Source organism: Burkholderia sp. LMG 13014 (genome assembly GCF_905232215.1).
Lineage (GTDB): Bacteria > Pseudomonadota > Gammaproteobacteria > Burkholderiales > Burkholderiaceae > Burkholderia.
The window spans coordinates 1-57,671 of sequence record NZ_CAJNKE010000001.1 but is presented as its reverse complement, the minus strand read 5'-3'; the positions used below and the strand labels follow the sequence as shown (position 1 = coordinate 57,671).

At 62.9% G+C, this 57,671-nt stretch carries 50 protein-coding genes and 3 pseudogenes (1 of these 53 running past the window's edge); 8 read left to right on the top strand and 45 right to left on the bottom strand.

Annotated features, from left to right (window positions below; translation table 11 throughout):
- The 15 genes from JYJ84_RS00265 to JYJ84_RS00195 all read right to left on the bottom strand — a co-directional run.
- Window positions 1-579: the 5' portion of a VOC family protein gene (locus JYJ84_RS00265; protein ID WP_175221967.1), read on the bottom strand. Its footprint begins 366 nt before the window's first position; 579 of the gene's 945 nt are visible here — the first part of the coding sequence; the start codon lies at window positions 577-579; its stop codon lies beyond the left edge, outside the window.
- 12 nt (window positions 580-591) lie between these two features.
- Window positions 592-1,134, bottom strand: a complete 543-nt coding sequence (locus JYJ84_RS00260; RefSeq protein WP_174957572.1) for an aromatic-ring-hydroxylating dioxygenase subunit beta — start codon at window positions 1,132-1,134, stop codon at window positions 592-594.
- A 10-nt stretch (window positions 1,135-1,144) separates the two neighbouring features.
- Complete coding sequence (locus tag JYJ84_RS00255) at window positions 1,145-2,449, bottom strand: Rieske 2Fe-2S domain-containing protein (RefSeq protein WP_122950344.1); 1,305 nt, start codon at window positions 2,447-2,449, stop codon at window positions 1,145-1,147.
- A gap of 32 nt (window positions 2,450-2,481) precedes the next feature.
- Window positions 2,482-3,690 carry an NAD(P)/FAD-dependent oxidoreductase gene (locus JYJ84_RS00250; protein WP_175221968.1) on the bottom strand — a complete coding sequence of 403 codons (1,209 nt, stop codon included), beginning with the start codon at window positions 3,688-3,690 and terminating at the stop codon, window positions 2,482-2,484.
- A 233-nt stretch (window positions 3,691-3,923) separates the two neighbouring features.
- Window positions 3,924-4,205, bottom strand: a complete 282-nt coding sequence (locus tag JYJ84_RS00245) for a cytochrome C oxidase subunit IV family protein (protein WP_175222004.1) — start codon at window positions 4,203-4,205, stop codon at window positions 3,924-3,926.
- The gene (locus tag JYJ84_RS00240; protein ID WP_175221969.1) at window positions 4,205-4,825 is read right to left on the bottom strand and encodes a cytochrome c oxidase subunit 3; all 621 of its coding nucleotides are present in this window, start codon (window positions 4,823-4,825) and stop codon (window positions 4,205-4,207) included. Before JYJ84_RS00240 ends, JYJ84_RS00245 begins: the two co-directional genes overlap by 1 nt.
- Window positions 4,826-4,847: 22 nt before the next feature.
- Window positions 4,848-5,624 (bottom strand): hypothetical protein, encoded by a 777-nt coding sequence (locus JYJ84_RS00235; protein ID WP_175017070.1) that lies wholly within the window; start codon window positions 5,622-5,624, stop codon window positions 4,848-4,850.
- A 99-nt stretch (window positions 5,625-5,723) separates the two neighbouring features.
- Entirely contained in the window at window positions 5,724-7,040 is a 1,317-nt protein-coding gene (locus tag JYJ84_RS00230) for an NAD(P)/FAD-dependent oxidoreductase (RefSeq protein WP_175221970.1), read from the bottom strand.
- Window positions 7,041-7,082: 42 nt separating this feature from the next.
- Complete coding sequence (locus JYJ84_RS00225) at window positions 7,083-8,438, bottom strand: NAD(P)/FAD-dependent oxidoreductase (RefSeq protein WP_175221971.1); 1,356 nt, start codon at window positions 8,436-8,438, stop codon at window positions 7,083-7,085.
- A gap of 32 nt (window positions 8,439-8,470) precedes the next feature.
- Window positions 8,471-9,853, bottom strand: coding sequence for an OmpP1/FadL family transporter (locus tag JYJ84_RS00220; RefSeq protein WP_175221972.1), 1,383 nt, complete (start codon window positions 9,851-9,853; stop codon window positions 8,471-8,473).
- Window positions 9,854-9,993: 140 nt separating this feature from the next.
- Window positions 9,994-11,043: a 2Fe-2S iron-sulfur cluster-binding protein gene (locus tag JYJ84_RS00215; protein WP_175221973.1), complete on the bottom strand. Its 1,050-nt coding sequence runs from the start codon at window positions 11,041-11,043 to the stop codon at window positions 9,994-9,996.
- Window positions 11,043-11,579 (bottom strand): styrene-oxide isomerase StyC, encoded by a 537-nt coding sequence (gene styC, locus JYJ84_RS00210; RefSeq protein ID WP_164462912.1) that lies wholly within the window; start codon window positions 11,577-11,579, stop codon window positions 11,043-11,045. Before styC ends, JYJ84_RS00215 begins: the two co-directional genes overlap by 1 nt.
- 24 nt (window positions 11,580-11,603) lie before the next feature.
- Window positions 11,604-12,734 carry an alkane 1-monooxygenase gene (locus JYJ84_RS00205; RefSeq protein ID WP_175222005.1) on the bottom strand — a complete coding sequence of 377 codons (1,131 nt, stop codon included), beginning with the start codon at window positions 12,732-12,734 and terminating at the stop codon, window positions 11,604-11,606.
- A gap of 50 nt (window positions 12,735-12,784) precedes the next feature.
- Window positions 12,785-14,269, bottom strand: a complete 1,485-nt coding sequence (locus JYJ84_RS00200; protein WP_175221974.1) for an aldehyde dehydrogenase family protein — start codon at window positions 14,267-14,269, stop codon at window positions 12,785-12,787.
- A 47-nt stretch (window positions 14,270-14,316) separates the two neighbouring features.
- Complete coding sequence (locus JYJ84_RS00195; protein WP_175221975.1) at window positions 14,317-15,285, bottom strand: SDR family NAD(P)-dependent oxidoreductase; 969 nt, start codon at window positions 15,283-15,285, stop codon at window positions 14,317-14,319.
- A gap of 167 nt (window positions 15,286-15,452) precedes the next feature.
- On the opposite strand from JYJ84_RS00195, the gene JYJ84_RS00190 reads away from it, so the two are divergent.
- Complete coding sequence (locus JYJ84_RS00190; RefSeq protein ID WP_175221976.1) at window positions 15,453-18,281, top strand: LuxR C-terminal-related transcriptional regulator; 2,829 nt, start codon at window positions 15,453-15,455, stop codon at window positions 18,279-18,281.
- A gap of 107 nt (window positions 18,282-18,388) precedes the next feature.
- A complete protein-coding gene (locus tag JYJ84_RS00185) occupies window positions 18,389-19,063 on the top strand; it encodes a dienelactone hydrolase family protein (RefSeq protein WP_175221977.1) in 675 nt (224 codons plus the stop codon).
- Between the two features lie 106 nt (window positions 19,064-19,169).
- On the opposite strand, the gene JYJ84_RS00180 is transcribed toward JYJ84_RS00185, so the two are convergent.
- Window positions 19,170-20,882: an AMP-binding protein gene (locus tag JYJ84_RS00180; protein ID WP_122950330.1), complete on the bottom strand. Its 1,713-nt coding sequence runs from the start codon at window positions 20,880-20,882 to the stop codon at window positions 19,170-19,172.
- Between the two features lie 550 nt (window positions 20,883-21,432).
- Here JYJ84_RS00180 and JYJ84_RS00175 point away from each other — a divergent pair.
- A complete protein-coding gene (locus tag JYJ84_RS00175; RefSeq protein ID WP_122950329.1) occupies window positions 21,433-22,107 on the top strand; it encodes a hypothetical protein in 675 nt (224 codons plus the stop codon).
- A 132-nt stretch (window positions 22,108-22,239) separates the two neighbouring features.
- On the opposite strand, the gene JYJ84_RS00170 is transcribed toward JYJ84_RS00175, so the two are convergent.
- The 12 genes and pseudogenes from JYJ84_RS00170 to JYJ84_RS00115 all read right to left on the bottom strand — a co-directional run bounded on the left by JYJ84_RS00170 (window position 22,240) and on the right by JYJ84_RS00115 (window position 36,479).
- Window positions 22,240-22,884 (bottom strand): GAD-like domain-containing protein, encoded by a 645-nt coding sequence (locus JYJ84_RS00170; protein ID WP_122950328.1) that lies wholly within the window; start codon window positions 22,882-22,884, stop codon window positions 22,240-22,242.
- Between the two features lie 157 nt (window positions 22,885-23,041).
- On the bottom strand, window positions 23,042-23,815 hold the full coding sequence (locus JYJ84_RS00165; RefSeq protein WP_122950660.1) for an ABC transporter substrate-binding protein: 774 nt from the start codon (window positions 23,813-23,815) through the stop codon (window positions 23,042-23,044).
- A 494-nt stretch (window positions 23,816-24,309) separates the two neighbouring features.
- Window positions 24,310-24,552 (bottom strand): aldehyde dehydrogenase family protein, encoded by a 243-nt coding sequence (locus JYJ84_RS00160; RefSeq protein WP_175222006.1) that lies wholly within the window; start codon window positions 24,550-24,552, stop codon window positions 24,310-24,312.
- 335 nt (window positions 24,553-24,887) lie between these two features.
- Window positions 24,888-25,187: pseudogene (locus JYJ84_RS00155) on the bottom strand (MFS transporter); the annotation flags it as partial.
- A 140-nt stretch (window positions 25,188-25,327) separates the two neighbouring features.
- On the bottom strand, window positions 25,328-25,942 hold the full coding sequence (locus JYJ84_RS00150; protein ID WP_175221978.1) for a hypothetical protein: 615 nt from the start codon (window positions 25,940-25,942) through the stop codon (window positions 25,328-25,330).
- Between the two features lie 63 nt (window positions 25,943-26,005).
- A complete protein-coding gene (locus JYJ84_RS00145) occupies window positions 26,006-27,055 on the bottom strand; it encodes a patatin-like phospholipase family protein (protein WP_175221979.1) in 1,050 nt (349 codons plus the stop codon).
- Between the two features lie 76 nt (window positions 27,056-27,131).
- Window positions 27,132-30,578: an adenylate/guanylate cyclase domain-containing protein gene (locus JYJ84_RS00140; RefSeq protein WP_175221980.1), complete on the bottom strand. Its 3,447-nt coding sequence runs from the start codon at window positions 30,576-30,578 to the stop codon at window positions 27,132-27,134.
- A gap of 379 nt (window positions 30,579-30,957) precedes the next feature.
- A complete protein-coding gene (locus JYJ84_RS00135) occupies window positions 30,958-32,145 on the bottom strand; it encodes an adenylate/guanylate cyclase domain-containing protein (RefSeq protein ID WP_175221981.1) in 1,188 nt (395 codons plus the stop codon).
- A gap of 29 nt (window positions 32,146-32,174) precedes the next feature.
- Entirely contained in the window at window positions 32,175-33,767 is a 1,593-nt protein-coding gene (locus tag JYJ84_RS00130) for a PAS domain-containing hybrid sensor histidine kinase/response regulator (RefSeq protein ID WP_175221982.1), read from the bottom strand.
- Between the two features lie 223 nt (window positions 33,768-33,990).
- Window positions 33,991-34,314 (bottom strand): hypothetical protein, encoded by a 324-nt coding sequence (locus JYJ84_RS00125; RefSeq protein ID WP_175221983.1) that lies wholly within the window; start codon window positions 34,312-34,314, stop codon window positions 33,991-33,993.
- 79 nt (window positions 34,315-34,393) lie between these two features.
- The gene (locus JYJ84_RS00120) at window positions 34,394-34,933 is read right to left on the bottom strand and encodes a TetR/AcrR family transcriptional regulator (RefSeq protein ID WP_175221984.1); all 540 of its coding nucleotides are present in this window, start codon (window positions 34,931-34,933) and stop codon (window positions 34,394-34,396) included.
- Between the two features lie 75 nt (window positions 34,934-35,008).
- Window positions 35,009-36,479, bottom strand: a pseudogene (locus JYJ84_RS00115) (efflux transporter outer membrane subunit).
- A 77-nt stretch (window positions 36,480-36,556) separates the two neighbouring features.
- Between JYJ84_RS00115 and JYJ84_RS00110 the strand changes: the two are divergent.
- The 4 genes from JYJ84_RS00110 to JYJ84_RS00095 all read left to right on the top strand — a co-directional run bounded on the left by JYJ84_RS00110 (window position 36,557) and on the right by JYJ84_RS00095 (window position 42,351).
- Window positions 36,557-37,174, top strand: a complete 618-nt coding sequence (locus JYJ84_RS00110; protein WP_122950318.1) for a TetR/AcrR family transcriptional regulator — start codon at window positions 36,557-36,559, stop codon at window positions 37,172-37,174.
- 82 nt (window positions 37,175-37,256) lie between these two features.
- Window positions 37,257-38,375 carry an efflux RND transporter periplasmic adaptor subunit gene (locus JYJ84_RS00105; RefSeq protein ID WP_122950317.1) on the top strand — a complete coding sequence of 373 codons (1,119 nt, stop codon included), beginning with the start codon at window positions 37,257-37,259 and terminating at the stop codon, window positions 38,373-38,375.
- The gene (locus JYJ84_RS00100; RefSeq protein WP_175221985.1) at window positions 38,372-41,512 is read left to right on the top strand and encodes an efflux RND transporter permease subunit; all 3,141 of its coding nucleotides are present in this window, start codon (window positions 38,372-38,374) and stop codon (window positions 41,510-41,512) included. Before JYJ84_RS00105 ends, JYJ84_RS00100 begins: the two co-directional genes overlap by 4 nt.
- A 32-nt stretch (window positions 41,513-41,544) precedes the next feature.
- The gene (locus JYJ84_RS00095) at window positions 41,545-42,351 is read left to right on the top strand and encodes an oxidoreductase (RefSeq protein ID WP_175221986.1); all 807 of its coding nucleotides are present in this window, start codon (window positions 41,545-41,547) and stop codon (window positions 42,349-42,351) included.
- Window positions 42,352-42,621: 270 nt separating this feature from the next.
- On the opposite strand, the pseudogene JYJ84_RS37555 reads toward JYJ84_RS00095, so the two are convergent.
- From JYJ84_RS37555 to JYJ84_RS00030, 13 genes and pseudogenes are all read right to left on the bottom strand, one after another.
- A pseudogene (locus JYJ84_RS37555) lies at window positions 42,622-42,732 on the bottom strand (hypothetical protein); the annotation flags it as partial.
- A gap of 157 nt (window positions 42,733-42,889) precedes the next feature.
- Window positions 42,890-44,917 carry an RNA polymerase sigma factor RpoD gene (gene rpoD, locus JYJ84_RS00085; RefSeq protein ID WP_236027634.1) on the bottom strand — a complete coding sequence of 676 codons (2,028 nt, stop codon included), beginning with the start codon at window positions 44,915-44,917 and terminating at the stop codon, window positions 42,890-42,892.
- A gap of 968 nt (window positions 44,918-45,885) precedes the next feature.
- Window positions 45,886-46,323 carry an Lrp/AsnC family transcriptional regulator gene (locus tag JYJ84_RS00080; protein ID WP_122950313.1) on the bottom strand — a complete coding sequence of 146 codons (438 nt, stop codon included), beginning with the start codon at window positions 46,321-46,323 and terminating at the stop codon, window positions 45,886-45,888.
- Window positions 46,320-47,267: a homocysteine S-methyltransferase family protein gene (locus tag JYJ84_RS00075; protein WP_175221987.1), complete on the bottom strand. Its 948-nt coding sequence runs from the start codon at window positions 47,265-47,267 to the stop codon at window positions 46,320-46,322. Before JYJ84_RS00075 ends, JYJ84_RS00080 begins: the two co-directional genes overlap by 4 nt.
- A 104-nt stretch (window positions 47,268-47,371) precedes the next feature.
- Window positions 47,372-48,541, bottom strand: coding sequence for a PLP-dependent aspartate aminotransferase family protein (locus JYJ84_RS00070; RefSeq protein ID WP_175221988.1), 1,170 nt, complete (start codon window positions 48,539-48,541; stop codon window positions 47,372-47,374).
- Window positions 48,542-48,585: 44 nt separating this feature from the next.
- On the bottom strand, window positions 48,586-49,281 hold the full coding sequence (locus JYJ84_RS00065) for an ABC transporter permease (RefSeq protein ID WP_175221989.1): 696 nt from the start codon (window positions 49,279-49,281) through the stop codon (window positions 48,586-48,588).
- A gap of 13 nt (window positions 49,282-49,294) precedes the next feature.
- Window positions 49,295-49,972 (bottom strand): ABC transporter permease, encoded by a 678-nt coding sequence (locus JYJ84_RS00060; protein ID WP_174957599.1) that lies wholly within the window; start codon window positions 49,970-49,972, stop codon window positions 49,295-49,297.
- A 72-nt stretch (window positions 49,973-50,044) separates the two neighbouring features.
- Window positions 50,045-50,824, bottom strand: coding sequence for a transporter substrate-binding domain-containing protein (locus JYJ84_RS00055; RefSeq protein ID WP_174957600.1), 780 nt, complete (start codon window positions 50,822-50,824; stop codon window positions 50,045-50,047).
- Window positions 50,825-50,855: 31 nt separating this feature from the next.
- Complete coding sequence (locus tag JYJ84_RS00050; protein WP_122950308.1) at window positions 50,856-51,653, bottom strand: ABC transporter ATP-binding protein; 798 nt, start codon at window positions 51,651-51,653, stop codon at window positions 50,856-50,858.
- 82 nt (window positions 51,654-51,735) lie between these two features.
- Window positions 51,736-53,166 (bottom strand): aldehyde dehydrogenase family protein, encoded by a 1,431-nt coding sequence (locus JYJ84_RS00045; protein WP_175221990.1) that lies wholly within the window; start codon window positions 53,164-53,166, stop codon window positions 51,736-51,738.
- On the bottom strand, window positions 53,163-54,242 hold the full coding sequence (locus JYJ84_RS00040; RefSeq protein ID WP_175221991.1) for a homoserine dehydrogenase: 1,080 nt from the start codon (window positions 54,240-54,242) through the stop codon (window positions 53,163-53,165). Before JYJ84_RS00040 ends, JYJ84_RS00045 begins: the two co-directional genes overlap by 4 nt.
- Before the next feature lie 151 nt (window positions 54,243-54,393).
- Complete coding sequence (locus tag JYJ84_RS00035) at window positions 54,394-54,891, bottom strand: Lrp/AsnC family transcriptional regulator (protein ID WP_122950306.1); 498 nt, start codon at window positions 54,889-54,891, stop codon at window positions 54,394-54,396.
- A gap of 31 nt (window positions 54,892-54,922) precedes the next feature.
- Window positions 54,923-55,489 (bottom strand): hypothetical protein, encoded by a 567-nt coding sequence (locus JYJ84_RS00030; protein WP_240201806.1) that lies wholly within the window; start codon window positions 55,487-55,489, stop codon window positions 54,923-54,925.
- 91 nt (window positions 55,490-55,580) lie between these two features.
- Here JYJ84_RS00030 and JYJ84_RS00025 point away from each other — a divergent pair, with 91 nt between their 5' ends.
- A complete protein-coding gene (locus JYJ84_RS00025) occupies window positions 55,581-55,913 on the top strand; it encodes a hypothetical protein (RefSeq protein ID WP_175221993.1) in 333 nt (110 codons plus the stop codon).
- 92 nt (window positions 55,914-56,005) lie between these two features.
- Here the strand turns inward: JYJ84_RS00025 and JYJ84_RS00020 are convergent, their stop codons facing one another.
- From JYJ84_RS00020 to msrB, 4 genes are all read right to left on the bottom strand, one after another.
- Window positions 56,006-56,431 (bottom strand): RhsIA family immunity protein, encoded by a 426-nt coding sequence (locus JYJ84_RS00020; RefSeq protein WP_265343097.1) that lies wholly within the window; start codon window positions 56,429-56,431, stop codon window positions 56,006-56,008.
- The gene (locus JYJ84_RS00015) at window positions 56,424-56,696 is read right to left on the bottom strand and encodes an RHS repeat-associated core domain-containing protein (protein WP_236027633.1); all 273 of its coding nucleotides are present in this window, start codon (window positions 56,694-56,696) and stop codon (window positions 56,424-56,426) included. Before JYJ84_RS00015 ends, JYJ84_RS00020 begins: the two co-directional genes overlap by 8 nt.
- A 323-nt stretch (window positions 56,697-57,019) precedes the next feature.
- Window positions 57,020-57,247, bottom strand: coding sequence for a hypothetical protein (locus JYJ84_RS38210; protein ID WP_205189104.1), 228 nt, complete (start codon window positions 57,245-57,247; stop codon window positions 57,020-57,022).
- Window positions 57,248-57,282: 35 nt separating this feature from the next.
- Window positions 57,283-57,671: peptide-methionine (R)-S-oxide reductase MsrB (gene msrB / locus JYJ84_RS00005; RefSeq protein WP_205189103.1), on the bottom strand; the 389-nt coding region annotated here is incomplete at its 5' end.

The window sequence follows — 57,671 nt, the reverse complement described above, 5'->3', positions numbered from 1 at the left end:
GACCGCGAACGTGTGATGAAACGGATTCGGATGGCAGCGCATGAACGCGATGCGATCCTCGATCAGATCCGACACCCGGAATCCGAAATCGCTCACGAGCGAATCCCGGCTTGCCGCGAAGTTTTCGGAGCCGATCACCACGTGGCCGATGCGGGCGATTTTCGCGACCGTCGGCACGAACGGCTTGCCCATATGCGTGTTGCCGACGAACAGCTCGAACAGCAATCCGCTATGGCGTTCCCGCACCCGGAATCCCGGTCCCTGCTTCATCTGCCGGGATTCTTCCTGCGGCACCCAGGCCGGTGCCATGTCGAGCCGCTCGAAATGATCGAACGCTGCCCGAACGTCGCTTTCCTGCTCCAGTTCGAAACCCACCCGCTTGAGCCCATGTTCCGGCGACTCGCACAGGAGCATGCTGTGATGATCCCGGCCGCATCGCAGATACGCGACACCCTCGCTCCGTTGCATCAGCTCGAGGCCGACGATCTCCGTATAAAACGCGATGGAGCGGTCGAGGTTGGTGACGTTGAGCGCGGCGTAGCCAAGTTTCTTGTAGCGGAAAGGAAGCGTGATATCCATGATTGGCCTCGCTCAGAGAATGATGCTCACCCGCCCGTGCGGGCGCAGCGCTTCGAGATCCAGGAAACAGCGCTTTTCCGCGATCCGCAACTGTCCGTCGACACGCCGCAGGCGATAGTGCGTGCTCCCGACATACGCATCGTTGCTGCCGAACTTGATCCGGTAGGTCACGAAAGCCGCCGCGACCTTGATCTCGTCCGGACCGGCGTCGAGGATGCGGACGTTGCCGACCAGATGCCGGGTGCGCGATCGCGGATATTCGGAGTGTGCGGTTTTCTTCATCAGCCGGATCACTCGCTCGCGCAGCCGCACCGGGTCATCGGCGATGTAGAACAGGCTGTCGTCCGCACTTGCAGTGCGCGGCAGATCGGTCGACGGCACATAGTAGGTGCCGTCGTCGGTGAACAGCGACAACCAGTCGTGGAGCTGCCACGTATCGAGCAGCTCTGCCTCGTGAAACAGCAGGTCCTCGACTTCGACTCTCGTCACGTATTCCGCGAAGTCGCGGGACGACGGGATACGCACCGGTTCCTTTTCGATCGTGATGGCATTCATGTGCGTATCCTCAAGCTGCGGTTTGCGCCGAGCGTTGATCGGCATTCGGCTTCGACGAGGACGAAGCGCTGATGTACTGGTTCCAGCGCGTCCAGAACGCGCGCATCTGCAACTCGTCGTCGTAGTTGGGCGACGCCTTGCCCATTCCCTTGGAGATATCGCTCCACGGAACGAGACGATAGTTGTTGAATCCGTTCTGGCACGACTCCAGCGCTTCGACGTCGTCCGGCGTGGCAAACCCGCCCGGCCCGAGGAACTCGAGGAAGTTGCTGAGCCGGAATTTCTTCGCCCAGTCGGATTCTTCGTTGGGCGCGAGTGACCAGCCGTTGACCAGCATGTAGTTCGGCGCCTGCGGATAGAACGTCCGCACCGTGATCGCCATGATGTCGTTGATGACGAGATTCGGGAAGATCAGCAGGTTGCGGTTCTTGTGCGCCATACGCTCGGCCATTTCCTCGCCGTGCAGTTCGACGAGGCGCGCGTAAATTCCGTCGATCTCCTTCTTGCCATCCTCACCCCACAGCGGCACCCACGACGCAATCGGACGTCCCCACGGCGCGGTGTACTCGAGCACCGCGTGACCGTTGCCGAGGTCATAACTCGTCCCTTCGAGCTTCGTGCTCGACAGGCTACCGTTGGTGTTCTTCAGATAGTCGAGGTAGGTCGCATGCGTACTGACGGCGTGATAACCGTCCACGCTGTTTTCCACCAGCAGCTTCCAGTTCGCACGAATCGCATACTCCTGCGTGCCGCTGGAAATCGCCATGCCGCTCTCCGAATACTTCGACACCAGGTCGAGGTATTCCTTCGCCCCCGCCAGATAGTCGGGCAGCGGTTCCACGTCCGCGTTGAAACTGACAAAACAGAAGCCGGCGTAGATATCGAACTTCGGCACGGGAACGAGGTTGCCTGCGCCGCTCGCGATGAAGTCAGCGCAATATCGCTCCTTGCCCGGCTGGCTCTTCAGGTTGCCGTCGCAACCAAACACCCAGCCGTGGTAGAAGCACTGGAAGTTCTTCGAGTTGCCGGAACGATCTCGACAGACCGTCGCACCACGGTGCGGGCACGTATTGAAGAACGCGTTGATGCTGTTGTCCGTGCCCATGGTCACCAGCAGATTGCGACGCGCGATCGTACGGGTGACGAAGTCGCCGGGCTTTTTGAACTCCGATACGTGCCCGACATAGAGCCAGCACGTGTCGAAGATCTTCTCGTATTCGTCGAACAGAATCTGCTCGCTGACAAACGTCTCCCGGGCCACCCGGAACTGGAGATTCTGCTCATCGATCGCCATCCACTTCGTCTCACTCGTCATGTTCTTGTCCTCTCGATTTGGATCGTGCGCGCTCAAAGCACGCAATTGCGTAACGGGATGCCCGAATCGGCGAGGTGCCGCGGGTCCACTCGATTTCCCTGTTTCACCCAGCGGCGTGCGACCGCCATGTCCTTGGGCGAATTGACGGACGAGCAGCCGGTGACGTGACCGCCTTCGTCCAGCCAGAAAATACTGAAGGCGGCTCCGCTTCCGTCGCCCCGGATGACTCGCGTCCCGCACGTCGCATTCCCGACAACCTGAAGGTTTGTCCGCCCCTGGTCGGACCAGAACCACACCGGCGATTCGTAACGCACGGACTCGCCCAGAAGATTCCTGACCACGTTCAGCGCATGATCTCGAGCGTTGGCCCACGTCTCGATCCGCCCAAACGCGCTGCCTGCCGGCTGCGAAGCGATATCCCCCGCCGCGAAGATGCCGTCGATGGCGGTCTGACCGTATGCATCCACCCGCACGCCCGCGGCATCCGTAATGCCAAGGTCGTCGAAACCGCCAACGTTCGGCGTGACGCCGATCCCGACCACCAGGACGCGCGCAGCGACCGAGCTGCCGTCAGACAATGTCAGGCGGCCATCCTCGAATGGTCCCGTCACCTGTACCCCATAGCGGACATCCACACCTTCGCGTGCATGTACCCTGTCGAGGTAACGGGACACCACGTCGTCCACACTTCTCGACATCAGCCGATCCGCGCTCTCTATCACCGTCACCTGGCATCCCAGCGCGCGTGCCGCCGCGGCAACTTCCAGCCCGATGACGCCGCCGCCCACAATCGCGATGGGCTCGCCGCCTTCCAGGTCCACCCGCAGCTTGCGGGCATCTTCGACCGTACGCAGATAGCGCACCCGCGCGGGGTCGGCGACCGTCGCCGGCAACTGCCGAGGATTCACGCCCGTTGCGATGACCAACCGGTCGAACGTGATCGCGCCCCCGTCGTCCAGCAAGACCTGACGCAGGCTCGCGTCGGTCCGGACGACCTTGCGACCGAGGCTGAGCTGAATTCCATGCCGCTCGAATTCGGCACGCGCCTTGATCAACCGCAGTTCGGCCGACGCTGGCCGCAGCATTTCCTTCGACAGTTGCGGCCGCTCGTAAGGAAGGTGCGACTCCTCTCCAATCAACGCGATCTCGCCGTCGAAACCACCCTCGCGCAGACCAAATGCAACCGTCGCTCCGGCCTGACCTGCTCCAGCGATCACAATCCTCTTGATCCTTTCGTTCATCACGATCCCGTCTGAATGCGTCCGTGTTCCTCAACCCACAACATACAAACAGACTATCCCGTCTGTTTTTTCGCAATTGTTGTGCGGCAGCGTGTTTGTGTCAACTCGGAATGGCCATATTTCGCTGCTGCGATGCAGCAGCACGAGTGCCCCGCTCAAGCGCGCCCCCTCCCGGTCGACCTGCCCAGGCGGGTCGACGCACAAGGGTCAAGCCCGCCCGGTAAAGGCGAACGTCAAGCGCCGCTGCCGGCCCAGATCGCGACAATCGCGCCACACACGCCCCACATCCAGGCCTCGAATGCGATACGCCACGGCAGCGGTGCCGCCTTGATCTCCATAAAGTGCAACAGCACTGCGCGCCCCTTGATCGCCGCGATGAACATGATGGCCACAACCGCCGTCAATCCGTTGGCAAAACCATGGTGCTCTGCAAGAAAACCACTGCAAAGCGTCGCCACCATCAAAAACAACCACACGAAGAACGCCCGGGCCGAAGTCGTATGCGCCTGCTCCATCATTGCGCTCCCACCAGATAAAGCATCGGGAAAATAACGATCCAGAGCAGGTCGACCATATGCCAGTACAGTGCGCCTGCCTCGATCCACTCAAACAACGGCCCGTCATGCACCGGCTCGCGGGCAGCCCTGAACCAGAGCGTCGCAAGAATGATCATTCCGGCGACGAAGTGGATGAAATGCGCACCTGTCAGCACGAAATAGAACATGAAGAAATCGTTGGTCAGCATACTGATGCCATGGGAAAACTTGTCGAAGTATTCAGTCAGCTTCGTCACCCCAAAACCGGCACCAACCAACATGGCCAACAGCAACCAACGCCTGACCTGACCCACCTGCGCGCGCCGTGCGGCGTTGACCGCAAATGCCACGAACATGCCGCTCGTCATCAAGATCAACGTATTGAGCAGACCGAGCCCGATATTCAAGCTGCGGGACGAGACGTCAAACACGCCGAGCTGACCGCGCCTCTCGGTCATGAACGCCACGAAGAACGCGCCGAATATCGCAATATCGGCGAGGATGAAGAACAGGATGCCGGGCACCGACACGGGCCGGGCACCTTGTCGCGGGGCTTCGACCGCTGCGTCTGCCGAAGCCGGGGAGCCAAGACTAGTCATATCGACCCACCGTGCAATGAGGTCATGCGTTCGACAGACGCGCACCGACCGATTGGCGCGCGACGTTTCCTGCCAGCTTCAATCGATCCGCGCGCTCCTGCTCGAGCCGCGGCACTGCCTTGAAAACATAAAACGTGATCAGCAGGATGTACCCGAACCACACGAGGAACTCGACCCAGAAATTCAACCATCCCTGTCGAGCAAACAGTCCCGTCTTGAACACCGGCATCATCAATTCGAAGAGAAAGCTCAGGCCGGCCCAGATCGAATACCAGCAGGCCCATCGAGGAAACAGCGGCTTTGCACGCCGGTCCGTCAGGCCGGCCATTCCGATCGCGACCATCGGAATGGTGGTGATCGCATAGAACATGTCGATCAACAGCCAGCCCATGTCATAGAGCATCTGCAGCGTGACCGGCGACAGTACGTCAGGACGATACGCCCCCGTCAACCAGAAGACAGACGATGTCACCAGGGGCACGACCGTCAGGCCGCCGCCCCACATCTGCAAGGTCGAAAGGACATCGTTTTCCTCCGGATTGAGCGATTTCATCACGTTGGTGATCGACAAGGTCCACGGCAAATACAGCACGCCGAAGAGCATCGCACCGGCCATGCCGGCACGCACTTCGTTGTAGTGATGCCGGAAGAAATCAGCCATCTGTTCCGGTGTTCGATCGGCCGGGATGGGCGGAATGTTGTACCCGAGCATGCCCCAGCACAGCAGGAAGGCAGCCAGAAAAATCGGCCCGCACAGTGCACAAAGCCGCCAGTACCGGAAATATGCGCGATTGCTCATCGTTGAATCCATCATCTCTCTCCTTCGTGCTGGTTGTGTGTCTTTAACAAGAAAGTAGTGCCAATCACCTGTCTTGAATTCGTCGACTCGCCAATGCGCTTATGCTCGCCCCATCAGGCGGTTCGCAGCCAGCTCACCGCTCAATACGGCCGCTTCAACGCCCGCATGGGCGAAATAATCTCCCGCCAGATAGATGCCCTTCGGCATTTCGCCGTGCAGCGAGTTCAGCATTGCGTAGTGTCCGGGGCCTGCGATCGAAAGACCGCGCTTGTAGCGGAACAGGTGAACGAATGTCGGTTCCGGAGCCGCACCGAAAACTTCCGTTACCGCGGTCACCGCCTCGCGCTTGATGTCGTCATCCGTCATGTGTTCCAGCGGCGGCGTGTAGAAGTAGACACCCACTGCCTCGCCGCCAGGCGGAACCGCATTCGGATGTCGTTTGCTCTGCAGGACGCAGGCGCCCCAGTTTCGAAGGTCGTTGGCAGGCAACGCAACGCTCACCGGGAAGTTCGGCCACGGATTATTCGCGTAGCAGACTTGAACGTGTGCGTATTCGGAATACAGGCATTTTCTGAGTTTCCCGGTCGCCTGCTCCGACACCACGCCCTCGAGCAGATCGGCCGATACGCCGGGCTCCGACGCGAGAATGACCGCATCGACGGTGTAAAGCTCGTTGTTCGACGCGATCGTGTAGTTCCGATCGTTCTTGTAGATCCCCCTCACCGGGCTTGACAGACGGAGATCGACGCCCGAAGCCCCTTCAATGAGCCAGTCGCAAATCTGCCCCACGCCTTTGGGCGGAACCTGCAGCGAGAGTTTGTAAAACTGCTGGATGATGGCCTGATACAGCGGCGTCGACAGCCAATTCATCGGCACCGCATACAGGAATCCCATATACGGAACCGTAATGTAGTGATGCCCCTTCTTCCCGAGAACACGCAAGGACCAGTTCTCCAGGTGCTCGCCGTTGTCATGCTTGGCCAGCTCCGCACCGTCAAAGCAGGATTTCGGCCCCGGGGACAGCAGTTGTTTCAGGACACCCAGACCGATCCGGAGCTTGTCGAGCGTACTGAAGACAGGCAGCTTCAGGAAACTCAGCACCTGATCGAAATCCACGGTGTAGCGCTGCCTGTCCCAATCGACGACATGCGTCTTGGCGTCCCATGCGACCAATTCGCCGTGACGGCCCAGCTCCTTGAGGATCGCATTCGTTCGCGGATAGATTCCCCCCATGAGGAACAAGGCGCCGGAGCCGAGATTGAATCCGTCGCGATGAACCTGGCTCGTTCGCCCGCCGACATGATCCTGGCTTTCGAACAACACGGTCTCATGCCCATGCTTTCGCAATGTATATGCGGCGGTACATCCGGCCGGGCCGGCACCAATGACTGCAACCTTCACAATTGTTCCTCCCATTCGCTACGACGCCCCGAATTCATCGAAACGGAGTCGCCGGGCTTACATTCGAACCGCTTCATGTTCTCCGCTCGCGCTCACATTCAAACGTGATGCCGGCAAGGACAACGGAAAGCGCACCTGGATATCCTCGACCACCCTTCTCGCGACTTCCGCGCAAGCAGCCGTCCCCCCCGATCCCCATGGCTTGACGCCATCCCCCACGTTCCAGAGATTGCCCACCGGCGTCTGACTGGGCAGGTCGTAGCCGGTAACGGCGCGCTGCGCGGGCCATTCATGCGCGGTGACGTCAACGGCGACGATCCTGGCGTTGTCGAAGCCGGGAAAATGCTCGCGAAGATCATCAAGCAGCAGTGCCGTTTCCTTCTCCACGTCGAACTGTCCGCAAGGTGGTCGAGGTACCGATGCACCGCAATACAGGTGCCATCCAGGCGGTGCGCGCTTGAGCTCCGGTGCGCTGAAATTCGCCGCATACACCATGCGCCTTGTCTTTGCGAACAACGCCAGCCCCGGAAAATGCGCAAGCGGTTGCCGGCTGGCGAAGTGGACCGTAATGATTGCGGCGGGATGAGTCGCATCGCGAACCGATTGCACGTAGCCGCGGGGAAACTGCGCCTCTTCTGCCAGCAGCGCTGTCTGCAGCGGGCCGATATTGCTGACGACGACGTTGCAGGAAACCGTCGTCGATCGTCCGCCCCTCTCGATCACGACGGCATCGACCAGGCCCGTGGCAGAGAATTCGAGTGCCTTCACGGAAGCATCGAGCCAGACCTCGCCCCCCTTCGACGCAATCAGATCGACCAACGGCTTCCACACCTCGATCGTTCCGCCTGGCGGCAGTCCGAACTTCCTGAATGCGGTGTCCTTTGTGAAGTAGTGCAGAAAGACGTCCGCCTTGAATATCGTGCTGTTCGCCGCAAACATCGCGCCTACCGCGTTATCGATCAGGCCATGAACAGCCGGGCTGCGGGTAAACCGGTTCAACCATTCGGAAAGCGACTGCCCCTTCTTGGGAGCAAGCCACGGGATGAGGCCCGTCATCGCCGCAATTGCCTTTGGCCCCGTATTCCGCAGCCACCCGCCGATGCCTTCCGACAGGTTGATGTCTTTCCCGTTCGCTCGCAGAACAGTCGATGCACGCCGGGGAATATGGAGATCGAGCGCAAGCCCCAGATCCTCGTAGGTCTTCGCAACGGCACCATCCACTTCGATGATCAGTGCGCCCGTATTGCACTGGAAGCCGTCGACTTCCCTGGTCGACGCCCGTCCCCCCACGCGATCGAGTGATTCGACAAGCAGCGTTCTATAACCCAGATGGGCGAGACGAGCAGCCGCACATATCCCGCCCGCTCCAGCACCAATCACGACGACATCGAAACTCGGAGATTCAGCTTGCATATATCACTCATCAAATAACGCGCGACGCGACACTAGAACCGCTGCGTATAGGAACACGCGACGTGAAACATCGAATCGGTCACCGAGATCGGCACGCTGCTCCCGGTGTTCCCGCTGCTGGCCACGCGCTTGGGAAGCGAATAGCCCAGCGCGAAGTCGATCGTCCCGCCTCGATTGAACGTATAGGCACCGCCCGCCGTGATGCTCGTGGTCGGCGTCGAAGGAATGATGGCAAGCAATCCGGAACCCGGCGCCGCCTCCTGCGCATAGTGGAAGCCGCCACGAAATGTCCAGTTCTGGTTGTATCGGTATTGCGCGCCAATGGAGAACACGTTGGTGTCCCTGTAGTTCAGCGGGAGCGACAAGGAAATGCCCTTGCCTGATCCATCCTGGGCGAACGCGACTTGCAAACTGCTCATGACATCGCGCCAGAACACGCGCTGATAGTCCGCCGCGACCGTGAGCCGATCCGACAGGTCCTGGCTGATACCGACCGTGAACGAAGCAGGCAACTGAAAATCGACGATGCGTACCGTACCGCCGATCGGAATATTGCCGGCGGAAGCACTGACGGCGGTAACCTGCGCACTCCCGGTCAAGTCGCTGACGTGCGTCTTGAATTGGTATGCGAGCCCCAGCCTTGTCCTTGGCGTAGCCTGATAGGTCAACCCGAGCTTGCCGCTCACTCCCCAGCCATCGGCCGCGCCGCCGGCGATCTTGCCGTTGCTGAATTGCAGTTGAGCGCCTGAAAGACCCGGAACGCTCATCAACGACGACAACAATCCTCCCGAGAGTCTTCCCTGGGCCCCAAGCACGCCGAGTTGTGAAGCATCGAACAACAAGCCCATGTTCGCCGCGATCAGGACAGCCTCCACTGCCCCGCCGACGGTCAGCTTGTCGGTCACTTGATACGCCATTGAAAAGGGGATTTTCAATGCCATGAGACGGGAAAAATTATCCAGCCCCGTGTCTACGCCATTTGTCGTCGTTCGAGAAAGAAAGCTGCCCGTGCCATATTCGGTCCCGACACCAGACGACGCAAACACCCCAATGCCCAGTGCATAACGTCGATATCGCCACAGGTAGGCCAGCTCGGGCGCATAGTAGGGCCCGTTGTTCCTGCCTCGCGTATGGGAGTCTGCGATCTCCCCGGTCGCTTCATTTTTTGCCTTGACGTTAGCCGAGATCACCCCGGCACCGAGCTCGCCGTAGCTTCCCTCGCTCATGAGCCCAAGGGTGGCCGGATTCACCATCATGCCGGGCAGACCGACATTGCTGGCCGCGGCCACGCCCCCCATCGCGAGCGAACCGGCGCCGATGGCACTAATATTGAATGCGTCCTGAGCCCATACGGTCCCGCTCGAACATTGGGCGATCAGACATCCTGCCGCCAAGGCAGCACGTGCTCCCGTCATGCTTTGTCTCCGATCTTTTATATCTCTTGTCTCACCGCGCGGCGTGATCGCTGCGCTCAACCGCATTTCATTTCAATCACTTGCCATTTGATACGGATTCCATAACGTATTGAATTTTCTTATGCGGTGCAGACAGGCATTCAACGCGTCCCGCTATCGGTGAACTTGTCGTAGAACACCTTGTCGACCGGAATGCCATATCGGCCGAGCGCGGGAATCGCCGCGTCGATCATGAGCGGCGGGCCACAAAGGTAACCCTCGGCCCCGCTGCAGAACCCTGCTTCGATGTGGTCGGTGACCAGCCCTCGTGCGCCGCGCCAGTCGCTGTCGATCGGTTCGTGCGACAGTACCGGAATGAACCGGAAGCCGCCTTGCCAGTGCGCGGCGATGTGCGCGATAGCGTCCAGCTGGTACAGATCCGCCTGCGTCCGCGCGCCGAACAAAAGCGTGCAGTCACGCCTGATGCGGTTTCCCCTCGCATGTTCAAGCACGCTCATCAACGGTGCCAGGCCACTGCCGCCGGCAACGCACACCATCGGAGCCTCACCGCCCCGCAAATGGAAATTGCCCAACGGCCCTTCCATTTCCAGCGATGTCCCGTCCAGTTGTCCGCTGAACAGCGCCTCGGTGAACTCGCCGCCCGGAACCTTGCGGATATAGAACTCCAGTGTCGTCCTGCCTTTGCGTTGCGGCGCATTCGCGAAAGAGTAGGATCGCGCTCTGCCTCCGCCCGCCTTGCGCAGATTCGCGTACTGGCCCGCCGCATAGTTGATCGCACGATCCGTCTGCACCGTGACCTTCAGGATGTCGTGTGTGAGCGGCTCGCTTGCGACGATGGTCGCGGCATATTTTTCCGCCGGTTGCAGATCGACCGCAGCCGGTTCGATCTCCACGACAGTGAGTTCGTCGCGCGGAAACGCCTGGCACGCCAGAATGTATCCCGCGTCGAGCTCCTGCTTGGACAGCGTGTAGCCGAACGGCGTCGCCTCTCGAACCCGCCCCTGCTTGAGGCGAGTCTTGCAGGACGCGCATGTGCCAACCGTGCAATCGTGCGGGTAGGCGACGCCTTGGGCCAGCGCAGCCTCCAGCAGCGTCTGTCCTTGCCCGATCTCGATCGTCACGTCCTGGGGCAGAATCCGCAATTGCCTGGGCTTCGATTTGCCAAATGCCGCTTTCAGAAAGTCTCGCATCAAACACCACTGATCTTTTGGGTCGCCGGCCACACCGGGCGTCGAAACGACAGTCCGACCAGGATGAGCACAACGACGATGGAAATGATGGCGAATACCAAACCGGGAACCAGTCCGATGAAGGAAGCGAGGTTCGCGTCTCCCAGCCGGTTATTGCCGAAGGTAAGCGCACGGTTGGGCGCGAACAGCGCGGCCCCGTAGAAGAGCGTGTTCGCCCAGCCCGTCCCGACCATGAGCCATCCGAGACGACGCCCGAGCCGCGGCTCGACGCCGAGCACCGGCAGCGTCAGCGCCACCAGAACGATCAGAAAGGCGTTCAGCAATTGACCGATGTGGAATCGAACCCACGCGTCGCTGCCTCCTGGCAGGTGAACCGACACGAGCCGGCCCGGCCACGTTTCCAGCCCGCCGATCAGGCTCACCAGCAACCCGATCCCGGCCAGCATGCCGATCAACAGAATCAGCATGCCGTGCCCGATCATTTGCCGCTGCAGGTCTCTCGTCTGGCTCTGCACAAGATGGGGAGTCGTCGTCATAGGTAGTCTCCGTTCAGTACGCGCTCAGCTGCCGGCCCATGCCGTCGTGGTCGGCTTGCCCGGCTTGGTCGGCGGCTCGTCAAACCAGTCCTCCCACCCAACGCTACGGTTCTGCTCCATCGCGAGGCGACGCTCTGCCGGTGACGCAAATTCGTTATCCCAACGACGCAGCGCCGGCTTGATGATTCGGCTGTACCACAACGGGGGAATGAACCCCGAAAGGAAGCAGACGATGATGCTCGGCATGAGGATCGCCTGCCTGTCCGGGACCAGCTTGTAGTACGGGAGGTAGGAATTCAGGTGGTGCTCGGCGTGATTGGTGATCTCGAACGCGTACAACCGGGAAAGCGTGCCGTAGTGATTCCACACGTGCCGCTTCTCGATGGGGGTACCGACGACCCGGGTCTGACCGAAGTGCTGGTAATAGTTGAATGCCTCCACCCAGAAACGCGCGATCACCATGGCGATGAAACACAGGCCTGCTGCCTTGACGCCGCCGATTGCATGGATGATGCCGACGAACACCACGACGGCAAGGATCGCTCGCCACAGGGAGTGACGGATCGACCAGCGCGAGTAGCCGCGCTTCTCGAGCGTGTCGGCATCGAGCTTGAGTTCGAGACGGGTCGACTCCCACATCGACCGGACGACGAAGCGGTACAGGGTCGCTCCGCGACGCGCGGTGTCGACGTCCTCCGCGGTACCCACATCACGGTGATGGCCGACCACGTGCACTTCCATGCGCATGCAGTCGAGAAACGCGATCTGCCCGTAGCGCCCGACAAAACGGGCGAGACGCCCGCGCGAGTGGTAGAGTTCGTGCGTCGCCGGTACGCCCGGCACGACCGACAGCCAGGCCAGACCTGCGACACCGCCCGCCATCTGCAGGGCAGTCAGCGCGTGATGCCCGACCGACCATGCAAAGACGAAGTACATGACGGGTAACAGAAGCGTCGCAATCCAGACCGGCAGATAGGCCCAGAAGTGACTCTTCATCCTGCGCTCCGACAGGTCGAGCGGCAGCAGCGCGTCAAGCATCGCGATGGCCGGAAACGCGCCGATCGCAATCCACGTGAAGTCGCCTCCCCGATAAAAACCCCAGATCGCCAACACCTGCACGAACGGTGCAAAGTAGTACTTAATGTATTCCCACATGATCGGTCTCCTCAACCGCCCAAACACAATGCCCGGAAATCGGTTATCGACTAGTCGTCCAGCAACGCGCAAACCGTCTTCGTTTCGGTATACGCAGCCAGCCCCTCTTCCGATACTTCACGCCCCCAGCCGGACTGCTTGAACCCGCCGAACGGCGCGGCCGGGTCGATGACGCCGTGACAGTTGATCCATACCGAACCCGCCTGCAGCCGGTGCGCCACGCGATGTGCCTTCTTGATGTCACGCGTCCAGATGTTCGCCGCCAGCCCATACTCCGTATCGTTCGCGAGGCGAATCGCCTCCGCCTCGTCCTTGAAGCGGATGACGCTGACAACCGGCCCGAAGATCTCCTCCTGCACGATCTTCATCGATTGATTCGCATCGGCAAACACGGTCGGCTGCACGAAGTAGCCCTTGTCGCCCACCTTCTGGCCGCCGCACACGAGGCTCGCGCCTTGTTCGATGCCGGACTGAACGTAACCCAGCACGCGCTCCTGCTGCTTGCGCGACACCAGCGGGCCGAGCATCGTGTCGGCTGCCTGGCCGTTGCCGACCTTGAACTGCGATGCGACCGCGGCGATCGCCTCGACCACGCGATCGTAGACGCTGTCCTGCACGAACAGACGGCTCGCGGCAAAGCAGATCTGGCCTGAGTTGAAGAACACCGCTAACGCGGCGCCAAGCGCGACCTGATCCAGGTCCGCATCGTCGAAGACGATGCTCGGCGATTTCCCGCCGAGTTCCAGCGTCACGCGCTTCATGTTTCCGAGCGAATACTCGACGATCTTCTTGCCCACCGCCGTCGACCCGGTGAAGGTGATCTTGTCGACGTCCGGGTGACGCGCCAGTGCCTCGCCAGCCTCATGGCCGTAACCGTTGACGATATTCAGCGCGCCTTCGGGCAATCCCGCTTCGAGGCACAACTCGGCCAGCCGAAGCGTGCTGAGCGGCGTCAGCTCGGTGGGCTTCAGAACCATCGTGCAACCCGCGGCCAACGCCGATGCAATCTTCCAGGCTCCCAGCGCGAGCGGGTAATTCCATGGCGTGATCGCACCGACCACCCCGACCGGCTCCCGACGCGTATACGTGTGGTATTCCTTTCCGTCGAACGAGATCGGCGGCGTCGAACCACTCAGCTTCGAGCACCATCCGCCCATGTAACGAAACACGTCAACCGTCGACGGAAGATCGATGACCTTCGCGAACGAGATCGCCTTGCCGGTGTCCACCGACTCCAGCCAGACCAGCTCGTCGGCATGTTCCTCGATCTTGCGAGCGATGTTTTCCAGAATCCGGCCGCGATCGATCGGACGGATCTTGCGCCACGCGGCGGACTCGAATGTGGTTCGCGCAACCTTCACGGCCGCGTCGATGTCCTCCTGTTGGCCGCGAGGCACTTCCGCGATGATCTCTTCGGTCGCGGGGTTCTCGACGGTGATCGACTGGCCGGAAAGCGCATCCTTCCACTGGCCACCAATCAAGTTCTTGTTCCTGAGACGGGTCGGGTCCGCAACGTGCGGCACGTTTGCATTCATGGCGTTAGCTCTGCGATGGATTGCTGTAGTGAACCTCCGAGAAACGATCAGAGACTCATGAAAATGCCGCCGTCCACGACGACGTTCTGGCCATTGATGTAAGACGCTTCGTCGCTGGCAAGCCAGAGCGCCGCGCCGGCGATGTCGTCAGGCTGCTGCGGGCGCTCGATCGTTCGCATCTGCGAAGCCACCCCTTCGAATTGCTCATGCTGGCCGGCGTTGGCGATCGCGTTCGCCGAATGGGTGTAGCCGGGCGAGATCGAATTGACCAGGATCCGGCTCTTCGTCGCCGCGAATTCGCGTGCCATCGCACGGGTCATTGCCGCGACGGCCCCCTTGCTCGACACGTAATGCAGCATGAACGGAACGCCGACATGCGCGATGACCGAAGCGATATTGATGATCCGGCCGCCGCCACCTTCGCGCATCGCCGCCGCTACCGCGCTCGTGCACAGCCACGGGCCCTTGACGTTCACCGCATAGAGTCGATCCCAGTCCTCGACCGGGATCGACTCCATCGGAATGCCGTTGAGTCCGGTGAAGATGCCGGCGTTGTTGACCAGCACGTCGATTTTCCCGAACTGCTCCACTGCCGCGGCTGCCATCTGCCGGACGCTGTCCGGATCGGCCACATTCGCTTGAACACCGAGCGCAACGCCCGGGCCGAATTCGGCGGCGGCCGATTCCGCCCCCTTCACGTCGGCGATCACGATCTTCGCGCCTTCAGCGGCATACTTCCTCGCGATCGCGTTGCCGATACCGGTGGCCGCACCCGTTACGATTGCCACCTTGCCTTCAAGTCTCATCGTCTCGCTCCAGTTTGATTCAATAAAACAGACAGACTGAGCTGTCTTTTTTGTGCCAGATAGTGCCGCTTCAAGATGTCCCGGGATTCGGAGAACGGGGATGTGCCGACTCCCAACCCATCCGCAACCGCCGGGAGGATTCGATGGTTCGCACGATCGATATCCGCCGTTTCGTTGCAGAACGCTTAAAGCCTTGTCTTCGATTGACATCCCCATCCCAAAGGACGGGTATGGACCTAGGAAAAACCCGGGGCCCTGAAGTCGTGACGCGCGGTCAGAATCTGACCAGCGGCGCACAAGCGGCAGATATCACCCGCGGTTTTGTGCATCGCAAAATGGAAAGACCGTCCGGCAGTTGAACTGGGGTACCCGAGCGGTTGACCCGCATCCATCCCATACGCGGCAACCACGTCAATGACGTACGCCTGGAAGCACTGAACTCGATGAACTGGAACAATTGGTCCCGCGGACGGCTTGCGCCCCCTGATTTCGGCTTCGAGCGCGTGCCGACCCGCGCGTTTGCGCTGCTACGCGCGCGGGCGCTTCCCCGCCTCACGGTGGTCACGGCACCGCCCGGTTACGGGAAAACGGTCCTGTTGAGTGCAATCTACCGCTGGCTGCGCTCCGGCGACGAGCGTTGCCTTTGGCTCTCGCTCGACGAGCGGGAGCGAGATGTCCGCTCCGTCCTGGCGCTCCTTCGACAGGCCCTGACGGACGCGTCGCACACGACAGACGACCGGCATGCGCAGCCGGCCAGTCCCGTCGCGGACCCGGTCGACATTCTTGACCCCAATCACGCGCTGGAGGCAATCGTCGGCGACCTGCGCCAGCTGCGCGGGCGCACGATCCTGTTCATCGACAACCTCGATGTGTGCATCGATCCGATGGTCTCCGCCTTCATCGAACGCCTGACGTTTCATCGCGTGCCGGATGTGCGCCTGGTCGTCTCCAGCGTGCGTAACCTCCCCATCGATTTCGTCCGGATGAAACTCGAGGTGGATGGTCTGTTGCTTGGGCCCGACCAACTCGGTTTCAACCGCGACGAGACAAGACAACTGTTCTCGTTGTCGGGATTCGCGGGGCTTGACGACAGGGCGGTTCAGGAGATCCATGCGCACACCGAGGGGTGGCCTGCGGCCGTGCGCCTGGCCCAGGTTCTGATGTCGGAACAGCAGCAGTTTCCCTGCGACACCGCTTCGGCGCACTTTCCGCCAACGCCGCTGCGTGATTTCAACGGTGACCAGAAAGACATTTCCCGCGTGCTCACCGAGCGCGTCCTGTCCATCATCGATCCCGCCCGGGTGCACTTCCTGATGGAGGTCGCGCTCGTGCGCGAATTCAACGTGGAGCTGGCGGAGTTCATCACGGGCAATCCTAACGCTCGCGACTGGCTGGACGACCTGCTGCAGCGCAACCTGCTGATCTTTTCGATCGGCGTCGGCCGTCGATGGTTTCGCTTGCACACGCTGCTTCGCGAGTACCTGCTGCAGGAAGCGAAAGACCGCCTGTCTCCCGCACGCCGGTCCGAGGTATTGAAGAATGCGGCTCGCTGGTACGAGGATCGCAAGGACTACGTGTCGGCATTGGGGAGCGCACTCGAGGCGCCGGACGTAAAACGGGCCGAAAGTCTGATCGGTCGCATCGCTCGGCACGTCGCGGCAGACTGCGGACAAATGTCATTGTTCGTCGAGTGGACTGAAAAATTGCTCAGTCTCGGCGGCGATTTGCCGGTTCAGGCACAAGGTTGGTATGTCTGGGCCTTGTGCCATTTGATGCAGTATGAAAAAGCGGGATCCGCACTGGAAATGCTGGATCGGCGCCTCTCGGAAGATCCCGCCCCACCTTCGGCCGCACTCGAAACGGCCGATCTCTCTTTCCTGAGAATCGTGCTGGCGGTATCGACGGATGCATTGGACGCCGCTCACGACGAGGCGCTGGCGTGGCTGAACGACACCAGGCACTACGACCCGCTTCAGGTCGGCACCGTAACTGCGGTGGCCGCCCTGGCTGCCCTGGACCGCGGGGATCTGGCCGAAAGCGAGCGGCATCTGGATGCTGCGGACGGCGCGATCGAACGATCGCACAGCATCTTCCTGCGCGCGTGGATCGGCATTTTGCGCGCGGCCCTCGCCCTGTCTCGCGCGCGACCGGATCTCGCCGACCGGATCCTGGGCAACGTGCGAGCCCGCGTCCTGTCTGAAATCGGGGAAAGCTCTCCCGTGCTGGCCATCATCGATAGCGTGCATGCCCGTGCGCTGACCGATCAAGGCAAGTTTGCCGACGCACGCCCGCCGCTCGAGCGCAGCATGCAGCCCGCCAATCATTACGGCGTTCCCATGACCACCGAACTCGGGCTCGGCGCGTGCGTGGCCATGAAGCCGGATGGCGAATTCGCCGACACGACTGATTCATCCCTTGACGAAATTGCGCGCCGGTACGCACCTCGCATCATGACCGTGTTGTCGGCGCAACGCATCCGGCGACGCCTGCATGCCGGCATCGAAGCCGAGACCGATTCAATCGAACTCGCCGGCCGGGTCATTCAGTCCGGCAACCGCACGCACGCGACAGGGATGCGCGAGCGCAGCGACTGGTTGCTCGTCGGTATCGAGCTGGCCATTGCGAAAGGTCTTTTCAAACAGGCCCATGACACGATCGATGCCGCAATGCGACTCGCCACCACGCAAGGGCGCACCAGCGATCGCGTGTCCCTCCTGCTCGCATCGATGGATGCCTATGCCCGCGCGGGAAGAAAGCGGGAAGCGACGCGAGCACTGTCACGCGCAATCGGTCTGGCACACACCGGCTCGCTCGTCTATCCGTTCATCCTGTATCAACGAGCCGTCGGCAAGCTTATCGCCAAAGCGAGCGCTCGCGATTTCGCGTTGATTCGCCCCGCCGAAATCGATTTTCTCGACCGGCTTCACGCAATTTGCGGTCAATCGCAAAGCGATGACGACGGCGATGTTACCGGCGCCTTCAGTTCGGCAGCCGGGCCCGTCGATGTGGTCCAGCCGCTCACCTCGCGCGAAACCCAACTCCTGCGTCTCGTCAACGAAGGACTGAGCAACCAGACGCTGGCGGACCAGCTTTCGCTCAGCCTCCCGACCGTCAAATGGCACCTCCGGAACCTCTACGGCAAGCTCGGTGTGCGAAACCGCTCTGCGGCGCTCGCCAAGGCGCGCGCCTATGGGCTGTTGAACTGAATCGGACAAGCCAGCAAAAAAAGAAACAGACTATACTGTTTATTTTTTGAAGGTTGCATCACAATCCTCCAGGATGTTCCCGATCAATCGCACTGTCTGAGGTATGGATGAGTCACTGGATCACGCTGGTGAGCACACATGGACCGATGAATGGATGGTCCGCCGAGCCGGACGACAAACCGGTCGGCGGAATCGTGCTGGTACACGAAATATTCGGCGTCAACGCCGACATGCGCAACATCGCCGAACGATACGCCGCCGAAGGATATCTGACGGTCGTGCCCGCACTGTTCGACCAGGTCGAGCGTGAAGTCGAACTTGACCACTATGCGGCCGACGACTACCAGCGTGGCAACAAGCTCGCAGCGACACTCGGAGTCGACACCGCGGCCGAGCTCGTCGCGACCGCCGCTGACGCGATCGGTCACGCCGGCGAGATTGCAATCGTTGGATACGGCTGGGGAGGCGCGGTTGCGCTCGCCGCAGCCCGCAAGATGTCGCTACCGTGCGTCGTGTATTACGGCGTGCCGACACCCGTGTCGCCGCAGGACGGAACCGGACCGGTGCTGGCGCATTGCGGCACGCTGGACCCGCAATGTCCGTCCTCGCAGCCGGTCTCCGTTGACAATGGTTCCGCGTCTGTACAGATTCGCCTTTACCCGACCGGAGACGGATTCGATCGTGAAGGAGACCCTCTTCATTACCACGAGGAGAGCGCTTCGCAGGCCTTCGGACACACCGTCGAGTTCCTCGGCCGGCACCTGCGTGTACGCGGTCACTGACACGCGCGATCGATCGCCCCGGTCGGCGGGCAAACCTGCATTGCGGCATCAAGGAGAAATCGGGGCCGGGCGCGAATGCGTCGTGCCCGGCCCCGACGGTACAAGGTCAGCGCAACTCGGGAAAATCTTCTTCCCAATACTCGTCCGCGAATCGCCCGGCTCCTGAATCGCGTTCCATTTCCAGCCGCCGCAATTCGACACGGCGAATTTTTCCTGAGATGGTCTTCGGCAGATCGCTGAACTGGAGTCGCCGAATCCGCTTATACGGTGCAAGCTTTTCGCGCGAGAAGCGAAATACCTCACGAGCGAGATCGGGGCCGGCATCGTAACCGTGGCGCACCATGACAAACGCCTTCGGTACCGACAGACGCAGCGGGTCGGCACTTGGCACCACGGCCGCCTCCGCGATCGCCTCGTGCTCGATCAGCACGCTCTCCAGCTCGAAAGGACTCAACCGGTAGTCGGATGACTTGAACACGTCGTCCGCACGACCGACGTACACGTAATAGCCATCGTCAAGACGCAGTGCAACGTCCGACGTGTGGTACAAGCCGTTGCGCATCGCATGCGCGGTCGCCTGCTCGTTGTTCGCATAGCCGGTCATCAAGCCGGCCGGACGCTGCTCGAGAGGCAACGCAATTTCGCCTTCGCTCGCGGGCTGGTCGTCTGCATCGACAAGTTCGATACGGTACCCGGGCAACGGCCGCCCCATCGATCCGTTGACGACGGGCTGGCCCGGAGAATTACCGATCTGGCAGGTCGTTTCGGTCTGGCCGAAGCCGTCGCGGATCGTGACGTTCCATGCATGCCGCACCCGCTCAATGATCTCCGGATTCAGCGGTTCGCCCGCACCGACGATCTCACGCAGCTTCACCGGATACGACGCAAGCGGCTCTTGCACCATCATCCGCCAGACGGTCGGCGGCGCACAGAGCGTCGTGACCCCACAACGAACGAGTACATCCAGCGTCTCTTTCGGTACGAAGCGCGCATAGTTGTAGACGAACACGCACGCCTGCGCATTCCACGGCGCAAAGAAGCAGCTCCACGCGTGCTTCGCCCAGCCCGGCGAGCTGATGTTCCAGTGCACGTCACCCGGCTGCAGCCCGATCCAGTACATCGTCGAGAGGTGTCCGACCGGATAGCTTTGATGCGTATGCTCGACGAGCTTCGGCTTCGACGTCGTGCCCGACGTGAAGTACAGCAGCAATGGATCGGTCGCTTTCGTCGGACCGTCCGGTTCGAACGAGGCGCTCGCTTCATATGCGCGGCCGAAGTCGATCCAGCCACGTGCTGCGCCCGGCGCAGCGCCGACCGCGATGAACGTCATGTCGACATCGAGCGCGTCGAACTTCCCGAGTTCCGCCGCATCGACAACGACGAAACGCGCCCCGGCCACTTCCACCCGCTCGCGAACATCGTCCGCGGACAGTTGGGTCGTGGCTGGCAGCACGACGGCACCGAGCTTCATCGCGGCCAGCATCACGTCCCAGAGTTCGACGCGATTCGGCAGCATCAGCAGCAGCCTGTCTCCACGCGTCACCCCCAGCCCTCTGAGGAAGTTGGCCACGCGTGACGAGCGCTCGGCCATCTGCGCAAACGTGAACGTGTTGCCCGACCCGGCCGGATCGTCGACGATCCATAACGCCGGATTGTCGTTACGCTCGGCCATCACATCGAAATAGTCGAGCGCCCAGTTGAATGTCTCAAGTTCAGGCCAGGTGAACTCGGCGTACGCGCGCTCGTAGTCGGTGCGATGCTGCAGCAGCAGATCGCGTGCGTCGAGAAAAGCCTGCGCGGAAGGAGTAAATCGTGTCATCGCTGTCTCACTCAGTGCGGTCGCACACTTTGTTATCTGCTTCATTTATCGTTGAGCATTGCCGGTGGTCATGTCATGGCCGCCGCACAATCGTCATGCGCTGTGCTTCGAGCGGTACCTCGTGGAGCCGCTGCGGCAAAAACGGCACTCGATCGCATCATCCGGCAAGTCACCATCGTGCATCTGCAGCGCGGTCGCTATCCCACGCGAGATGCACTGCATTCCTGTCGACGCGCGGTTGCGAAACGCAGAGCGCCGTTCCGCGATACCGTTACCGAGTGTATTGGCTTGGATTTCCACGGCGTAGAGACGAAAAAACCCATCTCATATGCAAAAACGCACGAACCCGATGCAGAGAAAGTGACCTGGGACGCATCTTGTTACTGACATTGGAAACGTCACTTCCGGCCGCGTCGCGAAGCCCGGTTTCAACTCGCCCGCGGTACTGTTTCAGCGCCGGCAGTCCGCGTCGTCACGCGTTGTGCGACGCCAGAGTTTGATCAGATAATCATGCTGTTTTGATGAGGTCAAAACCTGACGGAGCGAACAGATGGAACCGGTTGGTATCTATGCTTCAGTAGCGATCAGCAATGAACAGTTGACCCGATTCTATGAAGACTGGGGTGATGCGTTGATCGACGACGTTCGATGCATTTTCGGCAAGAAGCCGGGCCTGCAGCGGGATAGTTCCGGTGGCTATATAGACCCGGCAACCGGGCACTACCACAATCCCGGAAACAAGCTGCTCATCCGGCATGACGAAGCCACGGAGACCTTGTTCTATTACTATCAGCTTGAATTGCGCGATCCAGATAGCATGGCAGCAGTCCCGTCCTTCCGCGCATTTACCCGCATTGCAGGATATCGAGACCGAGCCGGCGTGGACTATGTCGCATTCTCGCCCAGTGCGCCGAATTTCCTGATCGACTCGCTTTGGCGTGCCTATCAGTTCACTCGTGACGGGTTGAGCGCGATTGCAATCGATGCGCTTCCGCCAGATCGACAACGCGAGCTTGACGTTTTTTCCTGGCGATACTATTGGGGGCCCATCGAAGCCATGTTCGAGAGGATGGACCGTGGCGAAGACGTTTCCTACTTCAGCAACTTCTTTCCGGAGAATTGCTTTGATCCACCGCTTCTATCACTGCTGGGTGTCGAAAAGCCCGCCTACGATTCGCGGATGATGCCAGCTCCCTATCCACCGTCTCGTCTGAAGATGCCGTGATGCCGTCCTTGCGCAGCCGGTGCATACCCTGCACATGGTCAGGGAACAGACGTCAGGGCATGGCGATCGGTGAAAAATTCAAGGTCGCCATCCCTCATCTGATCCTCTTTGCCATCCCTACCGTACACGGAATCAAGTCGGATTGCTAATGAATGGCATCTTCGGCGCTGCAAGCTGCCGTAAAATCGTCAAATGGACATCGAGATCCACCTTTTTCAGATGATCGAGATTCATTTGACCGCCGGCGATCAGAACCGGCTCAAAGCCATACATCTCGTTCGGCTCAAGCTGTCCAAGCTTGCCGACTGCGCGTTTGAACAACGGCTGCTTCGACTCATCCTTGAAGTCACATTCGCTCCGCGTCTTGGCGCCAAAGAAGGTTTGAACACGAAAGTCCGGATTCTTGAGCGGCCCCTTCATATCCTTCTCCAGAGCAATCAGAGAATGCGTAGGGCATGAAACCGTCAGGCTCGGCCCAGTCTTTTCACCCCACGCATACAGCTTCCCGAAAGCTGTTCGAGCGATGACATGATAGTTATCGGCTTCCTCAAAGATCGTGCCCTTCAGCCAGATATTAAGGATATCTTGATACTTCTCCGGGTTCACGATCCAGAACAGGCCATCAGCATAGCCACCCCAACCTTCTTGCTCCCAATACTTCAGGAGCTGATCCGGCAACCTATTCGCGAACCTGTCGAAACTCGCGTGCGGAACCTCGACCCGGCTAGTGGCCTCAGAGAAGGTCTCGATAAAGAGATCAAAGTCTTCGTCTCTCACTTCTGCCTCGTTCCGGGTACGACAGTTTTGTGGGCCAGGGTCACCCTTCACACATGCTTCGGCGCGGCGGACACATTGTCATGCGGCCGCTTCGTTCCGCCGCGCCGGCTACGTCACGCGCCCGTCACTCGGTGCGACGGGCAGGACGCGCACGCGCTCAATTGCCGTAGATGTCGAAATTGAAATAGCGACTGGCGATCTTGTCATACGTCCCGTCGGCACGGATCGCGGCGAGCGCCGTGTTGATCTTGTCCTTCAGGTCCGTGTCTTCCTTGCGAATGCCGATGCCCTGACCCGGTCCGAAAATCTTCGGATCGTTCAGCTCACCGCCCGCGAACGCGTAGTCCTTGCCTTGCGGCGTATTCAAGAAACCGCGCGATGCTTGCACGCCGTTTTGCAACGCAGCATCGAGCCGGCCGTTGGTCAGGTCGGCATACACCTGATCCTGGTTCTGATACGACAGGATGCGCGCGCCGATACCTTCCCAATGCGCCTTCGCATACGTCTCCTGCATCGAGCCTTGCAGCACGCCGACGGCTTTACCCTTGAGCGATGCCGGCGTCGGCTCGATACCCGAGCCCTTTTTCGCGACAAGAAACGTCGGTGCGTGCGCCGTCTTGTTCGAAAAATCGATTTGCTTCAATCGCGCAGGCGTCATCGACATCGACGACAGGACCGCGTCGAATTTCCGCGCCTTCAGGCCGGGAATCATGCCGTCGAATGCATTTTCGACCCACAGGCATTTCGCGTTGAGGCGCTTGCACACTTCATTGCCGAGGTCCACGCCGAAGCCAGTCAATTCGCCGGACGGCTTCTTGTATTCGAACGGAGGATAAGACGGGTCGACGCCAATGCGAATCGTCGTCCATTCCTTGGCAAACCCGGTTGCGGATATGGCAAGCGCAACCAGTCCGATCATGATCCTCTTCATTCTTTGCTCCATGTAGTTGAAATAACTGCGTTGGCGTTTACCCTTCGAACAGATCGATTCGAAACGGGTGACGACGCCTGATTCGTCGAAACCGGACACCTGCATGACAGCCACCGAGCCCCCGCCGTCGGTCGCCATCGGTCGCCGCGCCGCCTCAACCCAGCATTGCTCCACCGCGGCAATACGACGGCATTGCCGCCAAGCAACGGCAGAGGCAATCTTTCGTATTGGATAACGCGACGACCGGATGGACGATTCTCCATCCTCTGTTTCGAGGAATAGCGGGCGCTTCCGCCGTGCTTGATTCGGCACACGCAAGCATGGGCCTTTTCAGATCACCGATTCCGGCTCTATTGTGCCTGATCCGATTGAGCATCCAGAATTTCGATTCATTGGCTTCATTCGATTGCTATGCGGCACATCGAAAATAATCGACCGTATCCCGCGCGGTCCTGCATATGCGCGTCGAACGTATTAGCCACCCAGGGAGCGATCTAATTGGCAATCGTCACATGCCGGACGCAGCTATGGTCCTCAAGGGCATACATCGAACTATCCGTGCCATAGCCCGAAATCTTCATGCCGCCGTGCGGCATTTCCAAAATCAGGTTGAAATGGCGATTCACCCATGTGCACCCATACTGAAGCTCGGCGCTCGCGCGCATGGCTCGCCCGACATCAGCCGTCCAGATGGAACTCGCCAAACCATAACCGGAATCGTTCGCCCACGAGACGATGTCGGCATCCCCGAAGCGTCAGACCGGGCGTGAATGAATTACTGCGGACCCGACCGGACCACCCGGAAAACTTCACCATCCATTTAACTTTGAATGGTGGCCGTGACCCAAGCCAATGCGTGCAAGACTCTCCGCTCCCCCCCTGATATAAAATTTCTGCACGGGAATCGATCGGTTCAATCCGGCCCGGGATGCACTCGCCAACTTCGTCGACCTGTCTCGCAGCGGCGGGATGGCGGCGAACGTTTCGATCCGCCCACGCGTTGCCTGTCGCGTCCGCTGCCGGGCCGGCGCGATGCGAAAACCCCGCAACGCCGCGGACTGCGAAGCACCTGCCGGCTGGCCGGCGGCTGCAGGACGTCGCGCGGAATAAACGCGATCAGCACGCAACTGACCAGCAGGCAGACGCCCAGCGCATAGGTGCCGTTGTTGATGTTGCCGGTCATTTCCTTGGCCATGCCGGTGATCATCGAGCCCGCGAAACCAAACAGGTTGCCCACCGAGTTGATCGGCGCAATGCCGGCGGCCGCAGCCGTACCGGACAGGATCTGCCCCGGAAAGGTCCAGTCGATCGGCATCAGCGCGAGGATGCCGCATGTGGCGATGGTCAGGAACAGGATCGACAGCGCCACGTGCTGCGGCGTGCCGCGCCGATCGGGGTCGCGCGGTGCGGTTCGAGCCGGAACGTGCCGGCGCCGGCAACCGCGGAATCGTGACGCAGGCCGGCCAGGTCGCGACAGGCACTTGCACATGGCGCCATCGAGAACGCCCGTCGTCACTCGCGGATCGGCAGGCCCAGCCGCCAGCTCAGATTGCTGCGCGCACGCGCTTCGCAGCGCGCATGGAAGAAATCCGTCAGATAAATACGCGGGCGGACGAGCAGCCAGCGAAGAATCGTCCGTTCATGAAAGTCGTAAGCCCGGTCGTCGAGATCGGGGCGCTCGGCCCGGAGCAGGCGGCCGTCTTCGCGAAATTGCCTGCGGGAAGCGCCCAGCGCGGCCAGGTCGATGTCGCACACGAAACGGGTATCCAGTTCCGCAACGGTTCCCGCGTGGGTCGTCGCGAGAATCATCGCGCAGATCCGGTCGCACGCGCCGATCTGCCCCGCTGCCAGGTGCCGGAACCAGTCGGCGCTGTGCTGCTCGTTGTTCTTCGCGCCCGGCACGTAAATCACGTCGTGGAACCAGAGCGCGAGTTCGACCACATCCGGTTCGGGAATCCAGTCACGCGCGAGGTCGACATGACGCAGGCATCGCCGCACATGCGCGAGCGTATGGTAATGCCGCGCCGGCTCCGCATAGCTTCGCGCCAGCGTGTCATAGACATACTCGGCATGTTTCCCGCCACTGCACGCCCACAACGCGACGAACCGCGCCTGCGTCTGGTTCACGTTCGCTCCTTGGCTCGTGGCGGCACGACACGATCGCCGCACGCCGACGTTACCGCGATGCGCTCAGAGAAATTCCCTGCGAATGTCGATACTCGACCGCTGTCCGATATTTCCGTAGTGATGCGCGAGCCACGCATCCGCTTCGCGTCGTCCGTGGTCATGCAGCTCGCTCAGGAACCCCCAGTCCGCGTTGTACTTGCTCGATACACTCAACGCGCTCAGCGCGTCGTCGGCGCGAATGGAATGGATCAGCATTTCCTTCATCTCGCCGCGCTTGATCGTGCCTTGCTGGATCAGCTCGGTGACGAACGCGATGGCTCGCATCTCGCGCATCAGCGACGAGTTGAAGCTGATCTCGCTGATCCGGTTGAGAATCTCCGCTGCCGTGACGGGTACGCCGCGGCGTACGAGCGGATTGATGTGCACGATCACGACGTCGCGCGTCGTGCAGTTGTAGATGAGCGGATAGATGGCCGGATTGCCCATGTAGCCGCCGTCCCAGTAGAACTCGCCGTCGATCGTGACCGCCTGGAACAGTGTCGGCACGCATGCCGATGCCAGTACAGCGTCCGCACAGACATCCTCTCCGGTGAAGAGGCGGATCTTCCCCGTCTCGACGTTGGTTGCGCAGAGATACAACCGGATCGGGCAATGCTTGCGCAGCGCGTCGAAGTCGACCTGGCTTTCGAGCACTTCGCGCAGCGGATTCAGGTTGTTCGGATTGAACTGGTAAGGCGAGAAAACGCGCAGCATCATGTCGGCAAACGCATAGAGCGGCGAGTGATCGAGCCCGAAGCTGTGCGTGCCCTTCAGCCACGGCGCCCAGCGCAACGGATTGTAGTGCTCCGCCGATCGGGCGACCGCCTGCCAGAAGTCGTGCAGCGCCTCACGCGCACCGTCCTCGCCCCCCTTCAGCAGCCCGTATGCGAACACGGCGGCATTCATCGCGCCGGCGCTGGTTGCACTGACACCCTCGATGTCAAGCCGGCCGTCCTCGAGCAGCCGGTCGAGCACGCCCCAGGTGAATGCGCCGTGCATCCCGCCGCCCTGCAGCGCCAGCGCGATCGGTTTGCGCGCACCATCGTGGCGGCGTCGAGTGTGCTTGGTTATCATGCCTGTCTCCTCGAGCAGCGGCGGTTCGCGAACAGCACGTGGTCACACGATGCGTCGTCGTACGCCGCAGGTCCATTCATCCCGCGTGCGCGTCCAATGCGTCCAGCAGCGCTTTGGCCTCTTGCAGGTCGCTTGTATCGAAGCCTTCCGTGAACCAGGCGTATACGTCGTACAGCGCTTGAGTTGCGTCCGCGGTCTTGCCCTGCCGCTGCAATAGCCGGGCGAGGTCCGACGCTGCCCGCAGTTCCAGCGCCCTGGCACCCTGCTGGCGCGCCCGTGCGATCGCCCTGAGAAAGCAGTCGGCGGCTTCGTCGTCGCGTTCAGGTGCCGTGCCTGCCTCGCCGGCCAGATAGAGTCCGGTGAGCCGGTACAGCTCCGCCTCGTAGCAATGCTCGCCGGTTTTCTCGACGATCGCCCGGGCCTCCTCCAACATGCCCGTTGCTGCCCGCCTGTCTCCCGCGCGCCAATAACCGTTGGCGAGCAACGCGAGAGAATACGGACGCTGGTCTTCGCCGCCGGCTGCCCGTTGCGCGTCGAGGCCCAGCCGCATCTGCGCAATGCCGTCCTGGAGGTTGCCTTGCACGCTCGTCGCCCAGCCTCGCAGCAGCGTCCCCCATGCGAGCCAGTACGGCAATCCGTGCTCGGTCGACACGGCAATGACCGCTTCCGCGCGCTCGGCGGCCTGCACCGGCTCCCGCCGCAGTTGATGCAGGTGCGCCGTGTAAGTCAGGCTGAACGCCAGGGAAGGCCCATACGAAAGGTTCTGTGCGAGCGCAAGCGCTTCGCCGCTGCGTTTGAGCGCCTGGTCGGGATACCCCTGTATCCACAGAATCAGCACGAGGAAACTGAGTGCCCGGATGCCGGGATCCACGCCGTGCGCAAACACGTGCGCCTGATGCTGCTCCGGATCGTAAAGCGCCAGCGCCCGTTCCATGTGGGTGCGAGCCGCGTCGAAGTCGCCCTGCAGGAAGAAGCACGAACCCAGCGCGCTGTGTGCCTCGATGAGAAAGCCCGCATCGTTCGCATCCTGCGCCGTATTGAGCATCTGCATGCCCAGCTCGATGGCGAGCGCATACTCGCCGCGCACCACGTGATGCATCCGCAATCCCAACTGCGTCGCGAAGCGTTGCGACGCGTCGCCGGTGCGCTCGCACAACTCGAGGGCGCGCATATAGGTCGCGCCCACCTCGTTCGCGCCATACCCGCGGACATCCATCAGGACCGGCCCGAGGGAAAGCAGCAGCGTCAGCTCCCAATGCGCGCGCATCGGCGTGTCGGGCAAGCCCTTCAACAACGCCAGCGCCGCGCCGAGGTGGTGCATCGCATCGTGATGGGCTGCATGGCGCAACGCCTGCTGGGCCGCACGATGCAGGTATTCGACCGCCTTCGGAATGTTGCCGCTCTGACTGTAGTGGTGCGCGAGTTCGCTGCAGTAATCGGCGATGCGCGTCGGAAACAGTACCTCGATCGCCTGTGCGGTGCGCTCGTGCAGCGTGGTACGCCGCTCCGTGAGCAACGAGCGCCCGGCCACCTCCTGGGTCAACGCGTGCTTGAACGAGTAATTGACTTCCGGAAAGGCCGGGCACTCGTAGATGAACTCCGCCGCCTCCAGATGCGCGAGCAGACGCCGCAGTTCGTCGCCCCGCGCCGGTTCGTCGCCGCAAATTCGCTGGATCAGGTTGAACGAAAACTCGTGGCCGATCACCGCGAGTGCCTGCAGCAGTTCCTTTTCCTCGATCGGAAGCCGGTCGATCCGGGCGGCGAGCACGCCCTGCACGGTGGTCGGAATGTGCAGCGTCGCCGGCGTCTCCACGATGCGATAGCGCCCGGCCTCGCCGAGCAGCGAGCGCTCCTCGACGAGCGTCCGGACCACTTCCTCCATGAAGAACGGGTTGCCTTCCGTCTTCTCCAGAATGAGTTGCTTCAGCGGCACGAGCGAGCGATCTTCGCCGAGCAGCGCCGCGAGCAGTCCTTGCGCATCCGAGGGGCCCAGCGGTTCGAGCCGGAGCGTGCTCCCATGCGCCGCGCGGGCCCACGCGGGCCGATACTCGGGCCGGTAGTTCACCAGAAGCAGGATGCGTGCGTCCGGCACGCGGTCGATCAGGTAGGCGAGGAAGGCTTCCGTTTCGCGGTCCAGCCATTGCAGATCCTCGAACAGCAAATAGACCGGCTGATTCCGGCTCTCCCGCGCAAGAAGCTGTCCGATCGCATCGAAGGTACGCTCGCGCCGGATCTGCGCATCCATCTCGACGAGTACCGGCCCGCCTTCACCGATGCCAAGCAGATAGAGGATGTAAGGCACGAGGTCCTCGAAACTGCGCTCGAGCGTGAGCACCTTGCCGATGACCTTTTCCCGGCAGCGCCGCTCGTCGTCCTGCGTCGTGATCTGGAAGTAATTCTTCAGGAGTTCGATAAGCGGCAAATTGGGAAACGCCTTGCCATGGGATACCGAAAACGTCTCCAGCACGAGTGCGCCACGCCGTGAACGTTCCTTGAACTCGTGGAACAGGCGAGACTTGCCGACGCCGGCCTCCCCCACCACGCCGACCATGCGCCCCTGCCCGGCCCTCACGTCCTCCAGAGCCCGGTTCAGGTGCTCCATTTCCGTTTCCCGGCCCACGAAGCGCGCAAGACCGCGGTGTGCCGCCCGTTGCAGGCGCGTACGCAACGCACCGAGGCCAAGCGCCTCGTATACGTGCAGCGGCGCCGGAATGCCCTTGAGCTGCGTCGCCCCGAGCGCCTTGAACTCGAAATAGCCTTCGGCCAGCCGGTGGGTGGACTCGCTGACGAGAATCGACGTCGGTGCGGCAATGCCCTCGATCCGCGACGCGATGTGGATCGTATGCCCGAGCGGGTCGTAATCGGTGTGCAGGTCGTCGGTGCGGATCGAACGAACGACGACTTCGCCGGTGTGAACGCCGACACGAATCTGCAGCGGAATGCCTTCCTGCAGACGAATGCGATCGCCATGCTGCCGCATCGCCTGCTGCATGCGCAATGCCGCGAAGAGCGCGCGTTGTGCGTGGTCTTCGTGGGCAATCGGTGCGCCGAACAGCGCGAGGATGCCGTCGCCGAGCGATTTGGCTACGTACCCTTCGTAGTAATGGACCGCTTCCATCATCAGCCCGACCACCGGCACGATCAGGCGATGCGCCACTTCGGGATCGAGATCGTGGATCAGCGCGGTCGACCCGGCCATGTCCGCAAACAGCGCGGTAACGGTCTTGCGCTCGCCGGCGGGTTCGCCGCGCGCTTCCATGGCCGCGTGTTCGGCACGGATGCGCTCGGCAAGATGATCGGGGGTGTAATGAACGGGCGTCGGTGGCGGCTCCCGACCCGGTGGCCGGGACGGCGGCGACGCGGCCGTGGTCGCAACCAGCGACGCCCCGCAATGGCTGCAGAAGCGGGCCGCCGGCGCTGTGTCGTGGCCGCATTGCGGACACGTGCGGGGCAGCACGGCCTGGCATTCCTGGCAGAACCTCGCACCGGGAGGATTCTCGGAACCGCATAGTGCGCAGCGCATAAAACCCTCTTCCAGCCAAGGGTCGACATCAAAAGATTATGCGCCACTCTCTGCAGATATTCAGGCCGACTGCGCCGTTGCGCATGCCGACTGGCGTCGTGTGCGCGGCCGGCCCGGGCCCTCCATCATCTGCGGACATCTCTGCGCAAGATGCCCGTTGCGTCGGGCGCCCGCTCATCCGCCTGCACGCCATTCGAACGCCAGCCGGGCGCGCGACACCCCCGCAGATCGGCGGGCAGCCCGTCGACTCGCCCCCTTTCGCGCGGTCGCGTAGCGACGATACCGTCAAAGATACCCAAGCATCCGGGGCCGCGGTCGCGTAATGTGTGCGAGGCTGGGGAGCCGATTGCGCCTCCCCTGGCGACCCGCCGAGGTAGCCTCAAATTGCCGACACGCCGTTCCTGCCGACCAGGAACCACGTGCGGAATTCGCCCATCCCTTTCGCCGCGATCAAGCCACGCTCCTCGAAGGCGAACGATTCACCCAGCATTGCACGCGTCGCCTCCGTCACCTGCACGCGCCCGGCGACGCCCTGCGATTCCATCCTGCTCGCGAGATTGACGGCCGCCCCCCACAGGTCATAGATGAACTTGCGCTTGCCGATCACGCCGGCCACAACCTCGCCGCTGTTGATGCCGATCCGCAATTGCAGGTTGCAGCGCCGGACCGCGTTGAAGCGGGCCATCGCGTCGATCATGTCGAGCGCCATATTCGCGGCCCGCATCGCGTGGTCCTCGGCTGGAACGGGCAGCCCCGCGGCCGCCATGTACGCGTCACCGATCGTCTTGATCTTCTCGAGGCCGCGGTGATCGGCAATGATGTCAAAGCCGGTGAAGATCTCGTTGAGCATCTCGACGAGCTGCTCGGGACGCATGTCGGCCGAGAAACCGGTGAAATCCACGATATCCGCGAACAGCACCGATACCTCGGGAAAGCGGTCCGCAATCACTTCAGGGAAACTCCCCGCGATGTCGTCGAGATGCGATTTCAGCCGCTCGGCGATAGGATAAGGCAGCATGTTGAGCAGCAGCCGCTCCGATACCTTCTGCTCGGCGACGACCTTCGCGTAAAGCTGCCTGAGTTCGTCGCTCTGACGGCTGATCAGCTCATGGCTCGCCTCCACTTCCCGCACCTTCTGCTCGAGCGCGTCACCGCGCTTGCGCAACTCCCGGTGCAGCAACCGAACTTCCAGCATGTTGCGAACCCGCATCAGCACTTCCGCCAGATCGAATGGCTTGCTGATGAAGTCCTTCGCGCCGACCTGCAACGCGCGCAGCTTGTGGGCCGGCTGGGCGGTGATCACGATGACCGGGAGATAGCTGTCCGCCTCGAGCGACTTCAGGCTTTCCATGACCTGGAAACCGTCCGTGCCGGGCATCTGCAGATCAAGCAGGATCAGATCGTAGGGGTACCGGCGATGAAGTCCATAAACGGCGGACGCATCCATCGTCGACTCGACGTGCGCATACCCCGCCCGCCGCAGGATCTGCTCGAGCAGCAGGATATTGGCCTCCAGATCGTCGACGACCAGGATCCGGGCGTCGAGGATTGCTGACGAATCGATCATGGTTCGCTACCTGGCAACCTGCCCCCCGACTATTTCCGTCCTACAGCCAGCGCAATGGCATCGGCCAGCGCATCCATGAATGGATCGATCTTGATCGGCTTGGTCAGATAGCGGAAGAAACCCGCTTGCATGCCTTGCTCGATATCATGCGCCATCGCATTCGAACTGAGCGCGACAACGGGAATATCCGCCGTCTCGGGATGCTTGCGCAACAGGTCCAGCGCTTCGATGCCGCTGATATCGGGCAGGTTGATATCCATCAGGATCACTCGCGGGTGCACACTACGCGCCAGTTCCACGCCGAGCCGTCCCGTCACGGCACCGAGCATGCGCAGGTCCGCGTGCCGCGCAATCAGTTGTTCGACGAGCTTCAGGTTGGCGGGATTGTCCTCGATATAGAGCACGGTATGCACGGGCGCCTCTGCGGCATCGTCGCCGGTCGCGCCTCGGGCCGGCATGGCAGGCTGTGTGGCGAGCGTCGCCACCATTTCCGGGGCGGGCGCCGCATCGAGTTCGATCCAGAAGACGCTGCCCGTTCCAAGCGTGCTGTCGACACCGATGCCGCCGCCCATCAATTCCATCAGTCGTTTTGCGACCACGAGACCGATGCCCGTGCCCTCTTCCGCGCCCGCTTCCTGTCCCAGGCGGTTGAACGGCTGGAAGAGTCGACCCAGCTGATCCGGGGACAAACCTGGGCCCGTGTCGCCGACGCTCACGTGAACCCGGCCCGGCACAGGCGTGCTGCAGTCGACATCGACCGTGCCCGACGGACGGTTGTACTTGATGGCGTTCGACAACAGATTGATGAGGACCTGCTTGACGCGCGTGCGGTCGGCGCGGACATGGCACGGCGGCTCGATCTGCGGAAAGGTCACACGAATGCCCCGTTGCCGAGCCTGCGTTACGATGATCGACTCACACTCCCGCAGGACGTCGCCCAGCGATACGGGTTCAGGCGAAATCGCGACTTGCCCGGCTTCGATCTTCGCCAGATCGAGCACGTCGTTGATCAGTTCGAGCAGATGCCATCCTGCCCGCAGAATCTGGTCGATGCTCGCCTGTTGCGACGAGGTCGGCGGTGGCGACTCGGACGCCATGAGTTGGGCAAAACCCAGGATCGCATTGAGTGGGCTACGCAACTCGTGGCTCATGCTGGACAGGAAGTCCGATTTCGCACGATTGGCTCGCTCGGCCGCGGCCAGCGCCCGCTTGCGATCCTCGATGTCGGTGACAGTCCCAACCCACTTGACGACATTACCTTTCGCATCTTTTAACGGCGATGCCCGATCCAGATGCCAACGATAGGTACCGTCGGATATTCGCTTTATCCTCACTTCCACTTCATATTCGCTGCCGTTCGCCCGCGCGTTATTCCAGGCCTCGATCGCGCGTTGCACATCATCCGGGTGCAGCGTCGAAGTCCAATTCCAACCCTCCACTTGCGCAAAATCGAGTCCTGTATACATTTCGAGCCGCCGGCTGACGTAGTCGACCGAACCATCCGGCGTGCCCGTATATACGATATGGGGTATCGCATCCGCAAGCGACCTGAAACGCCGTTCAACGTCATCGACGTTGGCTTCTGACGAAGGGGGATTTGTCGATAACGATTGCTGTTGCATGATCCACCCCCAAAACAAGCGTCGGCGCATTTGTGACGCAGCCACTCAATCCCGTGGGGACGGATCCGGGCGTTTCGTGGGTGAGAAGCAATCCGTCTTACGACATGGAACAGCGGGTCTAATAGAGCGCATCGTCACATCGTTGCTCTCATAATCCCGCTGGCGTAACGATGCGTCAAATACGAGGCAATGGCCAAGAGCGCGCGCGGCACCCGTCGCTGCATCACTTCGTGTCAAAGTCGGAATGGTCTGACGCTTCGCAAAAGCGCAAATTGACGTTGTCAGCGGCCGCCGCGTTGCGAAGTCTGCCATCAACTGTCGCTTGGCCAATTTCGGCGAGAGCGCTGCGGTCCGCGTGTGGCCCGGCCCGCGAGTTCATGCTCAGGATCGTGCTGTCCTGATAACAAGGCTTGTGCGAAATCTGGGTTTGAGCGGGCAATCGGAGCGGCGTGATGAGGTTCCACATCGTGCCGGCTTCATGATGGGCTGCCGGAATGAAGGAACTGGGGCGCTCATTTTTCTGGTTGCCGCACCGATCGCGCGCCATCCACAACCCTCTGAAACGCCCTACTTTGGCCTGGCCAGTCGCCCCGCCAGATCGCTCCAACCGAAAGCATGCACGGAAATTACGATCTCCCCAAGTATCGCAGGCCATCCATGATCGCGATCACGATAAGCGCGCGATCGGCGGACGAGGCCGCTGCTCCAGTGCCACGACACTTGCATCCTCGATCAAAGAAGCGTGCAATCATGTCGCGTCGTTCAACACACATGGCCTCCACATGCTCGCGCAAGTACGCATCGCGCTCTGCCTGCAGGCGGGCCTCGGCCCAAACGACGTAATCGACGCTGCTCGAATAGCAGCGCGCATACAGCAAAGCGAACTGCTGTTGAACAGCTTCGGACGATACCGCAGCATCCTGCAGTAACGTCTCCAGATTTTCTTGAATGTTGCGATGCTTGACGCGAAGAAGTTCGACGAAAAGCTCGCGCTTGCTCCTGAAGTTCGCGTAGAACGCGCCGCGCGTGTACCCGGCGCGCGCAACAATGTCTTCGACGCTCGATGCCGCCAGTCCCTTCTCGGCTATGCACAGCGCGGCAGCGTCGAGCAGGTCCCGACGGGTGAGTTCGCGGCTTTCCGCACGTGTCATCCGCTTGGGTCGCATGTTCCAGAGCACTCATCGCACAACGAACAGGGACGACGACGTCACGCCCCGCCAAGGCGTCGGTACGTACGGCCGTTATCGACTGGCGACGGCTTCGGACGCCGCCCCTTGCCATCCTCCGCCGAGCGCCTTGAACGCAGCCACCGACGCCCGAGCCGCTTCGGTTTTCGCCTGCACGCGCGCGTCCGATGCGCGCAGCAGGCTTTCATCGGCCTGCAACACTTCGACCAGGCTGACGACGCCCTTCTGGTACGCCGCGAACGACGCGGCCCTCGCGCGGCCGAGCGAATCGACGCCGTCAGCGAGAACGGCCGCCTGTTCGTCGCGTTTGACGAGTGCCGAGAACGCGTTTTCGACGTCCTCGGTGGCGTGCAGCGCCGCTAGCCGATACGCAGCCAGCATTTCGGCATCCTGCCCTTTGGCCTGCGCGATCTGCGCATTGATGCGGCCGAAGTCGAACAAACGCCAGCGCAGGCCGAGCACGCCGGCAGCCTGATTCGCGCCGCCGGCAAACAGGTTGCCCGCGCCCATCGTCGTCGCGCTACCGATCAACCCGCTCAGCGAGAACTTCGGGTAATACTCGGCAATGGCCACGCCGATGCGCGCGTTCGACGCCGCAAGACGCCGCAAGACGCCGCTCGGCGACGATCAGGTCGGGCCGCCGCCTGAGGAGTTCGCCAGGCGTTCCCGTCGCCGCGATCCGCGGTGCAGCCGGCACGTCGCCGCCGTCGAGCAATTCCGCTCGATACGTACCGGGTGGCGAGCCGAGCATCACGTCGAGCGCATTCATCGCCGCGTCCAGCGCCGCTTCGAACACCGGCACCGTTGCGCGAACCTGAGCGAGCGCGCCTTCGGCCTGCCTGACCTGAAGCTCCGCCGCGAGCCCCTTTCCATACAGCAGATTGATGGTCGACAACAGATCCTGTTCGGTCTGCACCTGATGCCGCGCGACCTTCAGCCGGCCCTGCAACCCGCGAATCGTGATGTAGAGGTCCGCCGTCTGCGCGGCCACGGCAAGGCGCGACGCGACCGCCGCCGCTTCGGAGGCCTGATAGTCGGCGAGCGCGGCTTCCCGCCCGCGGCGCAACCCGCCGAACACATCCAGTTCCCAGCTTGCGTTGAAATCGGCCTCGTAGTCGTTGCCGTGACGGTCGAAACCGGGCGTCGAATTCAGCACGCGCCCCAACGGCGTTTCGACCGACTGGTAAACGCGCGCGGCTTGACCGGTCACATTGCCCGAAGGCAACAGCGCCGCATTGGCCGCACCGAGCCCGGCACGCGCTTGCGCGACGCGTGCCGCGGCCTGCGCGAGATCGAGGTTCTGCGCGAGCGCGAGCGTGACGAACCGGGTCAACTGTGGATCGCCGAAACCCGTCCACCAAGTCGCGAGCTCCGCTTCGGCCGCCGCGTGCCGCTGCTCCACGGCGCTCTGGCCCTGGAAGCGCTGCGGCATGGCGATGTCCGGCCGCACGTAGTCGGGACCGACGGCGCATCCCGTCGACAGGAACGCGGCAAGCGCCGCGGCAACGATGGGTTTCGGTAGCATGACGGTTTTAGCAAAGACCAGGTGGTGACTATAATACCAAATAGTCACTCGTTGTCCATCCCTGCCAGCCGTAACCCATGAAAGAAAACACCGCTTCCCCGGCTCCCGCGCGCGGCCCGGCCGATCACGACGTGCGGGACCAGATCGTGGCCGCCGCCACCGAGCACTTCAGCCGGTACGGCTATGAAAAGACGACCGTGTCCGACCTCGCGAAGGCCATCGGTTTCTCGAAGGCCTATATCTACAAGTTCTTCGAGTCGAAACAGGCGATCGGCGAGATGATCTGCGCGAACTGCCTGTACGAAATCGAAACCGACGTGCGCGCCGCCGTCGCCGAAGCGGAACTGCCCACCGAAAAGCTCCGGCGCATGTTCAAGGTCTTTACCGAAGCGAGCCTGCGGCTGTTCTTCCGCGACCGCAAGCTGTACGACATCGCCGCGTCGGCCGCCACCGGCAACTGGCAGTCGGTGCAGGCCTATGAGGCGCGGGTGCAGAAGCTGCTGCAGGAGGTGCTCCAGGCGGGCCGGCAAAGCGGTGAGTTCGAGCGCAAGACGCCGCTGGACGAAACCGCGACGGCGATCTTCCTCGTGATGCGACCGTACATGAATCCGCTGCTGCTGCAGTACAACCTCGACACGACCGACGCCGCGCCCGCGCAGTTGTCGAGTCTGGTGCTCCGCAGCCTCGCCCCTTGAACCGGCACCGTATGTGACCATTGACTATATTGGTCACTAGATACACAATGAAAGCCCCAATCACTTCGTCAGTGGGTCTTTCATGCTCCGGCGTCGCCTCGCTCTCCTCGCAGTCGCTTCCGCACTGCCCCTCGCGCTAGCCGCCTGCAGCGGAAAAGCGCCTTCCGATCCGCGCACGGAGGCACCGCTCGTGCGTACCGCCATCGTGCAGGCCGCCGCGCCCGCGTCCCGCTCGTTCACCGGAACCGTCGCCGCACGCGTGCAGAGCGACCTCGGGTTCCGGGTGTCCGGCAAGGTGCTGGAGCGGCTCGTCGATACCGGACAAGCCGTCCGGCGCGGCCAGCCGCTGATGCGGATCGATCCCGTCGACCTGAAGCTCGCGGCGCGCGCACGCGACGAGGCAGTAGCCGCAGCACGGGCACGCGCGCGGCAGACCGCCGAGGACGAAGCGCGCTACCGCGACCTGCGCGGCACCGGCGCGATATCGGCATCGGCCTATGACCAGGTCAAGGCAGCGGCCGACGCCGCGAAAGCCCAGTTGAGCGCCTCCGAAGCCGACGCCGACGTCGCGCGCAATGCGACCGGCTATGCGGAACTCGTTGCGGACGGCGACGGCGTCGTGATGGAAACGCTCGCGGAGCCCGGTCAGGTCGTCAGCGCCGGCCAGCCGGTCGTGCGGCTCGCGCACGCCGGCAGCCGGGAAGCCGTGATCCAGTTGCCGGAAACGCTGCGGCCCGCGGCCGGCTCCGTGGCGCTGGCCGAGCTGTTCGGCAAGCCGGGCTCGAGTGTCCCCGCGACGCTACGCCAGCTCTCCGATTCCGCGGATGCGCGAACGCGCACGTTCGAAGCACGCTACGTACTGCAGGGCGCGCTAGCCGCCGCGCCGCTGGGCGCAACCGTCACGATCCGCATACCGGACGACGCACGCGCGACACCGCCAGCCGGCCTGCAGGTGCCGATCGGCGCGCTGCTGGACGGCGGCAAAGGGCCCGGCGTGTGGGTCGTCGCAGGCGATCCGGCCAAGGTGGGATGGCGGTCGGTCACGGTCGAGCATCTGGACGACGACAACGCGCGCGTGTCCGGCGCACTCAAGCAAGGCGACCGGGTCGTCGCGCTCGGCGCGCAGTTGCTGCATGACGGCGAAGCGGTTCGCGTGGCCGCGCAGGCCGCCACGGTCGCGCGCGAAGGGGCACAGCCATGAGCGAACGCCGCTTCAACCTGTCGGCGCTCGCGGTGCGCGAGCGCGCGATCACGCTGTTCCTGATCTGCCTGATTTCGCTCGCGGGGCTCGTGTCGTTCTTCAAGCTGGGCCGCGCGGAAGACCCGGCATTCACGGTCAAGGTGATGACCATCGTCACCGCGTGGCCGGGCGCCACCGCGCAGGAAATGCACGACCAGGTGGCCGAAAAGATCGAAAAGCGGATGCAGGAGCTGCGCTGGTACGACCGCACCGAAACCTACACGCGCCCCGGCCTCGCGTTCACGACGCTGACGTTGCTCGACAGCACGCCGCCGTCCGAGGTGCAGGAGCAGTTCTATCAGGCGCGCAAGAAGATCGGCGACGTGGCGAACGATCTGCCGGCCGGCGTGATCGGCCCGATGGTCAACGACGAATACGCGGACGTCACGTTTGCGCTGTTCGCGCTGAAGGCCAAGGGCGAACCGCAGCGCCTGCTGGTGCGCGATGCGGAGATGCAGCGTCAGCGCCTGCTGCATGTGCCGGGCGTGAAGAAGGTCGACATCATCGGCGAACAGGCGGAGCGCATCTACGTGCAGCTGTCGCACGACCGGCTCGCGACGCTCGGCGTGAGCCCGCAGGACGTGTTCGCCGCGCTCAACGGCCAGAATGCGCTGACGCCGGCCGGCTCCGTCGAGACGCGCGGGCCCGAGATCTTCATTCGCGTGGAAGGCGCATTCGACAAGCTGCAGAAGATTCGCGACACGCCGATCGTCGCACAGGGCCGCACGCTGAAACTGTCGGACATCGCCACCGTCGAGCGCGGCTACGAAGACCCGTCGACGTTCATGATCCGCAACAACGGCGAACCCGCGCTGCTGCTCGGCGTCGTGATGCGCGACGGCTGGAACGGGCTCGACCTCGGCCGGGCGCTGGACCGGGAAGTCGGCGCGATCAACGCGGAGCTACCGCTCGGCATGAGCCTGACCAAGGTCACCGACCAGTCCGTGAACATCAGCTCCGCCGTCGACGAGTTCATGGTCAAGTTCTTCGCCGCGCTGCTCGTCGTGATGCTGGTGAGCTTCGTCAGCATGGGCTGGCGCGTAGGCCTCGTCGTCGCCGCGGCCGTACCGCTGACGCTGGCCGTGGTGTTCGTCGTGATGGCCGCCACCGGCAAGAACTTCGACCGCATCACGCTCGGCTCGCTGATCCTCGCGCTCGGGCTGCTGGTCGACGACGCGATCATCGCAATCGAAATGATGGTCGTGAAGATGGAGGAAGGCTACGACCGCGTGGCCGCGTCGGCGTACGCGTGGAGCCATACGGCCGCGCCGATGCTGGCCGGCACGCTGGTCACCGCGGTCGGCTTCATGCCGAACGGCTTCGCTCGCTCCAGCGCGGGCGAATACACCAGCAACATGTTCTGGATCGTCGGGATCGCGCTGATCGCATCGTGGGTCGTTGCAGTGGCCTTCACACCGTACCTCGGCGTGAAGATGCTGCCGAACCTCAAGAGGCTCGAAGGCGGCCACGATGCGATCTACGACACGCCCCGCTACAACCGCTTCCGGCAATTGCTGACGCGCGTGATCGCCCGCAAATGGCTCGTCGCCGGTTCGGTCGTCGCCCTGTTCGTGCTCGCGATTCTCGGCATGGCGGTCGTCAAGAAACAGTTTTTCCCGATCTCCGATCGCCCCGAGGTGCTGATCGAGGTGCAGATGCCGTACGGCACGTCGATTTCGCAAACGAGCGCCGCCACGTCGAAGGTCGAAGCGTGGCTCGCGAAGCAGAAGGAAGCGAGGATCGTCACCGCGTACGTCGGCCAGGGTGCGCCGCGCTTTTATCTGGCGATGGGGCCGGAGCTGCCCGATCCGTCATTCGCGAAGATCGTGGTGCGCACCGACAGCCAGGACGAGCGCGATGCGTTGAAGGCGCGCCTGCGGCGGGCCATCGCCGATGGCCTTGCGCCCGAAGCCCGCGTACGGGTGACGCAGCTCGTGTTCGGTCCGTATTCGCCGTTCCCGGTCGCGTATCGGGTCACGGGCCCCGATCCGGACAAGCTGCGCGGTATCGCGACCGATGTCGAGCGTGTGATGACCGGCAGCCCGATGATGCGCACGGTCAATGCCGACTGGGGCACGCGCGCGCCGACGCTGCATTTCACGTTGCAGCAGGATCGCCTGCAGGCAGTCGGGTTGACGTCCAGTGCGGTCGCGCAGCAGCTGCAGTTCCTGCTGACCGGGGTGCCGGTCACCGCAGTGCGCGAGGATATCCGGACCGTACAGGTGATCGCGCGGTCGGGCGGCGATGCGCGGCTCGATCCCGCGCGGCTCGACGACTTCACGCTCGCCGGCGCGAGCGGGCAGCGTATCCCGCTGTCGCAGGTCGGCAAGGTCGACGTGCGGATGGAAGAGCCGATCATGCGCTGGCGGGATCGCGTGCCGACGCTCACGGTGCGCGGCGACATCGCCGACGGCTTGCAGCCGCCGGACGTGTCGGCTGCGATCACGAACCAGCTTCAGCCGATCATCGCCGCGCTGCCGAGCGGCTATCGAATCGAGGAGGCCGGCTCCATCGAGGAATCCGGCAAGGCCACCAAGGCGATGCTGCCGCTCTTCCCGATCATGCTGGCGGTCACGCTCGTCATCATCATCTTCCAGGTGCGCTCGATCTCCGCGATGGTGATGGTGTTCATGACGAGCCCGCTCGGCCTGATCGGCGTGGTGCCCACGCTGATCCTGTTCCGGCAGCCGTTCGGCATCAATGCGCTGGTCGGCCTCGTCGCGCTGTCGGGGATCCTGATGCGCAACACGCTGATCCTGATCGGCCAGATTCACCAGAACGAACAGGCGGGACTGGATCCGTTCCACGCGGTCGTCGAAGCGACCGTGCAGCGGGCGCGCCCGGTGATCCTGACCGCCATGGCCGCCGTGCTCGCGTTCATTCCGCTCACGCATTCGGTGTTCTGGGGAACGCTCGCGTACACGCTGATCGGCGGCACGTTCGCCGGGACGATCCTCACGCTGATGTTCCTGCCGGCGATGTACGCGATCTGGTTCAGGATCCGGCCCGGTCATTCCGCCGCCACCCGCCACGGCGGTCATGAACCGGCATCGCCGGGCGAGGCTGTATTTCAGCCCGCACTGAACGCGCGCGATTGATACCGCTACTCATCCTGTCCAAGGAAACAGCCATGTCGAATTCCACCGTTGTCGTCGTGACCGGCGTGTCGTCGGGCATCGGGCGCGTCGCCGCAGAACAATTCGCCAAACGCGGGTGCCGCGTGTTCGGCACCGTGCGCAGCATCGCGCGAGCGGCACCCATCGCCGGCGTCGAGTTGATCGAGATGGACGTACGTGACGACGCGTCCGTTCAATCGGGTATTCAAACGATCATCGATCGCGCCGCACGCATCGACGTGCTCGTGAACAATGCAGGCACGAGCCTGCTCGGCGCGGTGGAGGAAACCTCCGTGACCGAAGCCGCGGCATTGTTCGACACCAACGTATTCAGCATCCTGCGTACGGCCCATGCGGTGCTTCCGCACATGCGGGCACAGCGGCGCGGCCGGATCGTCAATGTCAGCTCGGTGCTCGGCTTCCTGCCGGCGCCCTATATGGGACTCTATTCGGCATCCAAACATGCGGTGGAGGGTTTGACTGAAACGCTGGATCACGAACTGCGGCAGTTCGGCATTCGCACGACGCTGGTCGAACCGTCGTTTACGCGGACGAACCTGGACGTCAACGCGCTGCAGGCAAGCGCGCCGATCGCCGATTACGACCGCGAGCGGACGCTCGCGTCGCGTGCCGTTGTCCACTGCGTGAAAACCGCGCCGCACCCCGAGGGTGTGGCCGCCACCATCGTCGACGCAGCGCTCGGCGCATGGCGGATGCGACGCACGCCGACCGGTGAGGCGTCGCTATTGCGCAAGTTGCGACGGTTCATGCCAGCCGGCCCGGTCGATTCGAGCCTGCGGAAAAAATTCCGGCTCGCGTGACGCGGCGGGCTGGCGAAGCATTCTTGAACGAGGTAACCACCGTGGAAATAGGCATCATCGGGACCCGGCAATATCGGCGGGACGCTTGCGCGCCGGCTGAAGGCGGCGGGCCATCGCGTGCGGATCGCGAATTCGAAGGGTCCGGAAGGCGTGCAGCCATTCGCGGATGAAATCGGCGCGCTCGCCGTCGACGTGGCGGGCGCCGTTCGCGGGCCCGGTATAGCGCGGGTACGGCGGATACTGGCACAAGGCTCGCGCAAACGCCGCACTACCGTCCGTGTTCAGCTTCGATGCAACGAGGTTCCCGGGTGCCTTGCCCTTCGTCGCCCATTGATCCAGTGCAGCGACCAGGTTTGCGGAGTCCGCACCCGGGCCGCCCAAGCAAAGGGAAGCAGGCCGCCAGCATCAAGCCGCTGTCAGTTTTCCCCGCAGCGAATACGCTGCGGTCAGGACAACGATCAGGCCGACGCGTGATCGCTGCAAGCCTGGAGCCGGGCGTCGCAGGGATACCACGCCCGGCTTGCTCTAGCGCTCAAGTCTAGCGCTCAAGAAATGGCCTGAGCTTGTCCGCACGGCTGGGATGCATCAGCTTGCGCATCGCCTTGCTCTCAATCTGACGGATCCGCTCACGGGTCACATCGAACTGCTTGCCGACCTCTTCAAGCGTGTGATCGGAGTTTGTGTCGAGCCCGAATCGCATCCGCAGAACCTTGGCCTCGCGCGGCGACAACCCGTTGAGTGCCTCGTCGATCGCCGCGCGCATGTTCGCGTGAATCGCCGCCTCAGCCGGCGAACTCGCCGAGACATCCTCGATCATGTCACCGAGCGTTGCATCGGCGTCGTCACCCACCGGGGTTTCGAGCGAGACAGGTTGCTTGGCGATCTTGAGGATACTGAGCACTTTCTCCTCGGACATCTCCATGCGCTTTGCGAGCACTGAGGGATGCGCTTCCTGCCCTGTCTGTTGCAAGATTTCGCGCGATATCCGGTTCAGCTTGTTGATCGTCTCGATCATGTGGACCGGCACGCGAATGGTCCGCGCCTGATCGGCGAGCGCACGCGTGACAGCCTGCCGGACCCACCAGGTCGCGTAGGTCGAGAACTTCCAGCCGCGCCGGTATTCGAACTTGTCAACGGCCTTCATCAGGCCGATATTGCCCTCCTGGATCAAATCCAGGAACTGCATGCCGCGGTTCACGTATTTCTTGGCGATTGAAATGACAAGACGAAGGTTCGCCTCGATCATCTCGCGCTTGGCCTGCCGCATTTTCAGTTCCGCGGCACTCATCTGGCGGTTGATCTGCTTGAGCTGCTGGAGCGGCAACGAGACCTGGGACTCGATGTCGACGAGCTTCTGCTGCGCCGCCTGAATCGCCGGCTGATGTCGCTCGAGCGCCGCGCCAAACTGCTGCGAGGTCGCTGCCGTGCGGTTCGTCCATTCGAGGTCGGTCTCGTGGCCCGGGAACGACTCGACAAACGCGTCGCGCGGCATGCCGCAACGGTCGACAGCAATCGCCAGGATGCTGCGCTCGATCGCGCGAACCTCAGTCACTTGCCCATGCACGATGGCGCACAGGCGGTCGATGGTCTTGGCGGTAAAGCGGATCGGCGCGAGTTCACGCTGGATCGCCGTGCGCACTTGTACAGCGGCTGCGGAACGGGCATCGCCCGTGACAGGCACATCCGGCAACTGCTCGAACAGCGCACGCACGCGCGCGAAAATCACGAGACTGTCGTTCGTGAGTTCTTCGAGGCGTGCCGCGTTCACCTTCTCCGAATCCCCGGCGTCCGTTTCGACGTCGTCTTCGTCCGAATCATCGTCGGCGGCTTGTGCTTCCGTATCCTCTTCCTGGGACTCTGGCGCCATTTCGCTTTCATCGGCGTCGACGCTGATGCCATCGACCAGTTCGTCGATGCGCAGTTCCCCGGCAACGACGCGGTCGACATCGGCAAGAATCGTGGACACGATCGACGGACACGCGGCAATCGCTTGAATCATGTCCTGCAGACCATCTTCGATCCGTTTCGCGACCTCAATTTCACCGGCGCGGGTCAGCAGTTCGCTGGCCCCCATTTCTCGCATGTACATCCGAACCGGATCCGTGGTGCGGCCGAATTCGGAATCAACGGTCGATAACGCAGCTTCCGCCTCCTCGTCCGCCTGATCGTCGGATGCCACGGCCGGCGCAGCGTCGGTCAACAGCAGCGCTTCGGCGTCCGGCGCTTGTTCGTACACGGCCACGCCCATGTCGCTGAACGTGCTGACGATGGTGTCCATCGCCGCCGTTTGGGCAAAGTTGTCGGGCAGGTGGTCGTTGATGTCCGCGTGGGTGAGATAGCCGCGCTCGCGACCGAGCGCGATCAACGCGCGCATCTGGTGCTGGCGCTCCTCGTTCTGACGTGCCAGCGACGCGCTGTCCGTCGGCGTCAGGGCCTGGGCCTTTCCCTTTGCCACACGGCGGCCGGCTTTTGCCGTGCCCGTGATTTCAGGGGATGTGGAATCGTTCCGATCAGGAATTGCCAATACATGCTCCTCGACAGATGAGCCGACGATCGTCGCGAGCATGACGCCAGAATGGGTTGCCTGCCGGGATGCGAACGGAATCGTGTACGCACAGATAGTCGAGGGCGGGACGCCTCGTGCGAAATCCGTATGCGCAGCTTGTGGGGGGCGTGAATGATACCGGATTGTATTGTCCGGCACAACCCCCGGGGGCAGCCTGGGATTTCCATACGCTTTACCGGTGCAGCGCTCTCTAGCTGCGACAAGGGGGTAGCAGTCGCCCCCTGCCCCTGCCAGTGAATGCGTGCTGTCGCCCCATTCCGGCCGCTCGACGCTCCACGGAGCGGACATCATCGGTGTGTCTGCATGCCGCGACGAACGTAGGTCACGGACACGCCCGTGATCTATGCGCGGATCAGCGTGTCACCCTGGAGAAGGTGACAGGGAGCCGACTCGAGGTTCATGCGCTCGGGGATGGGTAGTCCGTTTCCGCAGTAATCGATCTCAACGCAGCTCAAATGATCCGAATCATCGGCGAACAAGAAAATTTCAAGCGATCGTGACACGTCGGGTTCGCCAAGGCCCCGAAAGTCGGCTTCAAACACCCGACCGTAACCGTGTCCGCTCGTGGATATTCCAGGCACGCCGTCAGGCGCAGCCATCGATAGCGAGAAATTGTTGCACCCGCATTGACAAATGCTCGCCGATTTCAGCATTCGCGATTTGCGCCGCGAGCACATCGCAATTCGGAAACTGGCAGCGTTCGAGGGTGAACGCAATCCAGCAAGTTGCACGGTTTAGGTCATTTTGCATGTTGCGCCTGGACGGATGCGGAGCGAATCGCGGTTCTCGAGTGCGTTGATTGCGGACGATTTACGCGACGGTGTCGATCGGCCGTTTCTGGCCGGCTAGCGCCCGATGACAGAGCGCGACGATCGTCGTGGATGCGGCCTTTCATGCACGGGACATAAAGCGACCCGAAGCGGAAATTCGCTCCATCAAGACCAAAGACTGTCCACGCCGCCGGGCCGTCACCGCTTATGAACGACCGAGTCGAGCACGAAGCTGGTCGTCATGTTCTGCACGCCGTCCAATGCGCTGATGGTCGCCCAGATGTCGCTGATGCGCTCATGCGTGGCCGCCTCTATCTGCACCAGCAAATCGACCTCGCCGCTGAGAACCGCGCAGTCGCGCACCTCGGCGATCCGCTCGAGTGCGGCCAGCACGTCCGCGCCGCGCATCCGGTCCTTGCGATAGACGAGCATCACGGCACGCACCGGTGCGACATCGTCGGGCAACGCGAGCCGCACCGTATAGCCTGCAATGATCTTCAGCGCTTCGAGCCGGTCGATCCGGTGCCGGACCGCCTGCCTGGACAAACCGATCCTGTCGGCCAGCACCGCGAGCGGAATCCGCGCATCGGCACACAATGCGTCGATGATCTTCTGGTCCAGGCCGTCGATCTTCATTGGCCGGACCCGGTGTGCCCGGCACTGCGCGCATCGACCGCGTCGCGCAATGCCGCGATGTGGCCGGGGCCGATTCCGCAACACCCGCCGACGATCTGCGCACCGAGCGCAAGCCACTGCTCCGCCCATTTCGCATAGCCGGGCGGATCGATATCGCCGCGCAATGCGTCGAGTTCCTCGTTCGCACGCGCATCGGCGCGCTGCGGTGGAAAGGCGTTCGCATACGCGCCGATCATCAACGCCGCTCCTGCTCCTGCTCCCATTCCAGCGAGCCTACGCTGCACCGCCTCGATCGCCGCACCCATCGCCTCCGGCTGGCTGCAGTTGAACAGCAGCGCGCTCGCGCGCGCGGACACGGCGGCGTCGATGGCTTCGTCGAGTGCCTGTCCCGATCGCAGTACCGGCCCGGCGCCCGTGTCGGCGCCGACCTCGTCGCGCAGCGTGAACGACACCCAGAGCGGCTTCGGATTCGCACCGAGCGCGCGACGGACCGCGTCGATCTCGCCGGTCAGGCTCTGCGTCTCGGCCAGCCACAGGTCGACGTACGGATCGAGTCCATCGACGAGCGTCGCCAGAATCGCATCGGCACGCGCCGCGTCGAACAGGTCGGGCCGATACGAACCGCCGGTCGGCGGAAGCGATCCCGCGACGCGTACTGGCCGCACTGCGCGATCCGCGGCTTGCCGCGCGAGTTGCCCGGCAAGTGCCGCGAGCGCGACACCGTCGCGACGGAACCGCTGCTCGCCGATATGGAACGGCACGACCGCATAGCTGTTCGCGGTGATCACGTCGGCGCCCGCCGCGATGAACGCGTCGTGCGCGAGGCCGACGTAATGCGGCGCTTCCATCAGCGCGAGCGCCGACCATTCCGGCTGCCTGAACGGCGCCCCCATCCGCGCCAGTTCGCGCCCCATGCCGCCGTCGAGTACCGTGATGCCATGCATATTCCGTGCTCCGTCGTTGCAACCCGGGCCGCTCGCGCCCGGATCGATTCAAAGGCCGGCGCGGCCCGCCCGATGCGTCGAACGACCGCGTGCGCCGGTCCGTGTCAGATCTGCTCGAGCGCTTGCGCGATATCGGCTTTCAGGTCGTCGACATGCTCGATGCCGACCGAATAACGGATGAAGTTGAGCGGGATGTCGGCCGCGCGCATTTGTTCCGCCGACATCGTGCCCGCCCACATGGATGCCGTATGGATCGCGAGCGAATCGACGCCGCCGAGATTGCCCGCGTTCAGCGGCAAGCGCAGCGCCTCGACGAAGCGCTGCGCTTCGCCATAGCCGCCCCGCACGCCGAACGCGACCACGCCGCCGAAGCCGCGCATCTGCCGGCACGCGAGTTCATGCTGCGGATGGCTGCGCAGGCCCGGGTAGAACACGCGCTCGATCTTCGCGTGCGCCTCGAGGAACTCGGCGAGCGCCTGGGCGTTCGCGTTGATCCGCTCGACGCGCATCGGCAGCGTGCGCAGCCCGCGCAGCAGCAGCCACGCGTCCATCGGCGACAGCACCGAGCCGAGCGTGATGTGCGTATGCCAGATCTGCTCGGCGATCACGCGACTCGTGCAGATCACGCCGCCGGTCAGGTCGTGATGGCCGCCGAGATACTTGGTCGCGCTGTGCACGACGATGTCGACACCGAGCCGGTGCGGCTGCTGGTTGACCGGCGACGCGAACGTGTTGTCCGCGAGTGTCAGGATGCCGCGCGCCCTGGCGACTTCGCTCACCGCGGCGATGTCGGTCACGAGCAGCAGCGGATTGACCGGCGATTCGAGCACGATCAGCCGCGTGTTCGGCCGGATCGCACGATCGAACGCGGCCGCGTCGGTCTGGTCGACGAACGTCACCTCGACGCCGAACCGGCGCAGCATGTCGTCGAGCATTTTCGTCGTGCTCATGTAATGGCGCGTCTGGCCGATCACGTGATCGCCGGCCTTCACGACACTGAGGATCGCGGTCGCGATCGCGCCCATGCCGGACGCGGTGACGAGCGCGGTCTCGGTGCCCTCGAGCTCCGCCATGATCGCCTTGACCCGCTCGTGAACCGGATTGCCGTAGCGCGTGTAGTTGCGCGGATGCTGCGGCACGCTCGACATCTCCGCGAATTCCTCGCTGCCGGCCGCCTTGAACACGGCCGAATAGTGGATCGCCGGCGCGACCGTCTTCTCGTCGGTCACGTCGCGGTCCGCGGCCAGCGCGAGCGTTTCAAGCCTGTATCCCATTTCGTTCTCCGGATCGTTGGTTGTATCGTGTCCGCGCGGTGCCGTCAGGCACGCACGTTGCCCAGATGGCGATTCAGCTGCCCTTCGACGCGTTTGAGCACGGTCGAAAGCACTGCCGTGATACCGACGTACACGATGCCGGCCAGCATCAGTGCGTCGGTCGTATAGGTTTCGATGGAGATGCGCCGCGCGACTCCGGTCAGGTCGAGCACGGTGATCGTGCTGGCGAGCGCGGTCGACTTGAGCTGCAGCACGATCTCGTTGCCGAGCGTCGGCGCGACGATGCCGATCGCGCGCGGGACGACCACGAACCAGGTCACCACGAAGCGGCTCATCCCGAACGCGAGCGCGGCTTCCTTCTCGCCGGCCGGCACGCCGGCAATGCCGCCGCGGATGTCTTCCGCCATGTAGGCCGAGAGGTTGAGCGTCAGCGCGCACAATGCGCACGAGAACGATCCGCCAACCAGCAGCCACAGCGGCGACGCGCGCACGATCGAGAACTGCGCGAGCCCGTAATACAGCACGAAAATCTGCACCAGCAGCGGCGTGCCGCGAAACACCGACATGAACAGGCGGCTCGGTACCGACAGCCACCGGCGCTCCGACGCACGCGCGACGGCAAGCGGCACCGCGAGCGCGAACGCGAACGTGCAAGACAGCACCAGCAGTTGCAGCGTAATCCATACACCGCGCGCGACGTCCGGGCCGGACTGCTCGATGAGGGAAAGGAAGTCGTTCATCGCATGGCCCTCGTCAGGTGCGTTGTGCGTAACCACGGCCCGCGATGCGCTCGAGCCATGCGAATACGGGGTTTGAAGCGGCGAGAAAGCCAAAGTAGACGATACCGACCGTCACGTAGAAAACGAATGGCTGCTTGGTGAACTGCGCGGCGATGTTGGCCTTGCGCAGCATGTCCTCGAGCCCGACGATCGATACCAGCGACGTGTCCTTCAGCAGGTTCTGCCACATGTTGTTCAGGCTCGGCAGGCAGATGCGCCACGCCTGCGGCAGGCGTACGTGCCACAGTGTCTGCAGGCGTGTCATCCCGTACGCGCGCGCGGCCTCGATCTGTCCGGCCGGCACCGCGATGAATGCGCCGCGGAACATCTCCGACGAATAAGCGCCGAACACCACGGCGAGTGCGATCACGCCGGCCGAGAAAGGGCTCACGGCGAAGGCACCATCGAATTGCGTGTTGAGCAGATGCGACAGCCCGAAATAGCAGATCAGCAGAATCAGGAACTCGGGAATGCCGCGCAGGAAATTGGTCAGCGCATAGGTCGCATGCCTGAGCCAGCCCATGTCCGACAGTTTTGCCGATGCACCGGCGATGCCGAGCAGCATGCCGACGCACAGCGCGGCGAGCGCGAGTTCCAGCGTGACGAGCGCACCCGCCGCGATCTGCGCGCCGTAGTTCACCAGAATGTCCATCGTGATATCGCTCCTTGTGAGGCCCGGATCGCGCAGGCCGCCGTGCGGCGGCCGCGCGGTCCCGATGCGCGGCTATTGCGGCGCGATGCTGAACGGGAAATAGCGCTTGTTGGCGGCGGCGAACGTGCCATCCGCCTGCACCTGCGCGATCCCCTTGTCGAACAGCGCCTTCAGCGGCGCGTCGCCCTTGCGTACCGCGATCGCCGTACCGTCGCCGAAGATCTCCGCATCGGCGATCGGCTTGCCGACGAAGTCGAAACCTTCCTTCCTGCCGGCCTTCGTCAGCCAGTCGTACGCGACCGTGTTGTCGGCAAGCACGGCATCGACGCGCCCGGCCTCCAGGTCGAGCCAGGCCTCGTCGAGCGTCTGATAGACCTTCACGTTGATCCCCGACTTGCTCGCCAGCAGGCGGCGGCGCAGATAGGATTCGTGGGTCGACGCGGTCTGAACGCCGATCGTCTTGCCGCGCAGCGCGGCCGCGCCATCCGTGATACCCGAACCCTGCTTCGCGACGAGCTGCACGGGTGCCGTCGTGAAGATGCGCGTGAAATCCACCGATTGCTCGCGCTCCGGCGTCTTCGACATTTGCGCGAGCACCGCATCGATCTGCTTCGCCTTGAGCGCCGGAATCAGCGCATCGAAATCCATCGTCACCCACTGGCACCTGACCTTCATCGTGTCGCACATCTTCTTGCCGATGTCGATCTCCATGCCCTGCAGCTTGCCGGACGCATCCTTGTATTCGAACGGCGCGTAATCGGCGAGCGTGCCGATCCGCACGACCTGCTCGGCATGCGCGACCGATCCGAGCAGTGCCGCGCCCACGCACAGCGACTGAAGCAGCTTCTTCATGATTTCCCCTCCGGTTGGCATTGAATCCGCATCAGATGATGCTGGACAGAAACTTCTGGAAGCGCGGCGATTTCTGGCTCGCGAACACCTCGTCGGGACTGCCGTCCTCCTCGATTCGTCCCTGGTGGACGAACACGACGCGGTTCGCGACTTCGCGCGCAAAACCCATCTCGTGCGTGACGACGAGCATCGTGCGCCCCTCGTCGGCCAGCGAGCGCATCACTTTCAATACTTCGCCGACGAGCTCGGGATCGAGCGCCGACGTCGGTTCGTCGAACAGCATCACGTCGGGATCGGTCGCGAGTGCGCGTGCAATCGCCACGCGCTGCTGCTGGCCGCCCGACAGCTGGTTCGGATAGTGTTCGCACTTGCCGGCGAGCCCGACCCGTTCGAGCATCGCGATCGCTTTGTCGCGTGCGTCGCGCTTCGGTACGCCCAGCACGCGCACCGGCACGAACATCACGTTCTGCAGCACCGTCATGTGCGCCCAGAGATTGAACTGCTGGAACACCATCGCGAGCTTGCGGCGCACGCGCATCACCTGCTGCGCGTCGGCGGCGACAAGCGCGCCGTCGCGGCCCGCCGGCTTCAGCGCGAGCGTTTCGCCGTTCACGCAGATCCGGCCACGGTCGGGCATTTCCAGCAAGTTGATGCACCTGAGGAACGTACTCTTGCCCGACCCGCTGCTGCCGAGGATCGACACGACCTCGTGATTCCGCGCGGTCAGCGAGATGCCCTTCAGCACCTCGACACCGCCGAACGACTTGTGAATATCCTCGACCACCAGCGCGTCCACCGCCGGCTTGCATGCAGGAATTGCTGCTGGCATCCTCGACTCCTTCTCCGCTACGTTGCACACACACCGCTCCGGTTCGCGCCGCGCCGGCCCGTCATGTGCCGGCGCTCGCGCATCAGCTCGACAGCCGCCGGTTGCGCCTGAAGCAGACCACCTTCGGCTGCGTCATTTCCGTCATCGCGAACCGGACCCCTTCGCGGCCCAGCGACCCATGCTTGAAGCCGCCGAACGGCATGCCGTCGAAGCGGTAGTCGGACGAATCGTTGATCATCACGCCGCCTGCCTGCAGCCGCTCCGCCGCGCCGAGCGCCACCTCCAGGCGGTTGGTAAACACGCCTGCATGCAGGCAGCTCTCCGACGCATTGGCCGCGTCGAGCGCCTGCTCCAGGTCGGTGAATTTCTCGATCGTCACGACCGGCGCGAATACCTCGTCGGTCCATATGCGCGCGTCGCGCGGCACATCCACGAGCACCGTCGGTTCATACAGCGCACCGCGCCGCCGATGGCCGCTCAACACCGTCGCACCGCCGGCGACCGCTTCGTCGACCCAGTGTTCGATGCGAGCCGCCTGTTCCTCGCCGATCATCGGCCCCATGTCGGTCGCATCGTCCAGTGGATCGCCCACGACCATCTTGCCGGTCAGCTCGACGAAGTAACGGACGAACGGCTCGTACGCGGCGTCGGCGACGAAGATCCGCTGCGTGCCGATGCAGTTCTGTCCCGCCGCCCAGAACGCACCCGACACGCATGCTTCGGCGGCATCCTTCAGGTCGCAGTCGGCCATCACGATCACCGGCGCATTTCCGCCGAGGTCCATCGCGATCTTCTTGAGTCCCGCCTGGCGCGTGATGGCCTCGCCAGTCTCCGGACCGCCGGTAAAGGTCACCATCCGGATCCGCCGGTCGCGCACCAGCGCGGACGCGATCTCCGCGCCGCCGTGCACGATCTGCAGCGCGTCGCGCGGCGCACCGGCTTCCCACAGAACCTCGACGAGCGCCTGCGCGGACAGCGGCGCAAGCAGCGAGGGCTTCAGGATCAGCGCATTGCCGGTCGCAATCGCCGGCCCGAGCTTGTGTGCAACGAGGTTCAGCGGGTCGTTGAACGGCGTGATCGCGAGAATCACGCCGAGCGGCTCCAGCGTGTAGTAGCCGCTGCGATCCTCGGAGCCGGGATAGCCGTCGAACGGGATCGTCTCGCCGGTCAGCCGTTTCGCCTCCTCGCCCGACAGGCGCAGCGTGTTCACGCAGCGTGCGACTTCCTTGCGGGCCTGCCGCAACGGCTTGCCCGCTTCAAGCGCGATCGTGCGTGCGAACGTCTCCGTTCGCGCCTCGACGATCGCTGCTGCGCGAAACAGGATGTCAGCGCGCCGGCTGCGCGGCATGGTCGCGGCCGCATGCGCCCCTTCGAGCGCGCGCTCGACGAGGGCCGATGCCGCATCGACAGGCGACAGTCGAACCTGGCCGACGATCGCGCCGTCATACGGCGACCGGACATCGGCCACGCCGGCCCCCGTGCAGCCGGTCAGCACCGCATCGCGCGCGCTCATGCGGCCACCTCGTGCGACACGGCGCCGATCCGGTCGGCGAGTTCGATCAGGTCGGACAGGATCGCGAACGCCGTTTCCTCGCGCCCCGCACCGGGCCCGCTGATCGTCACGCCGCCGAGCACGTCGGTGTCGAACGTGATCGCATTCGTCACGCCGCTCGCGGCAAGCAACGGATGGCCGGCCGGCAGCTTGCGCGGCTCGACGCTCGCGGTCACGGTGCCGTCCGGATGGCGGACGGCCGAGCCGATCAACCGCCAGGACATGCGCTCCGCCGCCGCCGCGCGCACGTCGTGCTCGGTCAGCTCCACGATGCCGCGGCACGTCACATCGCCACGCGTGAGGCCGGCGTTCCACAGCGCGTTCGCCAGAATCACGACCTTCAGCTGCACGTCCGACCCGTTGACGTCGGCCGCGGGGTTCGCCTCCGCATAGCCGCGCTGCTGCGCATCCCGGATCGCCTCGTCAAAGCTCGCGCCGGCCTCGACCTCGCCGAGCACGTAGTTCGACGTACCGTTCAGGATGCCGGCGAAGCCGTTGACGTCGCAGCCGCGCAGCGACGTCACGAGCTGCCGCAGCACCGGCGTGCCGCTCATCACCGTGCCCTCGTACATCACGCACGCGCCCGATTGCGCGGCGACCCGAGCCAGCGCCGGCTGCGCGAGCGCGATCGGCCCCTTGTTGGTCGTGATCACGTGCTTGCCGCATTCGAGGGCGGTACGGCAATGCGACAGTGCCGGCTCACCGGTGTTCGGGTCGGTGAAGGTCGCCTCGACGACGACATCCACGTGCTCCGACGCAATGGCCTTCAGCACGGCCTCGAGACCGACGTCCGGCGACACCAGCGTGCCGGGATCGCGACGGAGCGCTTCGGCGTCGACACCCCGCCGGGCGGTTTCGTCGAGGACATCCAGCGCGATGCCGCGAGGATTCGTCGCGATCCCGAGCCGCAGGTCGGCGACCATCGTCACCGACACGTCGAGTCCCGATGCATCCAGCAACGCGCGTTTCTTCTTGAGCAGTTCGACCAGTCCCTGATTGACTCCGCCGAAGCCGACCAATGCCAGTTTGAGTTCCATCTTGATCATCTCCTGTTCATTGACTACAGGAAACATATTAGTTATGCGAATTGATCGACAAATTATGCGTTTCGACCGATTCGGGCAGTCACGCGTTGCGGTTTGTCACGCGGGACGGACGGATCGGCCGTCGCCGCGCGAACCGCCCTCGTCAGGCCGTGGACGGGGCGTCGTCGCCGTCCTTGTCGACCGGCACGAACAACCCGACCTTGAGCGCGCTCAGCACGACATTCGTGTTGATCCGGCGAACCATCGGATTGCTCTGCATGATCCGCGCGGACAACCGGTCGTATGCCTCGACGTCGGGTGCGGTGATGATCGCGATCAGGTCGACGGAGCCGGTCACGTAGTAAATCTGCTGGATTTCATCGTGCGCCTTCGACCACTCGCGGAACCGGGCGACCGTCTCGTAGTTTTCGCGTTCGATCTCGATCGCTGCAATGAACGTCATCGGCCGGCCGACGGCCGCGCGATCGACCACCGCGATTTCCGCCGAGATGATCTTTTCGGTGCGCATGCGCTTCAGCCGCTTCTGCACGGCGGACGTGGACAGGCCGATCCGTTCGGCGATGGCATCCGCAGTCGCGGTGCAATCGCGCTGGACGATATTCAGGATCTTGCGGTCGAAGGTGTCGAGTGGATCGGTCATGGCGTGGTTTGCCGGAGAACGGGTGTTTGCGTCAAAGATAGAAAGGGCGAGTCGATCTGATCCCGACCAGATGCCGGACGCGGTCGAACGCGGTGACGAGCGTTTCGCGCCACAGCGCCGCTGGACCGTGGATGCATACGGGGGCGAAGTGGATCGTATCCACGCCCGCGGGAATGCGGAACGGACGCTCGACGCCATCGTCCGATTCGGTCACGAGCGCGGTGCCGTCGACTTCGGTCAGGCTCATCAGCAGATGGGCGGATGCGGTCGCGCCAAGCAGGTCGTACAGCGGCGATCCGCTCGCGGATAACTGCTCGAGCAGTGGCAGTTCGTACGCGCCGGGCCACCAGGTGTCGCGCTCGTCGAGCCACGGGCCGACCGCCGGCATTCCAACCATCTCGAGTATCCGGTCCGCGCCGACGTGCGCATAGGCTCGACACCGGCCACCCCTGTCGGTCGAAGAACGCGCCAGCCAGCCGTCGGCGCTCGCGACCGGGTCCGTCAACGGGACGTTCGCCGGCTTCAGCAGGCCGAGCATGCCGGCCATGCTCGCAGCCGACCGGTGTTCGGCGCCGCACAGCGGCTCCTGATCCGGCACGATCCGACACACCCACTTGGGCCCGTCCTGCAAGGCGGCGGGGACGTCGCCGGACCGGACCTGAGCGGCTCTCCTGCGGGCGTGTTCGGCGATGACGAATGGCGTGTCCGGCATACAACTCTCTCGTGCTTGCGGTGCCGCGTCAGAGCGATGCTGGCGCACTTCATGGGCGGCTGACGAATATTGGGGCTGGAGAAATCATATCGCCTCGCTGCGACCGAAAAAATCCCACTTTCCCTGTTTCTCGACGAAAATCGTCGAAAGTTTGCCGTTCATGGATGAATTTCGTCGCGATGCACGGGATGTCGCCGCAACGCCGAAAGGCACGGTCATATTTGTGCGCCTTGCCCGTCGTCTTGTTCGCGTACGCGATTTCTTCACCGCGTTGCCGGACGAACCGGACGAACTTGCTCATTCGCGCTGAGCAACCCCGCCCCCCCGGATTGCAAGGACGCACGTCAGGATATGTGCCTGTCCTGACAAGGCTCGACCCGAGAAACAGGTCGAACAGCGCGGTTACAGCGCTGACCGCTGCCACTTGTCCTTATAGTTCAAAAATTCCTTCTTCTTGATTTTCCATTCTTCGCCACTTCTTTTCATGGTGAAACGGAATACGGTCAACAAACCAACTGTCTGGTGAAAAGTGAAAACCACTTCGCCACCACTTGACTCCACACTATCTTCAACATCAGTTTCAGGATCGTACGTTGGCGGATCCGAACAACCCAGGTCAATTAAACGACCTTGATTCGTTTTATCCTGAAACGCCCACTGCTCCAGGATTTCCAAAAGATGCTTCCGCGCGCGCTCGTCGAGAGAAGTTACATCAAGGCCACCGCCCAAAGCATTACGCTTCTTTTGATAGAAGTCCCTCTCCCATCGATTCATTTTCAACATAAATGATCTCAGCGCGCTTCGAGCATGCTCAAAACCATCACTCATCATCCTCAACCTTTATTTTTTGAAAATGTTGTCGCCCCATGATTCTCTGGCCATTTGTACATACCTTCGTGACTGTACCCGTGCCGAGATCCTTGGCAGTAATCGTCGCGATTGCACGCGGAGGCTGACCTGCGGCCCCGCGGGAAACCGCAGGTGTAACACACCATCCCCACGGATCGATCCAGCCGGTCGGATTCGACGCGTATCGATACGGATTGTCTCCGCCCGGCAACCCGATCGGATCCTGATTGATGAACCGCCCCACTGCCAGGCCCTCCGACCAAGCGGATCATAGGGAGAACACCCGGTCAATCGCCGCTGCGTGCGCATGACTTCGTGATGCAGCTCGTCGCGCTCGAAGCCGCCCAGCACTTGATCGCCACATCGAGTCTGGTGGACGTAGCCAGAGCCATAGCGCAGCATCTGTAGCGTCTGATCCTGCGGTAGCACGCACCCACTGTCACGTTGTCGAGCCCGTCCCCCTTGCCAGTCGGCGCTTCGACGGATTCCACCGCCCCCCGTCCACAGACCACCCCAATCTTCACAATTCATTTAACTTTCCGTGAGGACTTCGACACCGGCCGCTGACTACGATGGGCGCATGTTTTCAGGACCTGCCGCCAGGAGCCCATCATGCCTACCCGCAGACATCTGCTGTTCGCCGGCGCCACCGGCCTCGCCGTGCTCGCGACGCTGTCGTCCGTCGGCCGCCGCGCACTGGTCGGCGCGCGCGAACACGAACGGCAGCACGGGCAGGATGCACGGGCTCAGGATCGTGAGCACGCCGCCGAGGTAGGCAAGGACGATGAGCAGCATGGTGCGTTCTCCAGTCGGTCGGGAGTGGGGCCGGATCAGGCGGCGGCAGGGTGGAAGGCGAGCGCGAGGCCGTTCATGCAGTAGCGCAGGCCGGTGGGCTGCGGGCCGTCGTCGAACACGTGGCCGAGGTGGCCGCCGCAGCGGCGGCAGTGCACTTCGGTGCGGATCATCCCGAACGACGCGTCGGTGGTGGTGGCGACCGCGTGGTCGAGCGGCTTCCAGAAGCTCGGCCAGCCCGTATGGCTGTCGAACTTGGTGGCCGACGAGAACAGCGCGAGGTTGCAGCCGGCACACGCGAACGTGCCTTGCCGGTGCTCGTCGTTCAGCGGGCTGGTGTACGGCCGCTCGGTGCCGGCTTCGCGCAGGATCGTGTACTGGGCGGGCGTGAGCCGGCGATGCCACTCGGCGTCGCTGAGGGTGACCT

What these genes read in the sequence shown, in the direction of transcription:
- JYJ84_RS00260 (WP_174957572.1), bottom strand. Translation starts at nt 1,134, where the DNA reads ATGAATGCCATCACGATCGAAAAGGAACCGGTGCGTATCCCGTCGTCC.
- JYJ84_RS00255 (WP_122950344.1), bottom strand. Translation starts at nt 2,449, where the DNA reads ATGACGAGTGAGACGAAGTGGATGGCGATCGATGAGCAGAATCTCCAG.
- JYJ84_RS00250 (WP_175221968.1), bottom strand. Translation starts at nt 3,690, where the DNA reads ATGAACGAAAGGATCAAGAGGATTGTGATCGCTGGAGCAGGTCAGGCC.
- JYJ84_RS00245 (WP_175222004.1), bottom strand. Translation starts at nt 4,205, where the DNA reads ATGGAGCAGGCGCATACGACTTCGGCCCGGGCGTTCTTCGTGTGGTTG.
- JYJ84_RS00240 (WP_175221969.1), bottom strand. Translation starts at nt 4,825, where the DNA reads ATGACTAGTCTTGGCTCCCCGGCTTCGGCAGACGCAGCGGTCGAAGCC.
- JYJ84_RS00235 (WP_175017070.1), bottom strand. Translation starts at nt 5,624, where the DNA reads ATGAGCAATCGCGCATATTTCCGGTACTGGCGGCTTTGTGCACTGTGC.
- JYJ84_RS00230 (WP_175221970.1), bottom strand. Translation starts at nt 7,040, where the DNA reads ATGGGAGGAACAATTGTGAAGGTTGCAGTCATTGGTGCCGGCCCGGCC.
- JYJ84_RS00225 (WP_175221971.1), bottom strand. Translation starts at nt 8,438, where the DNA reads ATGCAAGCTGAATCTCCGAGTTTCGATGTCGTCGTGATTGGTGCTGGA.
- JYJ84_RS00220 (WP_175221972.1), bottom strand. Translation starts at nt 9,853, where the DNA reads ATGACGGGAGCACGTGCTGCCTTGGCGGCAGGATGTCTGATCGCCCAA.
- JYJ84_RS00215 (WP_175221973.1), bottom strand. Translation starts at nt 11,043, where the DNA reads ATGCGAGACTTTCTGAAAGCGGCATTTGGCAAATCGAAGCCCAGGCAA.
- styC (WP_164462912.1), bottom strand. Translation starts at nt 11,579, where the DNA reads ATGACGACGACTCCCCATCTTGTGCAGAGCCAGACGAGAGACCTGCAG.
- JYJ84_RS00205 (WP_175222005.1), bottom strand. Translation starts at nt 12,734, where the DNA reads ATGTGGGAATACATTAAGTACTACTTTGCACCGTTCGTGCAGGTGTTG.
- JYJ84_RS00200 (WP_175221974.1), bottom strand. Translation starts at nt 14,269, where the DNA reads ATGAATGCAAACGTGCCGCACGTTGCGGACCCGACCCGTCTCAGGAAC.
- JYJ84_RS00195 (WP_175221975.1), bottom strand. Translation starts at nt 15,285, where the DNA reads ATGTCAATCGAAGACAAGGCTTTAAGCGTTCTGCAACGAAACGGCGGA.
- JYJ84_RS00185 (WP_175221977.1), top strand. Translation starts at nt 18,389, where the DNA reads ATGAGTCACTGGATCACGCTGGTGAGCACACATGGACCGATGAATGGA.
- JYJ84_RS00180 (WP_122950330.1), bottom strand. Translation starts at nt 20,882, where the DNA reads ATGACACGATTTACTCCTTCCGCGCAGGCTTTTCTCGACGCACGCGAT.
- JYJ84_RS00175 (WP_122950329.1), top strand. Translation starts at nt 21,433, where the DNA reads ATGGAACCGGTTGGTATCTATGCTTCAGTAGCGATCAGCAATGAACAG.
- JYJ84_RS00165 (WP_122950660.1), bottom strand. Translation starts at nt 23,815, where the DNA reads ATGAAGAGGATCATGATCGGACTGGTTGCGCTTGCCATATCCGCAACC.
- JYJ84_RS00145 (WP_175221979.1), bottom strand. Translation starts at nt 27,055, where the DNA reads ATGATAACCAAGCACACTCGACGCCGCCACGATGGTGCGCGCAAACCG.
- JYJ84_RS00140 (WP_175221980.1), bottom strand. Translation starts at nt 30,578, where the DNA reads ATGCGCTGCGCACTATGCGGTTCCGAGAATCCTCCCGGTGCGAGGTTC.
- JYJ84_RS00135 (WP_175221981.1), bottom strand. Translation starts at nt 32,145, where the DNA reads ATGATCGATTCGTCAGCAATCCTCGACGCCCGGATCCTGGTCGTCGAC.
- JYJ84_RS00130 (WP_175221982.1), bottom strand. Translation starts at nt 33,767, where the DNA reads ATGCAACAGCAATCGTTATCGACAAATCCCCCTTCGTCAGAAGCCAAC.
- JYJ84_RS00125 (WP_175221983.1), bottom strand. Translation starts at nt 34,314, where the DNA reads ATGGCGCGCGATCGGTGCGGCAACCAGAAAAATGAGCGCCCCAGTTCC.
- JYJ84_RS00120 (WP_175221984.1), bottom strand. Translation starts at nt 34,933, where the DNA reads ATGCGACCCAAGCGGATGACACGTGCGGAAAGCCGCGAACTCACCCGT.
- JYJ84_RS00110 (WP_122950318.1), top strand. Translation starts at nt 36,557, where the DNA reads ATGAAAGAAAACACCGCTTCCCCGGCTCCCGCGCGCGGCCCGGCCGAT.
- JYJ84_RS00105 (WP_122950317.1), top strand. Translation starts at nt 37,257, where the DNA reads ATGCTCCGGCGTCGCCTCGCTCTCCTCGCAGTCGCTTCCGCACTGCCC.
- JYJ84_RS00100 (WP_175221985.1), top strand. Translation starts at nt 38,372, where the DNA reads ATGAGCGAACGCCGCTTCAACCTGTCGGCGCTCGCGGTGCGCGAGCGC.
- JYJ84_RS00095 (WP_175221986.1), top strand. Translation starts at nt 41,545, where the DNA reads ATGTCGAATTCCACCGTTGTCGTCGTGACCGGCGTGTCGTCGGGCATC.
- rpoD (WP_236027634.1), bottom strand. Translation starts at nt 44,917, where the DNA reads ATGCTCGCGACGATCGTCGGCTCATCTGTCGAGGAGCATGTATTGGCA.
- JYJ84_RS00080 (WP_122950313.1), bottom strand. Translation starts at nt 46,323, where the DNA reads ATGAAGATCGACGGCCTGGACCAGAAGATCATCGACGCATTGTGTGCC.
- JYJ84_RS00075 (WP_175221987.1), bottom strand. Translation starts at nt 47,267, where the DNA reads ATGCATGGCATCACGGTACTCGACGGCGGCATGGGGCGCGAACTGGCG.
- JYJ84_RS00070 (WP_175221988.1), bottom strand. Translation starts at nt 48,541, where the DNA reads ATGGGATACAGGCTTGAAACGCTCGCGCTGGCCGCGGACCGCGACGTG.
- JYJ84_RS00065 (WP_175221989.1), bottom strand. Translation starts at nt 49,281, where the DNA reads ATGAACGACTTCCTTTCCCTCATCGAGCAGTCCGGCCCGGACGTCGCG.
- JYJ84_RS00060 (WP_174957599.1), bottom strand. Translation starts at nt 49,972, where the DNA reads ATGGACATTCTGGTGAACTACGGCGCGCAGATCGCGGCGGGTGCGCTC.
- JYJ84_RS00055 (WP_174957600.1), bottom strand. Translation starts at nt 50,824, where the DNA reads ATGAAGAAGCTGCTTCAGTCGCTGTGCGTGGGCGCGGCACTGCTCGGA.
- JYJ84_RS00050 (WP_122950308.1), bottom strand. Translation starts at nt 51,653, where the DNA reads ATGCCAGCAGCAATTCCTGCATGCAAGCCGGCGGTGGACGCGCTGGTG.
- JYJ84_RS00045 (WP_175221990.1), bottom strand. Translation starts at nt 53,166, where the DNA reads ATGAGCGCGCGCGATGCGGTGCTGACCGGCTGCACGGGGGCCGGCGTG.
- JYJ84_RS00040 (WP_175221991.1), bottom strand. Translation starts at nt 54,242, where the DNA reads ATGGAACTCAAACTGGCATTGGTCGGCTTCGGCGGAGTCAATCAGGGA.
- JYJ84_RS00035 (WP_122950306.1), bottom strand. Translation starts at nt 54,891, where the DNA reads ATGACCGATCCACTCGACACCTTCGACCGCAAGATCCTGAATATCGTC.
- JYJ84_RS00025 (WP_175221993.1), top strand. Translation starts at nt 55,581, where the DNA reads ATGACGAATGGCGTGTCCGGCATACAACTCTCTCGTGCTTGCGGTGCC.
- JYJ84_RS00020 (WP_265343097.1), bottom strand. Translation starts at nt 56,431, where the DNA reads ATGAGTGATGGTTTTGAGCATGCTCGAAGCGCGCTGAGATCATTTATG.
- JYJ84_RS38210 (WP_205189104.1), bottom strand. Translation starts at nt 57,247, where the DNA reads ATGCTGCTCATCGTCCTTGCCTACCTCGGCGGCGTGCTCACGATCCTG.